This is a genomic window from Rahnella sp. ChDrAdgB13 (genome assembly GCF_017655185.1).
Classification (GTDB): domain Bacteria; phylum Pseudomonadota; class Gammaproteobacteria; order Enterobacterales; family Enterobacteriaceae; genus Rahnella; species Rahnella contaminans.
Map to the genome: position 1 here is coordinate 1 of NZ_JAEMGT010000070.1, position 49,258 is coordinate 49,258.

57 protein-coding genes are annotated in these 49,258 nt (G+C 52.6%); 27 read left to right on the forward strand and 30 right to left on the reverse strand.

All coding sequences use genetic code 11. The annotated features are described in order from the left end of the window. The first annotated feature begins 705 nt into the window (after positions 1–705). Positions 706–2,130 carry an alkaline phosphatase gene (phoA, locus tag J8X26_RS17850; RefSeq protein WP_208951532.1) on the forward strand — a complete coding sequence of 475 codons (1,425 nt, stop codon included), beginning with the start codon at positions 706–708 and terminating at the stop codon, positions 2,128–2,130. Positions 2,131–2,373: 243 nt separating this feature from the next. Here phoA and tcyN read toward each other — a convergent pair whose 3' ends face one another. The 7 genes from tcyN to J8X26_RS17885 form a co-directional block, all read right to left on the reverse strand. After that, positions 2,374–3,126: an L-cystine ABC transporter ATP-binding protein TcyN gene (gene tcyN / locus J8X26_RS17855; protein ID WP_208951533.1), complete on the reverse strand. Its 753-nt coding sequence runs from the start codon at positions 3,124–3,126 to the stop codon at positions 2,374–2,376. After that, complete coding sequence (gene tcyL / locus J8X26_RS17860) at positions 3,123–3,791, reverse strand: cystine ABC transporter permease (protein WP_101076710.1); 669 nt, start codon at positions 3,789–3,791, stop codon at positions 3,123–3,125. The genes tcyN and tcyL overlap by 4 nt, the downstream gene beginning before the upstream one ends. A gap of 71 nt (positions 3,792–3,862) precedes the next feature. Continuing rightward, complete coding sequence (tcyJ, locus tag J8X26_RS17865) at positions 3,863–4,663, reverse strand: cystine ABC transporter substrate-binding protein (protein ID WP_152326990.1); 801 nt, start codon at positions 4,661–4,663, stop codon at positions 3,863–3,865. Between the two features lie 134 nt (positions 4,664–4,797). Then, positions 4,798–5,808 carry a D-cysteine desulfhydrase gene (locus tag J8X26_RS17870; RefSeq protein WP_208951534.1) on the reverse strand — a complete coding sequence of 337 codons (1,011 nt, stop codon included), beginning with the start codon at positions 5,806–5,808 and terminating at the stop codon, positions 4,798–4,800. A 188-nt stretch (positions 5,809–5,996) separates the two neighbouring features. Next, complete coding sequence (gene fliZ / locus J8X26_RS17875; RefSeq protein WP_095922218.1) at positions 5,997–6,503, reverse strand: flagella biosynthesis regulatory protein FliZ; 507 nt, start codon at positions 6,501–6,503, stop codon at positions 5,997–5,999. Positions 6,504–6,557: 54 nt separating this feature from the next. Further along, positions 6,558–7,280, reverse strand: coding sequence for an RNA polymerase sigma factor FliA (locus tag J8X26_RS17880; RefSeq protein WP_101076714.1), 723 nt, complete (start codon positions 7,278–7,280; stop codon positions 6,558–6,560). 306 nt (positions 7,281–7,586) lie between these two features. Continuing rightward, positions 7,587–8,867 carry a FliC/FljB family flagellin gene (locus J8X26_RS17885; RefSeq protein ID WP_152326988.1) on the reverse strand — a complete coding sequence of 427 codons (1,281 nt, stop codon included), beginning with the start codon at positions 8,865–8,867 and terminating at the stop codon, positions 7,587–7,589. A 254-nt stretch (positions 8,868–9,121) separates the two neighbouring features. Here J8X26_RS17885 and fliD point away from each other — a divergent pair, with 254 nt between their 5' ends. From fliD to J8X26_RS17910, 5 genes are all read left to right on the forward strand, one after another. After that, the gene (gene fliD, locus J8X26_RS17890) at positions 9,122–10,549 is read left to right on the forward strand and encodes a flagellar filament capping protein FliD (protein WP_152326987.1); all 1,428 of its coding nucleotides are present in this window, start codon (positions 9,122–9,124) and stop codon (positions 10,547–10,549) included. A 14-nt stretch (positions 10,550–10,563) separates the two neighbouring features. Next, entirely contained in the window at positions 10,564–11,001 is a 438-nt protein-coding gene (fliS, locus tag J8X26_RS17895; RefSeq protein ID WP_152326986.1) for a flagellar export chaperone FliS, read from the forward strand. After that, complete coding sequence (fliT, locus tag J8X26_RS17900) at positions 10,976–11,338, forward strand: flagella biosynthesis regulatory protein FliT (RefSeq protein WP_152326985.1); 363 nt, start codon at positions 10,976–10,978, stop codon at positions 11,336–11,338. Before fliS ends, fliT begins: the two co-directional genes overlap by 26 nt. A gap of 328 nt (positions 11,339–11,666) precedes the next feature. Continuing rightward, positions 11,667–12,404, forward strand: coding sequence for an AraC family transcriptional regulator (locus tag J8X26_RS17905; protein ID WP_307803483.1), 738 nt, complete (start codon positions 11,667–11,669; stop codon positions 12,402–12,404). Between the two features lie 111 nt (positions 12,405–12,515). Continuing rightward, positions 12,516–12,692 (forward strand): GhoT/OrtT family toxin, encoded by a 177-nt coding sequence (locus J8X26_RS17910; RefSeq protein WP_095922224.1) that lies wholly within the window; start codon positions 12,516–12,518, stop codon positions 12,690–12,692. 82 nt (positions 12,693–12,774) lie between these two features. Here J8X26_RS17910 and J8X26_RS17915 read toward each other — a convergent pair whose 3' ends face one another. Both J8X26_RS17915 and J8X26_RS17920 read right to left on the reverse strand, forming a co-directional pair. After that, on the reverse strand, positions 12,775–12,933 hold the full coding sequence (locus J8X26_RS17915; RefSeq protein WP_152326983.1) for a YqaE/Pmp3 family membrane protein: 159 nt from the start codon (positions 12,931–12,933) through the stop codon (positions 12,775–12,777). A gap of 70 nt (positions 12,934–13,003) precedes the next feature. After that, positions 13,004–13,258: a hypothetical protein gene (locus tag J8X26_RS17920; RefSeq protein WP_152326982.1), complete on the reverse strand. Its 255-nt coding sequence runs from the start codon at positions 13,256–13,258 to the stop codon at positions 13,004–13,006. 140 nt (positions 13,259–13,398) lie between these two features. Here J8X26_RS17920 and J8X26_RS17925 point away from each other — a divergent pair, with 140 nt between their 5' ends. Further along, positions 13,399–13,824 (forward strand): DUF4186 domain-containing protein, encoded by a 426-nt coding sequence (locus J8X26_RS17925; protein ID WP_152327193.1) that lies wholly within the window; start codon positions 13,399–13,401, stop codon positions 13,822–13,824. 237 nt (positions 13,825–14,061) lie between these two features. Continuing rightward, a complete protein-coding gene (locus tag J8X26_RS17930; protein WP_152326981.1) occupies positions 14,062–14,337 on the forward strand; it encodes a hypothetical protein in 276 nt (91 codons plus the stop codon). A gap of 105 nt (positions 14,338–14,442) precedes the next feature. On the opposite strand, the gene J8X26_RS17935 is transcribed toward J8X26_RS17930, so the two are convergent. Then, on the reverse strand, positions 14,443–14,712 hold the full coding sequence (locus J8X26_RS17935) for a hypothetical protein (protein ID WP_152326980.1): 270 nt from the start codon (positions 14,710–14,712) through the stop codon (positions 14,443–14,445). Between the two features lie 185 nt (positions 14,713–14,897). On the opposite strand from J8X26_RS17935, the gene J8X26_RS17940 reads away from it, so the two are divergent. Continuing rightward, positions 14,898–15,098: a hypothetical protein gene (locus J8X26_RS17940; protein WP_208951535.1), complete on the forward strand. Its 201-nt coding sequence runs from the start codon at positions 14,898–14,900 to the stop codon at positions 15,096–15,098. A gap of 63 nt (positions 15,099–15,161) precedes the next feature. Here the strand turns inward: J8X26_RS17940 and J8X26_RS17945 are convergent, their stop codons facing one another. Beyond that, positions 15,162–15,335: a hypothetical protein gene (locus J8X26_RS17945; protein WP_165057865.1), complete on the reverse strand. Its 174-nt coding sequence runs from the start codon at positions 15,333–15,335 to the stop codon at positions 15,162–15,164. Positions 15,336–15,666: 331 nt separating this feature from the next. On the opposite strand from J8X26_RS17945, the gene J8X26_RS17950 reads away from it, so the two are divergent. After that, entirely contained in the window at positions 15,667–16,146 is a 480-nt protein-coding gene (locus J8X26_RS17950) for a GNAT family N-acetyltransferase (RefSeq protein ID WP_208951536.1), read from the forward strand. A gap of 86 nt (positions 16,147–16,232) precedes the next feature. Here J8X26_RS17950 and J8X26_RS17955 read toward each other — a convergent pair whose 3' ends face one another. The 3 genes from J8X26_RS17955 to fliE all read right to left on the reverse strand — a co-directional run bounded on the left by J8X26_RS17955 (position 16,233) and on the right by fliE (position 18,424). Beyond that, entirely contained in the window at positions 16,233–16,472 is a 240-nt protein-coding gene (locus tag J8X26_RS17955) for a hypothetical protein (protein ID WP_152326977.1), read from the reverse strand. A gap of 145 nt (positions 16,473–16,617) precedes the next feature. Beyond that, positions 16,618–17,523: a bestrophin family protein gene (locus tag J8X26_RS17960; RefSeq protein ID WP_208951537.1), complete on the reverse strand. Its 906-nt coding sequence runs from the start codon at positions 17,521–17,523 to the stop codon at positions 16,618–16,620. Positions 17,524–18,109: 586 nt separating this feature from the next. Continuing rightward, the gene (gene fliE / locus J8X26_RS17965) at positions 18,110–18,424 is read right to left on the reverse strand and encodes a flagellar hook-basal body complex protein FliE (RefSeq protein ID WP_152326975.1); all 315 of its coding nucleotides are present in this window, start codon (positions 18,422–18,424) and stop codon (positions 18,110–18,112) included. A gap of 282 nt (positions 18,425–18,706) precedes the next feature. On the opposite strand from fliE, the gene fliF reads away from it, so the two are divergent. The 13 genes from fliF to fliR all read left to right on the forward strand — a co-directional run bounded on the left by fliF (position 18,707) and on the right by fliR (position 30,001). Then, positions 18,707–20,425, forward strand: coding sequence for a flagellar basal-body MS-ring/collar protein FliF (gene fliF, locus J8X26_RS17970; RefSeq protein WP_165057884.1), 1,719 nt, complete (start codon positions 18,707–18,709; stop codon positions 20,423–20,425). Next, complete coding sequence (gene fliG / locus J8X26_RS17975) at positions 20,419–21,414, forward strand: flagellar motor switch protein FliG (RefSeq protein WP_193333183.1); 996 nt, start codon at positions 20,419–20,421, stop codon at positions 21,412–21,414. Before fliF ends, fliG begins: the two co-directional genes overlap by 7 nt. A 7-nt stretch (positions 21,415–21,421) precedes the next feature. Further along, positions 21,422–22,177, forward strand: a complete 756-nt coding sequence (fliH, locus tag J8X26_RS17980; protein WP_193333184.1) for a flagellar assembly protein FliH — start codon at positions 21,422–21,424, stop codon at positions 22,175–22,177. Beyond that, complete coding sequence (gene fliI, locus J8X26_RS17985) at positions 22,177–23,541, forward strand: flagellar protein export ATPase FliI (RefSeq protein ID WP_152326971.1); 1,365 nt, start codon at positions 22,177–22,179, stop codon at positions 23,539–23,541. The genes fliH and fliI overlap by 1 nt, the downstream gene beginning before the upstream one ends. 18 nt (positions 23,542–23,559) lie before the next feature. Next, positions 23,560–24,006 carry a flagellar export protein FliJ gene (fliJ, locus tag J8X26_RS17990; protein ID WP_152326970.1) on the forward strand — a complete coding sequence of 149 codons (447 nt, stop codon included), beginning with the start codon at positions 23,560–23,562 and terminating at the stop codon, positions 24,004–24,006. Further along, on the forward strand, positions 24,003–25,397 hold the full coding sequence (locus J8X26_RS17995; protein ID WP_208951538.1) for a flagellar hook-length control protein FliK: 1,395 nt from the start codon (positions 24,003–24,005) through the stop codon (positions 25,395–25,397). Before fliJ ends, J8X26_RS17995 begins: the two co-directional genes overlap by 4 nt. A gap of 214 nt (positions 25,398–25,611) precedes the next feature. Further along, positions 25,612–26,112, forward strand: a complete 501-nt coding sequence (gene fliL / locus J8X26_RS18000) for a flagellar basal body-associated protein FliL (protein ID WP_208951539.1) — start codon at positions 25,612–25,614, stop codon at positions 26,110–26,112. A gap of 7 nt (positions 26,113–26,119) precedes the next feature. Next, complete coding sequence (gene fliM / locus J8X26_RS18005; protein WP_152326967.1) at positions 26,120–27,136, forward strand: flagellar motor switch protein FliM; 1,017 nt, start codon at positions 26,120–26,122, stop codon at positions 27,134–27,136. Then, complete coding sequence (gene fliN, locus J8X26_RS18010; protein ID WP_104922229.1) at positions 27,129–27,545, forward strand: flagellar motor switch protein FliN; 417 nt, start codon at positions 27,129–27,131, stop codon at positions 27,543–27,545. Before fliM ends, fliN begins: the two co-directional genes overlap by 8 nt. Next, positions 27,545–27,982, forward strand: coding sequence for a flagellar biosynthetic protein FliO (gene fliO / locus J8X26_RS18015; RefSeq protein WP_195814649.1), 438 nt, complete (start codon positions 27,545–27,547; stop codon positions 27,980–27,982). Before fliN ends, fliO begins: the two co-directional genes overlap by 1 nt. Before the next feature lie 23 nt (positions 27,983–28,005). Next, positions 28,006–28,779: a flagellar type III secretion system pore protein FliP gene (gene fliP / locus J8X26_RS18020; protein ID WP_244370666.1), complete on the forward strand. Its 774-nt coding sequence runs from the start codon at positions 28,006–28,008 to the stop codon at positions 28,777–28,779. A 163-nt stretch (positions 28,780–28,942) separates the two neighbouring features. Then, the gene (gene fliQ, locus J8X26_RS18025) at positions 28,943–29,212 is read left to right on the forward strand and encodes a flagellar biosynthesis protein FliQ (protein ID WP_013575807.1); all 270 of its coding nucleotides are present in this window, start codon (positions 28,943–28,945) and stop codon (positions 29,210–29,212) included. A 3-nt stretch (positions 29,213–29,215) separates the two neighbouring features. Next, positions 29,216–30,001, forward strand: coding sequence for a flagellar biosynthetic protein FliR (gene fliR, locus J8X26_RS18030; RefSeq protein WP_152326965.1), 786 nt, complete (start codon positions 29,216–29,218; stop codon positions 29,999–30,001). Here fliR and J8X26_RS18035 read toward each other — a convergent pair. The 11 genes from J8X26_RS18035 to nfsA all read right to left on the reverse strand — a co-directional run bounded on the left by J8X26_RS18035 (position 29,998) and on the right by nfsA (position 41,105). Beyond that, positions 29,998–30,801: a histidine phosphatase family protein gene (locus J8X26_RS18035; RefSeq protein ID WP_208951540.1), complete on the reverse strand. Its 804-nt coding sequence runs from the start codon at positions 30,799–30,801 to the stop codon at positions 29,998–30,000. The two genes, fliR and J8X26_RS18035, sit on opposite strands and share 4 nt — an antisense overlap. 21 nt (positions 30,802–30,822) lie before the next feature. Next, positions 30,823–32,118 (reverse strand): OprD family outer membrane porin, encoded by a 1,296-nt coding sequence (locus J8X26_RS18040; protein ID WP_208951541.1) that lies wholly within the window; start codon positions 32,116–32,118, stop codon positions 30,823–30,825. A 340-nt stretch (positions 32,119–32,458) separates the two neighbouring features. Further along, entirely contained in the window at positions 32,459–33,592 is a 1,134-nt protein-coding gene (gene rlmC / locus J8X26_RS18045) for a 23S rRNA (uracil(747)-C(5))-methyltransferase RlmC (RefSeq protein WP_208951542.1), read from the reverse strand. An 86-nt stretch (positions 33,593–33,678) separates the two neighbouring features. Continuing rightward, the gene (locus J8X26_RS18050; RefSeq protein ID WP_152326961.1) at positions 33,679–34,125 is read right to left on the reverse strand and encodes a YbjO family protein; all 447 of its coding nucleotides are present in this window, start codon (positions 34,123–34,125) and stop codon (positions 33,679–33,681) included. 64 nt (positions 34,126–34,189) lie between these two features. Beyond that, a complete protein-coding gene (gene potI / locus J8X26_RS18055; RefSeq protein ID WP_152326960.1) occupies positions 34,190–35,035 on the reverse strand; it encodes a putrescine ABC transporter permease PotI in 846 nt (281 codons plus the stop codon). Continuing rightward, complete coding sequence (gene potH / locus J8X26_RS18060; protein ID WP_152327191.1) at positions 35,032–35,985, reverse strand: putrescine ABC transporter permease PotH; 954 nt, start codon at positions 35,983–35,985, stop codon at positions 35,032–35,034. Before potH ends, potI begins: the two co-directional genes overlap by 4 nt. Before the next feature lie 10 nt (positions 35,986–35,995). Further along, on the reverse strand, positions 35,996–37,129 hold the full coding sequence (gene potG / locus J8X26_RS18065) for a putrescine ABC transporter ATP-binding subunit PotG (protein WP_208951543.1): 1,134 nt from the start codon (positions 37,127–37,129) through the stop codon (positions 35,996–35,998). A 167-nt stretch (positions 37,130–37,296) separates the two neighbouring features. Then, complete coding sequence (gene potF, locus J8X26_RS18070) at positions 37,297–38,406, reverse strand: spermidine/putrescine ABC transporter substrate-binding protein PotF (protein ID WP_152326958.1); 1,110 nt, start codon at positions 38,404–38,406, stop codon at positions 37,297–37,299. 424 nt (positions 38,407–38,830) lie between these two features. Continuing rightward, positions 38,831–39,313, reverse strand: coding sequence for a YbjN domain-containing protein (locus J8X26_RS18075; protein WP_152326957.1), 483 nt, complete (start codon positions 39,311–39,313; stop codon positions 38,831–38,833). A 148-nt stretch (positions 39,314–39,461) separates the two neighbouring features. Beyond that, positions 39,462–40,364 carry a 30S ribosomal protein S6--L-glutamate ligase gene (rimK, locus tag J8X26_RS18080; protein ID WP_208951544.1) on the reverse strand — a complete coding sequence of 301 codons (903 nt, stop codon included), beginning with the start codon at positions 40,362–40,364 and terminating at the stop codon, positions 39,462–39,464. An 18-nt stretch (positions 40,365–40,382) separates the two neighbouring features. After that, a complete protein-coding gene (gene nfsA, locus J8X26_RS18085) occupies positions 40,383–41,105 on the reverse strand; it encodes an oxygen-insensitive NADPH nitroreductase (RefSeq protein WP_208951545.1) in 723 nt (240 codons plus the stop codon). 286 nt (positions 41,106–41,391) lie between these two features. On the opposite strand from nfsA, the gene J8X26_RS18090 reads away from it, so the two are divergent. Further along, complete coding sequence (locus tag J8X26_RS18090; RefSeq protein WP_013575818.1) at positions 41,392–41,658, forward strand: GrxA family glutaredoxin; 267 nt, start codon at positions 41,392–41,394, stop codon at positions 41,656–41,658. A 63-nt stretch (positions 41,659–41,721) separates the two neighbouring features. Here the strand turns inward: J8X26_RS18090 and ybjM are convergent, their stop codons facing one another. Then, positions 41,722–42,096 carry an inner membrane protein YbjM gene (gene ybjM, locus J8X26_RS18095; protein ID WP_152326954.1) on the reverse strand — a complete coding sequence of 125 codons (375 nt, stop codon included), beginning with the start codon at positions 42,094–42,096 and terminating at the stop codon, positions 41,722–41,724. A 328-nt stretch (positions 42,097–42,424) separates the two neighbouring features. Here ybjM and J8X26_RS18100 point away from each other — a divergent pair, with 328 nt between their 5' ends. After that, positions 42,425–44,107, forward strand: a complete 1,683-nt coding sequence (locus J8X26_RS18100) for an aspartate:alanine antiporter (protein ID WP_152326953.1) — start codon at positions 42,425–42,427, stop codon at positions 44,105–44,107. 286 nt (positions 44,108–44,393) lie between these two features. Then, on the forward strand, positions 44,394–45,344 hold the full coding sequence (locus J8X26_RS18105; protein WP_208951546.1) for a helix-turn-helix domain-containing GNAT family N-acetyltransferase: 951 nt from the start codon (positions 44,394–44,396) through the stop codon (positions 45,342–45,344). Between the two features lie 59 nt (positions 45,345–45,403). On the opposite strand, the gene J8X26_RS18110 is transcribed toward J8X26_RS18105, so the two are convergent. The 4 genes from J8X26_RS18110 to J8X26_RS18125 all read right to left on the reverse strand — a co-directional run bounded on the left by J8X26_RS18110 (position 45,404) and on the right by J8X26_RS18125 (position 48,300). Then, entirely contained in the window at positions 45,404–45,763 is a 360-nt protein-coding gene (locus tag J8X26_RS18110; protein WP_208951547.1) for a bleomycin resistance protein, read from the reverse strand. A gap of 176 nt (positions 45,764–45,939) precedes the next feature. Beyond that, positions 45,940–47,049, reverse strand: coding sequence for a porin OmpC (gene ompC, locus J8X26_RS18115; protein WP_208951550.1), 1,110 nt, complete (start codon positions 47,047–47,049; stop codon positions 45,940–45,942). Between the two features lie 455 nt (positions 47,050–47,504). Next, a complete protein-coding gene (locus tag J8X26_RS18120; RefSeq protein ID WP_152326950.1) occupies positions 47,505–47,792 on the reverse strand; it encodes a hypothetical protein in 288 nt (95 codons plus the stop codon). After that, positions 47,785–48,300 carry a GNAT family N-acetyltransferase gene (locus J8X26_RS18125; protein ID WP_208951548.1) on the reverse strand — a complete coding sequence of 172 codons (516 nt, stop codon included), beginning with the start codon at positions 48,298–48,300 and terminating at the stop codon, positions 47,785–47,787. The genes J8X26_RS18120 and J8X26_RS18125 overlap by 8 nt, the downstream gene beginning before the upstream one ends. Before the next feature lie 86 nt (positions 48,301–48,386). Between J8X26_RS18125 and J8X26_RS18130 the strand changes: the two genes are divergently transcribed. Next, positions 48,387–49,121, forward strand: coding sequence for a bifunctional 2-polyprenyl-6-hydroxyphenol methylase/3-demethylubiquinol 3-O-methyltransferase UbiG (locus J8X26_RS18130; protein ID WP_165057901.1), 735 nt, complete (start codon positions 48,387–48,389; stop codon positions 49,119–49,121). Positions 49,122–49,258: the final 137 nt, after the last annotated feature.

Sequence of the window (49,258 nt, forward strand, 5' to 3'; positions counted from 1 at the left end):
GGCTCGAACCGGCTCGGAAAAAGACTCTCGCTGTTTCTCACCGTTCATTCGACGTCGTTTTGAAAGCGGCCAATGGCTATGTAATTCGGAAGATAGATGCATGCTGATTTTGAATTGAAAAAGCCTCCAGCCGCTTTCGGAAAGCTTGCCGAGCGAAGTGTTTCGAGACCTGTGGCTCGAAACCGAGTGAGGGTACCGCGTAGCGGCAAGTTTTCGCGGCAATAGCGCTGGCCCCTGAAACATAGCCAGCGAGCGATAGCGCGCTGTTAGCAAGACGCGGAGATTCCAAAGAGGCCCCGTCCTGGGCCTCTTTGGTCGGTTTCGACGCAGCAGGTTAAGTGAACACAGTTATTGAAAAACCGAAACTTTCCCGGTCATAGTTACAGCCCCTCACTGCAAGTGAAAAACCGAAACTTCCCGGTCATAGTCCCAGCCCCTCACTGCAAGTGAAAAACCGAAACTTCCCCGGTCATAGTCCAAGCCCCTCACTGCAAGTAAAAAAACCGAAACTTTCCTGGTCCTGTAACCGAAAGCCGCCATGTGCAGCGGCTTCTGCACAAGGAAACACCTCGATCATATTCGAACTGCTTATCAGCAGACCGAATTGTCATTAAAACGTCATAACTCTGACTTAACCTACCGGTAACAAAATACAACAATCTGTGTTTTATTATTTCTGACGGTTTATCAAAAGGAGTTTTGACCATGCAACAACCTCTCTCCCTGCTTGCCCGCGCACTCTCTGCCGCCCTGCTGGTTTCCACATCTGCCAGCGCTTTCGCGGCTGAGCCGGACGCCCTGACAGACCGCGCAGCAAAAGGCGTGCTGACTGAACCGGGTGGCGCTCGTCGTCTGAGCGGTGACCAGACGGAAGCGCTGAAAGCTTCGCTTTCGGATAAAACGGTGAAGAACGTAATCCTGCTGATTGGCGACGGAATGGGCGATTCTGAAATCACTTCCGCACGAAATTATGCAGAAGGCGCAGGCGGTTATTTCAAAGGCATCGATGCCCTGCCGCTGACCGGTCAGTACACGCATTATTCTCTGGATAAAAAGACACAGAAACCAAGCTATGTAACGGATTCCGCCGCCTCAGCCACCGCCTGGACGACCGGCGTAAAAAGCTATAACGGCGCGATCGGGGTGGACGTAAACGGTAAAGATCACCAGACCATTCTCGAGATCGCCAAAGCCGCAGGCAAAGCGACCGGCAACGTCTCGACGGCAGAATTGCAGGACGCCACGCCAGCCGCCCAAATCGCGCATGTCACGTCCCGTAAATGCTATGGCCCGGAAGAAACGGCCGAAAAATGCGCCAACAACGCGCTGGAAAATGGCGGACGCGGTTCCATCACTGAACAGCTGTTGCAGGCACGCGCCGACGTCACGCTGGGCGGCGGCAAAAAATCCTTCAGTCAGTTGGCGAAAGCCGGCGAATTCAGCGGTAAATCTCTGAAAGACCAGGCGCTGGCGCAAGGTTATGTGTGGGTAGAAAACGCCGACCAGTTGAATGCCATCGCACAGGCCGACCAGAAAAAACCGCTGCTGGGCTTATTCGCCGACGGCAATATGCCGGTACGCTGGCAGGGTCCGAAAGCCACGTATCACGGCAATATCGATAAACCTGCCGTCACCTGCGAAGACAATCCGCAGCGCACCGCAGAGATCCCGACGCTGGCCGCGATGACCGAAAAAGCGATCGACCTGCTGAAAACCAATCAAAACGGCTTCTTCCTGCAAGTCGAAGGTGCGTCGATTGATAAGCAGGATCACGCTGCCAACCCTTGCGGTCAGTTTGGTGAGACGGTAGATCTGGATGAAGCGGTGCAGAAAGCCCTCGAATTTGCCCGTCATGATGGCAATACGCTGGTGATTGTGACCGCCGATCACGCGCATTCCAGCCAGATTATTGAAGCCGACGCCAAAACCCCCGGCCTCACGCAAACGCTGACCACCAAAGATGGCGCGCCGATGACCATCAGTTACGGGAATTCCGAGGATGACTCGCAGGGTCACACCGGGACTCAGTTGCGGATCGCCGCGTTCGGGCCACACGCCGCGAACGTCGTCGGGCTGACCGACCAGACGGATTTGTTCTATACCATGCGGGAAGCAATGAATATTAAATAAGCAGGAGGCCGCTGCTTTGGCGGCTCAAAGCCATTGTGTTGGATTGCCATCCAACGTGGCATCAGGTTTTAACTGGATCGCGAAAGTTTCGGTTTTTCAATTGCAATGATCGCTCAGCGGCTACCGCCGAAACCGAAATTTACTCGGTCAGCTGTCAGCCCTCACTGCAAGTGAGAAACCTAAATCTTCCCGATCCAGTGACTGAAAGCCGCCTTGTGCAGCGGCTTGTGCATAAAACTGAATCTAGTGCGCCAGAAACTTCTCAAGGAACTGTTTCGTCCTCGCATGCTGCGGGTTCGAGAATAGCGCCTTCGCAGGCCCCTGCTCTACGATCTTCCCCTGATCCATAAAGATCGCTCTGTCCGCAACATCGCGCGCAAAGCTCATCTCGTGGGTCACGATGACCATGGTGCGGTGCTCGAGCGCCAGCGCGCGGATGGTGTTGAGCACTTCGCCGACCAGTTCCGGGTCGAGGGCAGAGGTCGGTTCGTCGAACAGGATCACTTCCGGGCTCATCGCCAGCGCGCGGGCAATCGCTACGCGTTGTTGCTGACCGCCGGAAAGGCGACGCGGGTAAGCGTTTTCCTTGCCGCTTAATCCGACTTTCTCCAGCAGCTGATGCGCCGTCGCGATGGCTTTCGCCTTCGGTTCGCCCTTCACAATCACCGGGCCTTCAATAATGTTTTCGAGCACAGAACGGTGCGGGAACAGGTTGAAGTTCTGGAACACAAAGCCCACCTGCTGACGCAATTCGCGGACTTTGTTTTTTTGTTTGCTGATCGGCTTGTTGCCGTCAATTTCGATATTGCCGACTTTGATTGTGCCGCCGTCCGGCTCCTCCAGCAGGTTAATGCTGCGCAGAAGCGTCGTTTTTCCCGAACCGCTCGGCCCGATAATCGCGACGACTTCACCGGCATTAACCTGTAAATCGATACCGTGCAAAACCGTCTGGCCGTGGAATTTCTTCGTCAGTTGCTTAACGTCAATGGTACTCATGAAGGCTCCTGATCCTGGCGGTTAACGCGGTCTTCCAGACGGTTTTGCAGGAAGGATAAAACGGTCGCCAGCACCCAGTAAATAATGGATGCGGCCAGATACATGGTGAACACTTCCAGCGTGCGGGAGGTGACCAACTGAGCCTGACGGAACAGTTCCGGCACCTGAATGGTCGCCGCCAGCGAGGTATCTTTCACTAATCCGATAAAGCTGTTGCCCAGCGGTGGCAACGCAGTACGTGCCGCCTGCGGTAAAATCACGCGGCGCATCGTCTGCCAGGGGTTCATGCCGATACTTGCCGCCGCTTCCCACTGCCCTTTTTCAATTGACGAAATCGCCGCTCGCAGGGTTTCAGAAGTATAAGCCGCGGTGTTGAGTGAGAGGCCAATCATAGCCGCCGGAATAGGATCCAGCTCGATACCAAACTGTGGCAAACCGTAGTAAATCATAAACAGCTGTGCAATCAGCGGTGTACCGCGAAATACGGAGACGTAAAAACGTGACAGCCACGACAGTGGCCAGAAATGCGAAAGGCGCATCAGCGCCAGCATAAAGCCTAATATTAACCCGAAGACCATACCGCCCAGACTCAGCTGGAGGGTAAACAGGGTTCCTTTCAATAAAAATGGTGCTGAATCCAGCACCAGTTGAATACTTTCTTGCATCCGATAAAGACCTTTTGGATGTGTATCCTGAAACAACCCGGAGCAAGATCAGCTCCGGGTTTAACGGATAATTATTTGGTGACGTCAGCCCCGAACCACTTCTCGGAAATTTTGGCTAAAGAACCATCTTTTTGCATTTCTGCAATCGCTTTGTTGATGGCGGCCAGTAATTCAGGGTTGTCTTTGCGGATCGCAACACCGGATTCCAGACGGGAGAACGGCGCACCGGCAACGGCTAAGGTGTTGTTGGTTTTCTTCACCAGATCCAGCGCAGCCAGGCGGTCAACCAGAATCGCATCGGTACGACCTACGCGCAGATCCTGATATTTCGTCGGGTCATCATCATAGGTACGAACGTCCACGCCCTGAACATTCGCGCGTAACCATTGTTCGTAGTTGCTGCCCAGACCCACGCCTACTTTCTTACCTTTGAGATCTTCCGGCTTGGTGATTGAGCCTTCGTTACCTTTTTTGGTCAGCGCCTGAATACCGGAAACGGTGTACGGCGTGGAGAAGTCATATTTCTTCTCACGTTCAGGGGAAATGGTCACCTGGTTGATGACAACGTCAATACGTTTGGATTCCAGAGAAGCCAGCATGCCGTCCCATTTGGTCGGTTGCAGCTTCGCTTTCACGCCCATATGCTGTGCCAGCGCATCGGCGAATTCCACTTCAAAACCGGTCAGTTTGCCGTCTTCACCCTGGAAACTGAACGGAGGGTAAGTCCCTTCCAGACCGACGATCAGCGTGCCGCGGTCTTTCACTTTTTTCAGTAAGCCTTCATCAGCAAAGCTGTTGGTGACCATACCGGCTGTCAGGCTGACGGCCACAGCACCCAGAAGTAAACGACGACGCAATGTGGAAAAAACCATATACACCTCAGTTATTATCGATGTTAGAAAGTTATATATCTGACGATTTGCGCACAGTAGCACCCGCCGCGAGAGTTATCAGGAATATAATTTCATAATCTTAGCGCAAAATTGCATAAGCGTACTGTATGGCATCACACTTGCGGATGATACGCAAACAGTGCCGGCGCGCCGCCGGTATGGATGAACAGGATCGGGCCTTCGTCCGGGAATAATCCGCGTTCGATGCCGTCGAGCAAACCGGCCATTGCCTTGCCGGTATATACCGGATCCAGCAGCATCGCTTCCTGCTCCGCCAGCAATTTCACCGCCGCCATTCCCGCTTCATTCGGCTCACCGTAGCGCGGTGCAAAATAGTCATCCCATAAAACGATCTGCGGTATTTTTTCATCAAACTGCAAACTGGCAGCAACGTCACGGGCAATGGTTTCCACCTTCGGACGCTGCGTGTCGGCTTTACGTGACACCGTCACGCCTATCAGTTGTGTATCCGGCATTAAATGCTGCAATGCGACCGCCAGCCCGGCGTGTGTCCCCGCACTGCCGGACGCCACCACGATTGCGCTGAAATCGACGAAACTCGCGGAAGACTGTTCAGCAATCTCCAGCGCACACCGGACATATCCCAGCGCACCCAGCGCATTCGAGCCGCCGACCGGCACAACGTACGGACGAAAACCTTGCCCTTCCAGGCGCTCAGCTAATTCTGCCAGCTGCGCCGTCGGGTCGTGCAGTTCATCGCACATCACCACTTCGGCATTGAATAAATCCAGCAACAGGCGGTTGCCGTTGGTCAGATAATTGGCTTCGGTGGTGCCAATCGGGTTTTCCAGCAACGCAACGCATTTCAGGCCCAGTTTCGCCGCCACTGCCGCCGTCTGACGGACATGGTTGGACTGAATCGCGCCTGCTGTCACCAGCGTATCCGCACCTTCTGCCAGCGCGGCGGCGGCCAGATATTCCAGTTTTCTGAGCTTGTTACCGCCCATCGCCAGCGGCGTAATGTCATCGCGTTTGATATAGATGTCACGGCCCGTGAACTCAGAGAGACGGTGGAGTTTTTCTAATGGCGTGCAGTTGCCCAGTAAATCAATACGATCAAAGGCTTCCAGCCGGGTTTTAAGCAAAGCAATTTTAGCAGGCACAGCGTTCCCCTGACGCACAGCCGCAAGGCCGGCGAAGTCGTGATAGTCGAAGCAGATGTATTTGCGCAGAATGGTTATGAAATAAGTATATTAAGAATTAATACTTTATGCGGACAGATTCAAGACAAAAAAACAGGCCCCCGAAGGAGCCTGTTTGCGTTTTGTGTGTCAGTCTGTAAGAGCGCCGCTTACGCGGATTTCTGCCAGGCCAGATACTGGTCGTATTTGCGCAAAGCAATACGGTAGTTATCGTGGCCCGCCACCGGCAAATCACTGATGATCCGCTGGTGGATGCTGTCCCCTGAAAGCTTATCGAGAGGATAGTTATTTGCTGACAAGATTTCATCCAGACGGCGGAGGCGGACAACATACTCGCGCACCGTGCTGTGGTTCATCTCTGTCTGCTCGAACAGATATTGCTTAAACGCCATGATGTCAAAATATGACGAATGGCTGTTACAGCTTATCTCACTGCAAAAACGACACAGAGCGGTCAGTTCCTGCGACAGGTTGTGCCACACGTCATCATCAATAGGCTGGTCCATCTTGGCGATGGCCTCTTTATTGATGATTTGCCCGCGAAACACCAGTGCCATCCTGTCGAGTTCTTTTGCACACTGTGAGCAATGAGTCTGACTGTGTTTAAAATCTTTAAGATAACGGCTTAAAGGCCTTGTTTTGATTCCCGCTGGCATAAATTTATTCCTGATAAGGGATATAAAATGTATAACCGGCCAGGAAAAAGCGGATCAGTGGTCGTTGGCCAGGCGGCTGCGTAAACGCTTAATCGCCTGACTGTGGAGCTGGCTTACGCGGGATTCCCCGACATCCAGTACCGCCCCGATCTCTTTTAAATTCAACTCTTCCTGGTAGTAAAGCGTAAGTACCATCTTTTCCCGTTCTGGTAACGCATCGATAGCTTCCATCACCCGGTGGCGTAAATTGCCCTCCAACAGATGATGTAACGGGTTGGCCTCTTCGTGCCCTTCCATCAATGCCTCGGCAGTATCGCCGTGCTCTTCGCGCCATTCGTCATAAGAAAACAACTGGCTACTGTTCGTATCCATTAATATCTGCCGGTATTCCTCGATGGGAATATCCAGTGCCTGCGCCACCTCTCCTTCACTCGGTGGTCGCCCTAATTTTTGTTCTGCGTTATGCATCGCCTGAGACACTTCACGCGCGTTACGTCTGACGCTGCGCGGCACCCAGTCGCGGCTTCGCAACTCATCAAGCATCGCGCCACGGATACGCTGGACGGCATAAGTGGTAAACGCCGTACCCTGCATCGCATCAAAACGCTCAACCGCATTTAACAGGCCGATCCCTCCCGCTTGCAGTAGATCATCAAGCTCTACGCTGGCGGGAAGCCGCACCTGCAAACGCAGGGCTTCATGGCGCACGAGCGGAACATAGCGCTGCCACAAAGAATTTTTGTCTATCACGCCGTCGGCGGTATACAGATCGCTCACTGTCGTAACCTGGCAAATTGAGGGTCAGTATCATTGTGCCAGTGGTAATCCCCATTCAATCGCCTGAATAAGGACTGAAAAGCGCGGTTATTTTGATTATGTCTCGCACTTTCTGTTTCAGACCCGCAGGATTACCAGGATCGCAATCGCCTAAAAAACAATCACAACATAAAGATTATCCTAAATTATACCAGCGAATGCGTTTCATTAATCGTGGAAAAAGGTAAATTTTGGTTAAAAAAAACCCCGCCGGAGCGGGGTTTGTTCTGTTTGTAACCGGACTGCTTATATTGTCGCCAGCGACAATTATTGCAGCAGGGACAGTACAGACTGAGGAACCTGGTTAGCTTTAGACAATACTGAAGTACCCGCCTGCTGCAAGATCTGCGCTTTAGACATTGCAGAAACTTCAGTTGCGTAGTCAGCATCCTGAATACGGCTCTGTGCAGAAGACAGGTTAGTGGTGGTGTTGTCCAGGTTGGTGATTGCAGAATCGAAACGGTTCTGAACCGCACCCAGTGAAGAACGGAAGGTGTCAACTTTAGCAATTGCAGCGTCGATTGCTTTCAGTGGATCAGAAGTTGCCACACCGGTGTAAGCGTTGGTGTTAGCTGTATCAGAGATGTCACCGATGGTGCTTGCCACGTTAGCAGTACCAGTAGCGCCGCCGTCAGTGATAGCGCCTGCTGCAGTTTTGTAGTCTTTACCCTGAACGGTCACGTAACCTACTGCTGCGCCAGTCGCGTCTGCGCCAACTTTAACCAGTTTGCCAGTCTGAGTACCTGCAGTAACACCGTTGTCAGTGTCAGTGTAAGAAACGTCAGTGGTGTTCAGAGTTACAGCACCAGTAGCGTCATCTACAGAGGCTGCGTAGTTATTAGTACCATCAGAAACAACGTAAGTTGCAGTGGCTGCGCCTGCTGCTGTCTGAACGTTTTTCAGAGACAGTTTGCTTGCGTCCAGGCCCAGAGAAGTGGCAGCTGCAGACAGGTCAACGTTTTTCAGGGAGCCGCTTGCGCCAACCTGAGTGATAGCATCGCTGGTTTTCAGAGCGTTGCTTGATACAGAGAAACCGTTCAGACCCAGAGTAGTAGAGTCGATTTTTTGCAGGTCGATGGAGATAGTCTGGCCGTCGTTTGCGCCAACCTGAATTTTCATCGTCTGGTTAGAAGCCAGTACGTTCACGCCGTTGAACTGAGTCTGACCAGATACGCGGTCGATTTCAGACAGACGTGAAGTGATTTCGTCCTGGATTGAGGTCAGGTCAGAAGATGAGTTGGTGCCGTTGGCAGCCTGAACTGACAGCTCACGGATACGCTGTAAGTTGTTGTTGATTTCGCTCAGTGAACCTTCAGTGGTCTGCGCAACGGAGATACCGTCGTTGGCGTTACGTGAAGCCTGAGTCAGACCGTTGATGTTAGACGTGAAGCGGTTAGCAATCGCCTGACCAGCAGCATCGTCTTTTGCGCTGTTGATACGCAGACCGGAGGACAGACGCTCGATAGCGGTGCTCAGAGCGGACTGGGATTTGTTCAGGTTGTTCTGAGTCATCAGAGACAGCGTGTTGGTATTGATAACTTGAGCCATGAGTGTATTCCTTCAAATCTGGTTAAGGGTTCGGGCTTATTGCCCACGGCGTTCATCACCGTCCAAACTTGTATCGGCGCTACTCCCGCAACCTTTAGAATTATTTCTCAAAAAACGTCGATTTCTTACTTTGAGAATTACCCTTCCTTATACCGCCTATTCACGCCATTACTTTTTGTTGCGATCTATTAAACTTTTTCTCCGTCGTGCCGATAGGGCTTAAAGACTCTTATACAACCCGTACAAGGATACATATGGCCACTGTCTCTTCATTAGGTATCGGCTCAGGTTTAGATCTCTCCACTTTGCTGGATAACCTGACCACCGCAGAAAAGGCGCGTCTCACGCCAATCACCACGGCACAGACCAGTTACAGTGCTCAGCTGACCGCTTACGGCACGCTGAAAAGCGCAGTACAAACCTTTGCCGATGCGGCGACGGCATTGTCGTCTACCAATACTTACGGCGCGACGACGGCAACGTCTAACAACACCTCGGCATTCAGCGCGACCACCAGCACCGGCGCGGCGGCAGGTAAATATTCCGTTAACGTGACACAGCTGGCGGCATCTCAATCTTTAATCTCTGCCACGCAAAGCAGCAGTACGGCAGCATTAGGCTCAACCACTACCGGTAACTCGCGCACGCTGACCATCAGCCAGGGCGACGGCAGTACTCCGCTGAGCATTAAACTGACGGACGATCAGACTTCACTGACCGGCGTTCGCGATGCAATCAATAAAGCCGGCGGCGGCGTCACGGCGAGTATCGTTAAAGTGACCGACAGCAGCTACAAGCTGGTGTTGAGCGCCAACAATACCGGCACCAATTCTGAGATGACCGTCAGCGTGACCGGTGATGACCAGCTCAATAACATTATTGGTTATGACTCTTCCACCGGCACGGGTGCGATGACGCAAAATGCTGAGGCAATGAATGCCAAGCTGACGTTCAACGGCATAGATCTGGAGCGTCAGAGCAACACCATCAGCGACGCACAGGATGGGATCACCTTAAATCTGACGGGAACCACTTCCACCGCGGCCAGCCTGACAGTAGCGAAAGATACCAGTACAGCCACGACGGCCATTCAGACTTTCGTTGATGCCTACAACTCATTACAGGACACGTTCGCCAGCCTGACTAAGTTCACCGCGACCGCGACGAATACTGATACGGCTGACAGCACCAACGGTGCATTACTGGGTGACAGTGCGCTGCGCACTATTCAGACGCGTCTGAAATCCGCCGTCACTGCAGCATCAGGTTCCGGCACGATCAGCTCTTTATCCAGCATCGGCATTACGACCGACCCGGATACCGGCAAACTGGAAATTGACAGCACCAAACTGAGCACCGCGCTGACCAGTAATCCGAATGCAGTGCAGACCATGATGGTCGGCGACGGTAAAACCACTGGCGTGATGACCAATATCAGCAACCTGAATACCGGGTTCCTGAACAGTACCAACGGCACGATTGCTAACGCAGAAACGGCGGTTAACACCACCCTGAAAGGACTGACCGATCAGTACAACAAAGTGAATGACAGCATCAACACCACCATCGCCCGTTACAAAACGCAATTCACTGCACTTGATGTTTCGATTCAAAAGCTCAACAGCACGGCGACATACCTGACGCAGCAGTTCGAAGCCATGTCCTCATCAAGTTCAAGCTAGTAAGGAAACAGATTATGTATAACGCTAAAGGAACACAGGCCTACGCCCAGGTTGGCGTAGAAAGCGCAGTCATGAGTGCGTCGCCTTACCAGTTAGTCACGATGTTATTTGACGGGGCGCGCAGCGCCCTGATCCGTGCACGCATATTCATTCAACAGGGAAGCATTGCCGAAAAAGGCAAATCCCTGTCCATGGCGATTAATATTATCGACAGCGGATTAAAAGCCGGATTAAGCCGTGATAAAGGGGACCCGGAATTAGTGGATAACCTGGAAGCGCTTTATTCCTATATGGTCCGCCGTTTATTACATGCAAATTTACACAACGATCAAGAGGCCATCACCGAGGTGTTGGCCTTGCTTGAAAATATCGCCGATGCCTGGCGGCAAATCGGCCCAAACCACCACCCGTCGCAGGACCAATATAATGGATCAACATCAGTATCTGGTTAATGAATATCAACTGATCCTGTCTTTAAGCGAGCAGATGTTGCGGCTGGCGCAAGATGAAAAATGGGATGAGCTGGTCGAGCTCGAAGTCAGTTATGTGAAAGCCGTGGAAGCGACCACCAAATTACCGATGTCAGAACAGACCTCGATAATGGTTCAGAATGATATTCGCCGTTATTTACGTATCATTCTCGACAATGAAAATTTGATTAAAACGTTATTACAGGCTCGGATGAATACGCTCACCCAGCTGATTGGTCAGTCGTCCCGACAACAACAAGTGAACACGACGTACGGAAAAATTGATCTCCGTTCGATTGCTTTTGGCGATCACCAATAATTATTAAAGTACTTCTTTTGATTTATTTTTTTCCAATATTTCTTGTGCAAAAATAAGGTTTCAGGGGCAGAGAGCATACGGCTACCAGGGCTGATTCTCTCTGTCTCCTTCCGTAACACTCGCCTAAACCGGCAGCCTGTTTGTATTGGCATAAGCGGGAAGTTTTATATCAGGCAGCAAACAACAGGTTGCGGTCGTCATTTCGGGCATCATCGATATGGTTCGTAAAATAAAAGTGACTCCAGGGATAGGCACTATTTCGCTACTTATTCAGCATAGTGAGCTTTTTATTCACGATGTCTATATTAATAAGCCGCAATTAATCCTCGTGCAGAATGGAAGTCTTTCTATTACTAACCAGGAACAGCGATTCTCGCTACAGGCGGGGGAAATGCTGGTGCTCAACAGTGGACAAACGTTGAGTCTCACCCACCATCTCTCAGACAATGGCCCTTTCAGCTGCGCCATTATGGCCTGGGATCACCAGTTGCTCAGTGATGCGGGGCTCCATGCCACGGGCTTTTCAGCCCCACTGCTTTCCGTTGAAACGCTACAGGTTATTCCGCATATCCCGGTGGCTTTTAAACAGAGTTTTACCGATACCCACAGCGCCATTCTCTGGCATCACGGCCTGCCCGCGCCCATTACCCGCCATCGTATGCTGGAACAATTGCTCTGGCTGTCGCATCTGGGTGTGCGTTATTCGCTGCAACACAGCGAAAGCATGACACAACGTGTGCGCGAATTGCTGACAGATAATCTGCATAAATCGTTTACCGCCGCGGAAGTGGCGGAACAGCTGATGATGAATGAAGTGATGCTTCGCCGCCGGCTGGCGGCCGAGGATTGTGTCCTGCGCAATCTGATGATTGATGTCCGCATGACACAGGCGCTGCGGTTACTGCAATGCACCGATCTGGCGATTTCCAACATTGCCCATCAGGTCGGTTACGAAAGTGGCTCCCGTTTTGCGGAACGTTTTCGGAAGCGTTTTGGCTTCGCGCCTACCGCGATCCGCGGGCATATGCGACCCCTCTCAGCACAAACGATGACTTATAACAACTAACTCCTAAGCACTACAATGCTAAATCATGAGTAACATCACACAATAATTGATTACCAGATGTTAACCGAATATCATACACGCCGTTAATTTACGGGTGATCAGGGGTTGGCAGTGCACGTTTGGTGGGAAGTGATTAAAACGATTTATTGGGGTGGATTGGGTATTGCGGCACTGGTGACGCTTCTCGTGAGCCGCGACACGATTAAAATACGCTTGTTAACGTCCGGCATTATCGGGTTTACCTGGCCGATGAGCCTTCCCGTCGTTCTGCTCTTCTCCCTGTTCTGACGCTGTAAAACTGCGCTCATTAAAAAACCCGGCTTTCAGGCCGGGTTCTGTACAACTGTTGTTGCTACTGTTTACGTTGCTGCTAATTGCGGGTTTGCACCCAAAAGCCGTGGATCAGACCCGGCAGATAACCGCACAGTGTCAGGATGATATTCAGCAAAAAAGCACCGCCAAATCCGTTACCAATTAGCACGCCCAACGGCGGTACCAGGATGGTGATCAAAACTCTCCAGAATCCCATGTTCATCTCCCTTTGGTTATCATTGAGTTAATGATAGTTCAGGGAAACAAAGCCGCCTATCAGATGAAACTTAATTGATCAGGTCCAGCATAATTTCCACGTCTCGACGCACTTTATCGAGCAATTCGACATCGCCTGCGCGGTACTCGGCATCGGTTATCTGATGGATCTGGCGCATCTGCCATCTCACCTGCGTTTTTTGCTCGTCCGTCATATTGCGGCACATCACGATGATAAAATTGCGCAGCATCAGATGTTGCATGGCAGTTTCTTCGGCATGTTTGTTAACCGACATCACTAAATCGACTACCTGTTTTTCTGCCATAGCGTGTTCCTGCTGTCGTGAAAAGTCGGTGGGAAAGTCATTAAAACCAGACTAGCATGGCAACAGTTCGGTCAAAGCCGACAGCTGATGCAAAAACACCCGCTATTTCTGCGTCTAACCTGCGCATGGACACCATCACTATGTTTTCAACCGACGACGTTTTTCAGCGTCTGGCGTCTTCCCCCTTTCGCCAGCGCTTTCATCTTGGCCCGAAAGAATACGAATATTGTATGAGTCACGGGCCCGATACCGTGGCGCAGCACGCCGCCGATTTCATTAGCCGGCGGCTCGCGCCTGCGGAACCTCAGGCCGACGGCAGGCAGACGCCGATGCGCGGCCATCCGGTGTTTATCGCCCAGCACGCCACCGCCACCTGCTGTCGCGGATGTCTGGAAAAATGGCATCGTATTGCGGCACACGCTGAGATGACACAAACGCAGCAGGATTATACGGTTGCAGTGATCCTGCACTGGATACATCAGGAAATGCAGCGGCCCGCGCCAGCCGCTAAACCGCGGAAAGCAAAACCAAAAAATTCTGACCCACAACAAATGGATTTATTGTAAGAAGCGCATCACAGTGGTAAAAAAATAAAGAGTGACAGCAGTCACAATTTTTCAGGATTTAAGTACCCTGCTGCGTCTGTACTCTATAATTTTAAGGAATAAGACAGTTTTCTGCCGGGCAGCCTTTGCGCGCCCTTTTATTGTCTTCTTGTGCAGTCTTTCGGGTGAGTTTTCCAGGTGAAATGAGTTTTACACTGTAGTGAGGATTATTACCCCCCATTGGGAAAAGGAGGATGCATGTCTGAGTATCATTATTTATTGATAGGTGGAAGCCGCAACGGACAACGTCATGTTGATAAACAACATCAGTTTTCGTTGTGTTTTTGGGAAGATGCATCACAAAGTGCAGAACGTGAATTTTACGGTAAACAGAACGAGCGCTATAAAGTGAAGCCTGAAAAAGGGGCTGACGGAAACTGGTATCTGGTCGGTTATTGCGGAAATTGTTCGAAAATTCAGGCCGATGAACTGACCACCCAGGCGCTCACCAAACACGTTAAGCCGATGATGTAAGAAACAAAAGTATATTGAAAAGTACGATCGTAAACGAACCCCGCCCTTTTAAGCGGGGTTTTTGCTTTCTGAGAGTTTTCGCCGTCAGACATTCAGCCCATGAATTCAGGCGGCCATGCCCTGAATGTTTCGGGCGTAAAAGGCGACGTGCCCACCGATCGTGAAATGCGCTTCGTGGTGCCCTAAACGTCCGAGCGGCGCGATACGGACAATCTCCCCTTCAAATTCTCCGTCCTGAATTTGCGTAATCGCCACATCCAGCTGATAACTGGCCGGATGAACGCCCACCGGGAAAGTGAGTAATTTTACACGATCGCCCACCTGAAACCGGGTAAGCAGCGGCAGTGGTGCCTGTTCAAACAGATCCTGATCCATAGGTGACTCCTTGTTTTCCAGTGGGATTAATTACAGGATAGAATATGTTGCCGCGTCCTGCCGGATACCGGCGTGAAGCACTTCTCTCTTTACGCATTTTTCTTATGAACGACGTTTCGTACACCGCTGTTGTCCCCGCGTTGCCGCATAAAAACGTAGTTCTACACCATTGATAAGGATCCACCGTGAAAAAATTAACGCCAGAGCAATGCATTATCCTGACCGGATTTACCGGGATCCTGCATGGCGAATTCGAAGGATTTCACGAAAACTTGCAAAAACGACTGGGGCGGGAAGTTCAGACGTCAGAATTGGGATACCCGGAATTTATCGAGGAATGTCGGGCGCTCTATGAGGACGATTTTAACAATTTAATGCCAGACTGATAACAAGAAGGCCGGCCAAAGGAGTATCCTCTGCCGGCCTGATACCTGACTTAACCCGCGTGACTACGGTTTGACAATTCCGCGAATGAAATTCTCATTCACCCGGATCACATTTCCCGTTTCCACATTAATAACCTGATACTGCACCGGCGTTACCTCATCCAGAACAGCGATAACTTCAAACAAACCTGGTGTAAAAGTAAGCGTGACAAAAACGCCAACAGGATAGACAGCCATAATTTTATCCTTTCAATCATGCTCTTATAATGTACTGCTTTACCTACAGAAGTAATCATACATCAACTATTAATCACACCGAGTGATTTCATTACATACATTAATCACTCCCGATAAATGTTGCATAAAAGAAGTACAGATACGCGATAAAAAGATCAATATTTGATCAAATCAGACAACTCTGACAGACATGCACAAGACGTCATCCATTTTTACACTCTTTCGGGGCGAATGCCGGATACAGGCTTCGCTGCACTCCCCCAGCCGCTTGTTTTCGATGTAATTTCGGTTAAGAATATGAATCCATTTTGTTGCATTGAGAGCCCGCGCTGTGAGTGCCCAGATTTTTGAAACCGATGCGAATCATCCGCATCTGACACGACTGATTGCAGAGCTGGATGCTTATCAATACCCGCTCTACCCGCCGGAATCCTTTCAGGGAATTAACGTCTCCACGCTCGATGACGGTGAAATTTTCTGTTTTATGGCGCGGGTAGACGATGACTGGGCAGGATGCGCATGTCTGTATATTTCGCGGCCTGAAGGGCATGAAAAACCGATTGCTGAGATGAAACGGGTCTACGTGAATCCGCTGTACCGCGGTCAGGGTATTGCTTCACTGCTGGTTGATGCAATGGAAAGCAAACTGAAAACATTGGGCTATCGGGATTTGTTTTTAGAAACCGGCGTGTTTCAGGAAAAAGCCATCACCCTGTATGAAAAGCTGGGATACGCGCGCACAGAAGCGTTTGGCGATTATCGTCTCTCACCGGATCCGCTTAGCGTGTATATGATGAAATCGGTGGCCTGATACGGTGCGAAAATGCCGGGAGAAATGCAGAAAAATATCTCCATAACGCTGCCTCGTGACAGGGTTATGGAGACGCGAGAAGCAGATTACATCAGGACATTGCTTTTCGATGCAGGAATTTCATTGGAAGGAATAACCCATTTTTTCAGGGTGATAACGAAGAATTTTTTGCCTTTAGTGATCTTGGCACCGCGGTCGCCACATTCCAGCGCAAGTTTGAAAAACTCATCACTGTTAATACTAAAAGCCAGTTCGACTTTTTTCACCATACCGGAATTAAGCAGCTCTTCGGCTTCGATTAATGATTTGGCCTGAACGACTGACATAAATACCTCGTGAGAATGGAGGGAGTTGTATTTGCCCGAATACCCTATTTCACTTTTGTTTCATCATTATGACAGTATCGTGAACCTTCAGAATAGTGCTACGTTTTAGCGCACAAAATGTCCATTCCGTGCGCCTGTTCAAAACTCAGGAAAGACGGTAATGGCGATCAGGCATCGGGGTATCCGGCAACTGCGTCTGGTTGTTCATCTCGCGCAGGTTAATTTCGATATTGGTACACATCGCGTCCATCGGCAGATGGTTATTGGCATAGCCGAAAGGCATTTCCAGCTCTTCCGCCAGCGTATCGAGCGACAGGAAACTGTACGAAATAAAACCTGAAACCAGCAGCGTCATGTAATGCAAATCCACCACCAGCGCGAACGGCAATAAGCTACAGAACAGATAGACCGTTCGGTGCAGTAAAAGCCCGTAAGCAAACGGGATCGGCATGCTGACAATACGCTCACACCCGCCGACGACCTGCGAAAGTTGCAACAGCGTGGTGTCCATGTGGGTGTAGACGATATCCGACAAATCCCCGCTGCGGCGCCGTTCAGCAAGCCACTGTGACATCCGCAGCTGCACAATGTTGGTCGGCGCACGGCGTGACAGAATATCTTCCGCATCTTCCCCTAACAGACGTTCGAGATCAGGCCGCGGATCGCTGTGGCGCAGCTGATGTTTGAGGCTGTAACAGAACGCCAGCAACAGCGTCGTCACGCGCTGCGCTTCGCCCGGACACACCGCCATTACCTGACTTTGTAACGTACGACAGGCAATCAGTAACCCGCCCCACAGCTGACGCGCTTCGGTGTAGCGCGAATACGCCACGCTGTTCCGAAAACCGAGGAAGATCGCAATCGACACCCCCAGCAAGCTGAACGGCGCCAGCGTGAGCTTAACGCCAAGCGTCTCATACCAGGGAAGGCTGAGAATGGCGGCGAGCGACATCAATAAATTCAGACTAAGGCGGAACATAATGCTGGGCAGCACAGAGCCATGCCAGGCGAACAAACGCAAGAACCAGTGACGCGGAGGACGGATTATCATTTTTTATGGAGGTGCTTTTGCAGGTGAAGCGATTTTTTTTGCGATTCTTGCAAATAAACCTGCACATGCAAAGGACAATTTTGTGACACCGGTAACATTTATTTTGAAAATCACGGTTTTCGTTTACAAGCGCAGGTGATCACTTTGTACAAACGGTAACGGAAACATAATGTTTGGCATGGTAATGTCCGATAACAAACCAGACTGAGAAGAATATATGGCGCGCATGGCGTGAATGCTCTCAGGATTGATCGGTCCTGACGATCAAAATAGTGATAATGATCGGTTATACCCATTGGAATTACAGGCCTATTCGCGAGACGATCGCGGAAAATTGGGAGCGGGCATATCAGTGAAAATTATTCTTGTTGTACTCATCGCATTAGCGATTATCGGGTTGGCAGCCTGGTTCATCTTCAGGTCGGCAGCAAAAGACTCGGAAGATGATTATTAATTTTTTTGCGTATTTCTTCGCAGTGACCTTCCTTTTTGTTTTTCCTACCAAAAACCCATGACGCTGTCCCCGCCATGCCCTTTCAGGCCACAGGTAACCACCCATCTCTATAATTTTCAGCAGATTAGCGTATTACACCGACATGTTCATCACGTCCTGGTACGCCGTCACCAGTTTATTTCTCACCTGAATACCCAGTTGCAGTGAAATTGATGATTTCTGCAAATCCACCATCACGTCGTTCAGGCTTACGCCGGGAACGCCCATCTCCAGCTTTTCAGATTCCAGTTTTGCGTTGTTTTGCGTCTCGCTGATTTTGCCTAATGCCGCTTTCAGTTCGCTGGCAAAACCCGCTTCTGACGTCGTATCCGTCTGAGGGGTAGCGCCTGCCTTGATGGCGGTGGCCTGCATCTGCTGTAAAACGCTCTCAATGCCTTGAATTGACATGTTTTCTCCGCTTATTGCTGTGTCGGTGAACAAAGTGCTTCTTTCATGGAATGACACCCTATCACATCAGTTTTTTCCTAAACGCGGTAATTGAACCTAAAAACCATGGCTTATCGGGCCATTAACTTTGCCTTTAGCGGCAAATAATGGCTCACCTAGAAAATAGGCCTGCCTGTACGGAGGACTGAAAAATGTCACGCTTCAACGATTGCGCACTTGGGAGTCTGTTTTGTTAAGAGACAACATGAACATCACCATTCAACAGCTAAATAGGGATCTTGTATGAGTTCCGCAATAGCCGGCGCAGAAACCTCTCCAAACGGTTTAACTGCGTTGCTTAATCGCCTGCGCGCCAACCCAAAAATTCCTATCGCCATCGCCGCTGCGGCTGCCCTGGCCATTGTTGTTGTCATGATGCTGTGGGCAAAACAGCCCACCTATAAGGTGCTGTTTAGCAATCTGGGCGATCAGGACGGCGGTGCCATCGTCACCCAGCTGACGCAGATGAACATCCCTTATCAGTTTTCAGAAAACGGCGCAGCCCTGTTAATCCCGGCAGATAAAGTGTATGAAACGCGTCTGAAACTGGCTTCCGCCGGTTTACCGAAAGGTGGCGCAGTCGGCTTTGAGCTGATGGATCAGGAAAAATTCGGCATCAGCCAGTTCAGCGAACAGATCAACTATCAGCGTGCGCTGGAAGGTGAACTCTCCCGCACTATCGAAACTTTGGGCCCGGTCGGCAGCGCCCGCGTCCATTTAGCCATTCCAAAACCTTCCTTGTTTGTCCGCGAACAGAAAAATCCTTCCGCTTCCGTGACCCTGAATTTACAACCGGGTCGTGCGCTGGATGACGGTCAGATCAACGCCATCGTTTATATGGTGTCGAGCAGCGTGTCGGGTTTACCACCTGCCAACGTCACCGTGGTCGACCAGAGCGGACATCTGCTGACGCAGTCGGACAACAATGGACGTGACCTGAATGCTTCCCAGCTGAAATACGCCAACGAAGTGGAAGGCCGTCTGCAACGTCGTATCGAATCTATCCTCCAGCCGGTGGTCGGCAATGGTAACGTTCACGCGCAAATCACCGCGCAAATCGACTACGCCAGCCGCGAACAAACTGACGAGAATTATCAGCCAAACGGCACGCCGGAAAAAGCCGCTGTCCGTTCACGCCAGCTGAGCACCAGTGACCAGATTGGTGGCACTGCCGTCGGCGGCGTACCGGGTGCATTAAGCAACCAGCCTGCACCGGCTGCGACCGCGCCGGTCACCAATCCTCCTGCGGCGAACAACGCCAACGGGGCACAGAATCAGGCCGGTAACAACGCACAGAACAATGCGCAAAACAACACGGCAAACCGTTCAACCGTTCCGTCGAACAGCCGTCGTGATGAAACCACCAACTACGAAGTTGACCGCACAATCACCCATACGCAACACAGCGCGGGTGCCGTACAACGCCTGTCCGCAGCGGTGGTCGTCAACTATCAGGTCGGGACAGATGGCAAAGCGAAGCCGCTGACTGACGAACAGCTGAAGAAAATTGATGATCTGGTCCGTGAAGCCATGGGCTTCTCGCAGGAACGTGGCGATACGCTGAACGTGGTGAATACACCGTTCAACGAAGCGGCTGATGATTCCGGTGAGCTGCCGTTCTGGAAACAACAGGCGTTCTTCGATCAGTTGCTCAACGCAGGTCGCTGGTTGCTGGTGCTGATTGTTGCCTGGCTGCTGTGGCGCAAGATGGTTCGTCCGATGTTGCGCAAACAGCAGGCAGAGAAAGATGCGGCAGCCGCAGCGGCCATCGCAGCAGCGATGCCACAGCCTGAAGGCAGCAAGCCGGTCAAACTCAGCAACGACGAGCTGGAGAAACGTAAACGTTCTCAGCAGCGAGTCAGCGTCGAAGTTCAGACCCAACGTGTTCAGGAGCTGGCCGATAAGGATCCTCGTATCGTCGCCCTGGTTATCCGCCAATGGATGAGTACCGAACAATCATGACTATGACCGGCACCGAAAAAAGCGCCATTTTGATGATAACCCTGGGTGAAGACCGTGCGGTAGAGGTGTTCAAGCACCTCTCCCCTCGCGAAGTTCAGCAAATCAGCGGCGCGATGGCGAATATCCATCAGATTTCTAACAAGCAGCTGGCTGAGGTTCTGAATGAGTTCGAGGACGAGTCAGAGCAGTACGCCGCGCTGAGCGTCAACACCAGCGAATATCTGCGTTCGGTTCTGACGAAAGCACTGGGCGAGGAACGTGCCTCCAGCCTGCTGGAAGATATTCTGGAATCGCGCGAAACCACCAGCGGTATGGAAACGCTCAACTTTATGGAACCGCAGATGGCGGCCGATCTTATCCGCGACGAACATCCGCAGATTATCGCCACCATTCTGGTCCACCTCAAACGCGGTCAGGCTGCCGATATTCTGGCCCTGTTCGACGAGCGTCTGCGTAACGACGTGATGCTGCGTATCGCCACCTTCGGCGGTGTCCAGCCTGCAGCGCTGGCGGAACTGACAGAAGTACTGAACAACCTGCTCGACGGCCAGAACCTCAAGCGCGCGAAGATGGGTGGTGTTCGTACTGCGGCAGAAATCATCAACCTGATGAAAACGCAGCAGGAAGAAGCCGTTATCGAAGCGGTTCGTGGTTACGACGGCGAACTGGCACAGAAAATTATCGACGAGATGTTCCTGTTCGAAAACCTGGTGGACGTGGACGACCGCAGCATCCAGCGCCTGTTGCAGGAAGTCGAAGGCGAATCGTTGCTGGTGGCATTGAAAGGTGCGGAACAGCCACTGCGCGACAAGTTCCTGCGCAACATGTCCCAGCGTGCGGCGGATATCCTGCGCGACGACCTGGCAAACCGCGGGCCGATGCGTATGTCTCTGGTCGAGAACGAACAGAAAGCGATTCTGCAAACGGTTCGCCGCTTAGCAGAGTCCGGCGAAATGATGGTTGGCGGCGGCGAGGATTCTTATGTCTGATAATCCGATGTCCGGCCAGCCCGCGCCGGAAAAGAAAACCGCCGAAGAGCGTAATGCCGAGCGCATCAACGCCCTGCCGTGGCAGCCCTGGAAACCGGGTGACCTTGCCGTGCCGGTGTTCACCACGCCGGACGAACCTTTGCTGGCCGAAGGCGAAGAAGAACAGGACGACGGTCTGCCAAAACTTCAGGTGGATCAGAATGAGTTGCTGAACCTGCAACGTCGCGCTGAACAGCAGGGTTTCCAGCAAGGTCTGGAAGCCGGGCAAAAACAGGGTTACGCCGCCGGTTTTCAGCAGGGTCAGGAAGCCGGACAACAGCAGGGAATGCAGGAAGGCCAGCAACAGCAGGCCGTTCTGACCGAACACTGGCAGCACATGGTGTCCGATTTCCAGCAAACGCTGGACGCGCTGGACAGCGTGATCGCCTCGCGCCTGATGCAGATGGCGCTGACTGCCGCGAAACAAATCATCGGACAGGCACCGATTTGCGACGGTTCTGCCCTGCTCAACCAGATCCAGCAGCTGATCCAGCAGGAACCGATGTTCAAGGGCAAACCGCAGCTGCGCGTTAACCCGGCAGATTTCGAACGTGTTGAACAACAGCTGGGTTCCACCCTGAGCATGAACGGCTGGCGCTTGCTGGCCGACAGCCAGATCCACACCGGTGGCTGCAAAGTCAGCGCGGAGGATGGCGATATGGATGCGTCGCTGGCTACCCGCTGGCATGAGCTGTGCCGCCTCGCGGCACCGGGGGATCTCTGATGACAGCCCGCCTGAGCCGCCTGCTGAAAACGCTGGATGATGCGGAAAAGCGCATGGCCCGCACGCCTTCCGTTCGCCGCTACGGCCGTCTGACGCGGGCGACCGGCCTGGTGCTTGAAGCCACCGGATTGCAGTTACCGCTGGGCGCGACCTGTCTTATTGAACGTCACGACGGCCCGGTTGTGCAGGAAGTTGAAAGTGAAGTGGTCGGTTTTAACGGCCAGAGCCTGTTTCTGATGCCGCTCGAAGAAGTCGAAGGGATTTTGCCGGGCGCACGGGTTTATGCCCGGATTGCCGCCGACGGCCAGACAGCCGGTAAACAACTTCCGCTCGGCCCGCAGTTACTCGGTCGCGTACTCGACGGCAGCGCCAAACCGCTCGATGGCTTACCGCCGCCGGATACAGGTTATCGCGCCGCGCTGATCACTCCGCCGTTTAACCCGCTGCAACGTACGCCGATCACCGACGTGCTTGACGTCGGCGTACGCGCGATTAACGCATTGCTGACTGTCGGGCGCGGGCAGCGTATGGGCCTGTTCGCCGGTTCCGGCGTCGGTAAATCCGTGCTGCTCGGCATGATGGCGCGCTACACCAAAGCCGACGTCATCGTGGTCGGGCTGATTGGTGAACGTGGCCGCGAAGTTAAAGATTTTATCGAGAATATTTTAGGTGACGAGGGTCGTGCCCGTTCGGTGGTTATCGCCGCGCCCGCCGATGTTTCGCCACTTCTGCGCATGCAGGGTGCCGCATATGCCACACGCATCGCTGAAGATTTCCGCGACCGCGGCCAGCACGTTTTACTGATCATGGATTCCCTGACCCGTTATGCCATGGCGCAGCGTGAAATCGCGCTGGCCATCGGCGAACCGCCCGCGACCAAAGGCTATCCGCCTTCCGTGTTTGCCAAATTGCCCGCGCTGGTTGAACGCGCCGGTAACGGTATCACCGGCGGTGGCTCGATCACCGCATTTTATACCGTGCTGACCGAAGGCGATGACCAGCAGGATCCTATCGCCGACTCCGCGCGCGCCATCCTCGACGGCCACGTGGTGCTGTCACGCCGCTTAGCCGAATCCGGCCATTATCCGGCCATCGATATCGAAGCTTCTATCAGCCGTGCCATGACATCGCTGATCGATGACGCCCAGTACGGGCGCGTACGTAATTTCAAACAACTGTTGTCCAGCTACCAGCGCAACCGTGATTTGGTCAGCGTCGGCGCCTACGCCGCAGGCAGCGATCCGATGTTAGATCGGGCCATCAAGCTGTATCCGCAAATGGAGAATTTTCTCCAGCAGGACATCATGGAACGCAGCACTTACGAAGACGCCTGTCTGGAACTCAATATGTTGTTCCCGGGTTAATTAACTTAAGGGGGTCGAATGGAAAGTTCATCGCCATTAATTACTCTTTGTTCTCTTGCGCAAAAAGCGCTGGATCAGGCGACCAACAATTTAGGCCAGATCAGGCAGTCGCATAATCAGGCTGAACAGCAACTCACGATGTTGCTCAACTACCAGCGTGAATATCGCGAAAAACTCAATTCCACCATGACCGGCGGCATAGCGGCGAACACCTGGCAGAACTACCAGCAGTTCATCGGCACGCTGGAAGTGGCGATTGACCAGCACCGCAAACAATTACAACAGTGGGATCAACGGCTCAATGCCGCCGTTCACCAGTGGCAGGAAAAGCAACAGCGGCTGAACGCGTACCAGACATTGCAATCCCGTGCCAGCGAGCAGCAACGTTCTCTGGAAAACAAGATTGATCAAAAACAGAACGATGAGTTCGCCCAGCGCAGCGCACACAGGAAGAAAAATCCATGAATCTGAATATTTTGCCTGCTGCCGTTACCCCGGCAAAGACGACCACGAGCGCAGCGACCGGCAGTTCGTCCGCCACCAGCGCCGCGGCGACGGATGTCACCGCGACTGGCGAAAGCACCGCGTCGTCTCCGGCAGATTTTGCCAGCCAGCTCGAAGCCCAGTTGGGCTCAAAACTGGATCCGAAACTCACCAGCGCGCTGGCGAAACTCGGGCAGCAAATCAGCGCTAAAGGCGAAACGGTGGATAAAGATACGCTGACGCAGGCGGTCACCACCGGCGAGAAAGACGGCAGTCTGATGCTCGATGACAGCGATCTGAGCAAAATGATCGCCGCCATTCAGGTTTTGCCGACCGGCAGCCTGAAGGGAACGTCGGTGAAAGACATCGCGCTGAGTGACAAAGACAAAGATGCCGATTCTGCGGATGCCAGCATTCAGGCGTTGTTCGCTCAGCTGGCGGTACAGCAACAGCCTGCGCAGCAGATTCAGACCGTGACCGCGGCTGCAACACAGACGGCCAGCGACGACACCACGCGTGCGCAGAACGCCAGCACCCTGCTTTCCGGCCTGAACGTCACGGCGTCATCGTTGCTGACCGGCGACGGTAATACTGCCGCGGTGACCGACACCGATTCGAAAACCGCGGCAACCGCCTCGGGTAATGCGGCCTCTGTCGCCACAACGTCTTCACAGCATGCCGCCAGCAGCAAAAGCACGGCGTCCACCAATGCCGCTGATTTCAGCAGCGCACTGGCGTCAATGAGCGCGGCGGCAAACAGCACCGCAGCCGTTCAGCAAAACGACAGCCGTACACTCGACAGCAATTCAACGGCATTGAATCAGCTCAATACCGCCGCCGTTGCCGTGTCTTCTGCTTCAGTTCCAACGACGCCAACCACCACCAGCGTCGTCACCGCGCCGTCCACGCCGGTGCTGAACGCCCAGCTTGGCACACCGGAATGGCAGCAACAGCTCGGTCAGCAGGTGATGATGTTTAACCGTCAGGGACAACAGACGGCGCAACTGCGTCTGCATCCTGAAGATCTGGGTTCCATTCAGATCAGCATGAAGATTGAGAACAATCAGGCACAGCTGCACTTTGTGTCCGGCCACAGTGGCGTTCGTTCTGCCCTTGAAGCCGCCATGCCAGAGCTGAAAACCGCGCTGGCCGACAGCGGCATCAGCCTGGGGCAAAGCAGCGTCGGCAGTGACAGTTCGCAATGGCAGCAGGCTCAGCAGCAAAGTTCGCAGTCCGGTACGCCTCAGGGTGACGCGTCAAGCTGGGCGGCTTTTAATTCCGGCAGCAGCACGTCGGTCAGTGACGCCCTGCCCGTTCCGGCTTCTATTGCGCAGCGGATTGGGGGAAATAACAGCGTGGATATCTTTGCATAGCGTTTTGCAGATGCGTAAAACCTCGCAAAATTGTTTCAGATAATTGCAGCCGGTCAGTTCTCCCTTAATTCAAACGGCAGAGCTGACCTTATTTATCCCGCCTATTCTGACTATTGAACAACAGGATAAGCGGGATAATCATTCTCAGAATTGACTCAGCAGTCCGGTGCTCCTCACGCCAGTCTGCTCATACTTACAGGAAATCGCCCCATCCATGTCTGACTCTGCTCTCACGGCGTCGCGTAAGAAAAAAAAGCGGCCGTTAATGATGATTCTGCTGTTACTCATTACCTTTGGAGCCTGTGGTGCGGCCGGTTACGCCTGGTGGATGATGCACAAACAGCAGCCTGCGAACGGTAGCGCGGCTGAAGTGAAGAAGAGCGAGCCACCTGCGGCGCCGATCTTCCTGGCACTGGATACCTTTACCGTTAACCTGCAAACGCCGGATAACGATCCTGACCGCGTGCTGTACATCGGCCTGACCCTGCGTCTGCCCGATGAACAGAATCGGGCTATTCTGAATGAATACCTGCCTGAAGTTCGCAGCCGTCTGCTGCTGCTCCTGTCCCGCCAGAAGACGGCGGATCTCGTCAGCGAAACCGGTAAACAACAACTGGTGCAGGACATCAAACAGGTTCTGGACGCGCCACTGGTCAAAGGTCAGCCACCTCAGGTGATCAACGACGTGCTTTTCACTGCTTTCATACTGCGATAAACAAATTATGGGCGACAGCATTCTTTCACAGGCCGAGATCGACGCACTGCTTAATGGCGACAGTGACAGCGCAGCCGAGTCGGCAAGCGCGGCACAAGCTAAAGCGTCGGACGACGGTGTAAAACCTTTTGACCCCACGACGCAACGTCGCGTTGTGCGTGAGCGGTTGCAGGCGCTGGAAATCATTAACGAGCGTTTTGCCCGTCACTTCCGTATGGGGCTGTTTAACCTCTTGCGTCGCAGCCCGGATATCACGGTCGGGCCGATCAAAATCCAGCCTTATCATGACTTCGCCCGCAACCTGCCGGTGCCGACCAACCTGAACCTGATCCACCTGAAGCCCTTACGCGGCACGGCGCTGTTTGTGTTCGCGCCAAGTCTGGTCTTCATCGCGGTGGATAACCTGTTTGGCGGTGATGGCCGCTTCCCGACGAAAGTGGAAGGCCGCGAATTTACTCATACCGAACAGCGCGTCATCAAACGCATGCTGACGCTGGCGCTAGACGCCTACGAAGATGCGTGGAGTGGCGTTTACAAGCTGAGCGTGGAATATGTCCGTGCTGAATTGCAGATCAAGTTCACCAACATCACCTCTTCCCCGAACGATATCGTGGTCACCACGCCGTTCCACGTGGAAATCGGTGCGCTGAGCGGTGATTTCAACATCTGTATTCCGTTCAGCATGATTGAACCGTTACGTGAGTTGCTGACCAATCCGCCGGTCGAAAACTCGCGTCATGAAGAAAGTCAGTGGCGTGAAAACCTGGTGCATCAGGTTCAGCAATCTGAACTGGAGCTGGTGGCAAATTTCGTTGAAATCCCGCTGCGCCTGTCTCAGATCCTGAAACTGCAACCGGGTGATGTTCTGCCGATTGAAAAACCGGATCGTCTGATTGCACACGTCGACGGCGTTCCGGTGCTGACCAGCCAGTACGGCACCATAAACGAACAATACGCCCTGCGCGTTGAACATTTGATCAACCCAATTTTAAATTCTCTAGATGAGGAACAGCCCCATGAGTGACACCAATAAACCGTCTGACGCCGGATCGGATAACGTTGACGATTTATGGGCTGATGCGTTTAACGAACAACAATCTGCGGGCAGCGCCAAAGCGTCAACCGAGGGTGTTTTCGCCGCGCTGGGTGCCCAGGACGGAGCGGGCAGTTTGCAGGATATCGACATGATCCTCGATATTCCGGTGAAACTGACCGTTGAATTAGGCCGTACCAAAATGACCATCAAAGAACTGCTGCGCCTGTCGCAGGGTTCCGTTGTCGCACTCGATGGCCTGGCCGGTGAGCCGCTGGATATTCTCATCAACGGTTATCTGATTGCTCAGGGTGAAGTGGTGGTTGTCGCCGACAAATACGGCGTACGCATCACCGACATCATCACGCCGTCCGAGCGTATGCGCCGGTTGAGCCGCTGATGAGCCAGACTGCGGCCACGGATTCTCCGTACGTTCAGGGGGCTCAGACTCACGCAACGACGCAGACTTCAGCCCAGGCATTGCCCGCCAGTTCTGTGCTGACACAGGTCAGTACGGTGCTCGGCGGCATTCTGCTGCTGATCCTGTGCATCGGCTGGGTGGCCAAACGTACCGGATTCGCGCCGCAGTCAAAAAATAACAAACTGCTGAAAGTGACGGCCAGTGTTCAGGTTGGCCGCAGCGAAAAAGTGGTGATCGTGGAAGTGGATAATACCTGGCTGGTGCTGGGCGTGACCGCGCAAAACATCACCCCGCTGCACACGCTGAGCGCGCCGCCGGAAGTCCAAACGCCGGATTCAGGCACTACAGACAGTCAGCCTGCGGATTTCCGTCAGCTGATGCAGAAAATGTTGAAACGTCCGGGAAAGCAGGCATGACCCAGTCCGCCGTGAACCAATTGATGAAATCCGCCTTTACCGCTGCCCGTCAGCGCCCTGTTCGCCTGGTCGTCCGCCTGTGCCTGCCGCTGCTGCTCTTTATTAGCCCGGCGGCGTTCGCACAGTTGCCCGGTATTATCAGCCAGCAGATGTCCAATGGTGCCCAGAACTGGTCGCTGCCAATTCAGACGCTGGTGTTCATCACCACGCTGACGCTGCTGCCCGCCATGTTGCTGATGTGTACCAGTTTTACCCGCATTATTATCGTGCTCGGCCTGCTGCGAAATGCGCTGGGTACGCCGTCCGCGCCGCCAAACCAGGTTCTGCTGGGTCTCGGGCTGTTCCTGACCTTTTTCGTGATGGCGCCGGTTTTCGACAAAATCTACAGCGATGCCTATCAGCCGTTTACCGAAAACAAAATCACCATGCAGGATGCCATGGACAAAGGCGCTCAGCCGCTGCGCCAGTTCATGCTGCGTCAGACCCGTGAAAGCGACCTCGCGTTGTATGCCCGTCTGGCAAACATCCCGCCTCTGGCTGGCCCCGAAGCAGTGCCGATGCGTATTCTTCTGCCCGCTTATGTCACCAGCGAACTGAAAACGGCATTCCAGATTGGCTTCACCGTGTTTATTCCGTTCATGATTATCGACCTGGTCGTCGCCAGCGTGCTGATGGCGCTGGGGATGATGATGGTGCCACCCGCCACCATCTCACTGCCGTTCAAGCTGATGCTGTTCGTGCTGGTCGATGGCTGGCAGTTGCTGCTCGGCTCACTGGCGCAGAGTTTTTACAGTTAATTCAAAACGCCAAACTTAATGGGCGTCAGCGTCGCAGCCAGTTTGTTCGCCGCCAGCGCGGAGCACCCACAGCGTACATAAGTACGTGAGGAGCGCGAGCACTGCCGGAGGACAAAATGGCAAGTGAGCTAGCCCAAGCATGTTCGCATTTTACGAGAATCTTATGACTCCTGAATCGGTAATGGCATTAGGCAATGAGGCGATGAAAGTGGCTTTGGCCGTTGCCGCACCGCTGTTGCTCGCGGCGCTGGTCACCGGGCTTATCGTCAGCCTGTTGCAGGCGGCGACGCAGATCAACGAACAAACGCTGTCCTTCATTCCTAAAATTCTGGCCGTTGTCGCGACTATCGTAATCGCCGGTCCGTGGATGCTGAATCTGCTGCTCGATTACATGCGTACGCTGTTTACCAACCTGCCTTACATCATCGGTTAACCCATGGTTTCCTTCGACAGCACGCAACTTGCCGGATGGCTCAGCATGTATTTCTGGCCGCTGCTGAGGATTCTGGCTCTGATCAGCACCGCGCCGATTACCAGCGAGAAATCCGTCCCGAACCGCGTAAAACTCGGTCTGGGCATGATGATCACGTTTCTGATTGCGCCTTCACTGCCGCCTGTCGATACGCCGATATTTTCCACGCCTGCGCTGTGGCTGGCGATGCAGCAAATCATGATCGGCACCGCGCTGGGCATCACGATGCAGCTGGCGTTTGCCGCTATCAGGATGGCCGGTGAAATCATGGGGCTGCAAATGGGGATTTCTTTTGCGACGTTTTACGATCCCAGCAACCGCCTGAATACCCCGCTTCTTGCGCAATTTCTGAACCTGCTGGCCGTCCTGCTTTTCCTGAGTTTCAACGCTCATCTCTGGCTGATTTCCCTGCTCGCCGACAGTTTTCACACACTTCCCATCAGCCCGAATCCGGTCAACGCCGAAGGTTTTATGGCCGTGGCGAAAGCAGGCAGCATTATTTTCAGCGGTGGCCTGATGCTGGCATTGCCGATTGTAACCCTGCTGCTCACGCTCAACATGGCGCTCGGCCTGTTAAACCGCGTCACACCGCAGCTTTCCGTATTTGTTATTGGTTTCCCGTTAACCCTCAGTATTGGCATTCTGGCCATCGGCCTGATGATGCCTATGCTCGCTCCTTTCAGCGAGCATCTGTTCAGTGAAATCCTGGATAAACTGGTGTTGATCATGAATCAGTTTGCAGCGGATTAATTTTGTCGCGTCCCTTTCTCCACAAACTGCATATCCCCGACTTTGCCGACGGTGAATTTGCTGTCTTTGTACGTGACCACCGTAACGCTGGCGTTTTGCAAAGGTGCGCGCAGGTTTTCTTCGGGCGTCATACCTTGCAGCATTGCCATGATGGCCATGCCGTGCGACACAATCAGGACGTTACCGCCGCCTTCGGCAAGGGTTTTCTGCGCGATATCATGCAGCGCGGCCTGCATACGGGTTTTTACCTGCGTGGCGTTTTCTGTGGTATGCGTAGGGTCAACGGCGGCCAGCGTATTCATCATGGTTTCGAGAGTAATCTGCCCTTTTGAGAGCGCCTGCGTTACAGAACTGAGGTCTGCAAAACCCAGTTTCTTTGCCACGGGTGCCCACATGACAGCGTCAAGCTCACCTTCATAAGGGCCGAAAAACGTTTCGCGCAGACGCTCATCTTCCGTCACCGGTAACGTCTGCCCGGCGAAGGTCAGCGCGATTTTTGCCGTCTGACGTGCGCGGCCGGAGTCACTGGAATAGGCGGCGGTAAACGGAATGCCTTTCAGGCCACGCCCGAGATCTTCTGCCACGGAAACACCGGCTGCCGTGAGCGGCGTATCAGACCAGCCCTGCGCACGGTGCGCGGTGTTAAATAAGGTTTTGCCGTGACGCGTGATGTAAAACGTGACGACGTCTTTCTCCGCCGTCGCCTGTGCCGAAGACGCAGGTACCGGCGCGGCCTGCGCATTGATGAAACCGAAGACTAAAAATAAGATCAGTGTTTTCCAGAGCGTTTTTTTCATCATAATGTCCTTTTAATGTGTTGATTAAAATATGTTGAATTTGTAATCCAGACGAAACTCCGCCGCAAAACTGTCGGCGCTTTTGATATTTCCATGATGATCGACAATCGGTGAAGTCCCTTTATGTTCATAGGTTCTGCCGGGTCCGATCATAGCGAAAACAGATAAATCCTTGAGTTTTTTTGACGCCGGTTTCCACAACGTGTAGACGTTAAATTCTCCCTCTTTCACCGGCTGTCCCTGGAAATCAAAGAAGCCGTAATGCGTATTGATGCCCAGGACTAATTCCGGCGTGATGTGGTAACCCACATCCAGCGACAATACTTTTTCCTCGTCGCGCATATAATCCAGCCCGGCCGTGGTCATCGAATTAAACGTACCGCGCGAGTTTTTACTCATATGACGGGGATACATGCCGATCCCGCCTTCTTTATTCGCGTCGGTATAAGCCAGCCCGCCTTTGGTTGTCCAGTCGTTATATTTCCAGGTCATGTCCACGGCATAATGATTGGCGCGATGATCGAAGTCCTTTTTGTTATTCGCCATGCTGTCCCATTTATCCAGCGCCTGCGTCATATAAATCTGCACGCCGTAGGACAACGATTTGTTTTGTTTCAGATTCAGCTCCAGCCCGTTTCTGCGCAAATAGTCTTCACTCTCACCGTAGAAATAAAGCGCCGTCAGGTTATCTGTTTTGAACTGAACATCGCCGGTGTAAATCGTGTCAATCGCATGGCCGTCGCTGGTCATGAAATTCACTTTATCCGGCGAATCACGGTTCAGCGATTTGGTCAGATACGCCAGCCGCAGGCGGTAGGCGTCATAAGTCAGGTCGCCGCTCCAGCCATTATACGTATTGGGCGCGGCGCGCATTGAGGTGGTCAGCACACCCAGTTTGATGAGTTTCCAGCCGCCATACAGATTGCCTTCGACGCCTGACTGCGAGAATTTCGCTTTACCGAAAAACTGTCCCAGTTTATTAAAGCCTTTGGCCTGACCATCGTCATCATACAAAATCCCTCTTGACGCGAAATTATCGGCAGCCGCCAGTTTAATCACGCCATAATAAGAGGCATCGACACCAATAGCGTCAGCTAAATAGCCTGACTTATAATCCAGTGCCAGCCCCTGCCCCCATGCGGAGTGGACATTACGTTTATCTGTTTCACCTTCATCAAGATATTTCCATATATTGTGTGTTCCTAAATCGAGGGAACTGTTTTTTATAAAACCAGTTTCCGCAAGGTCATCTATACCGGCAAAGGCCAGCGAAGGTGAACAAAGAATACCGGTTATCAGTGCCAGAGCGTGCTTTTCCATAGCGAATGTTCCATCAGGCCAATGTTTTTCAGGGTGCATTTATAAAAGGCAAAAAAAAACCTGAGCCGATATCTCCCGGGGAACGGGAAATTTCAGTTCAGGTTTTGCCTGCCTATGCAGTAACAATCCGGGAATAAACATAACCGGTTTGAGAATAAAAAACAGTGCCGCAGGATGGATTTAAGGATTAAAAGGAAATTCTGTGAAGCGAATCAAATTTATTTCGCGCAATATAAGCTTTTTCTTAACAGGCGGGGAAATTAACAGCTGATCTCTTTGCCGTTTCTTTTAGGAGAAATCTATAATAGGGAAACGTAATAACATCAGCTTATTAATACTCTTATATTTCCCGCGTCAGCATCGCCATCACTTCATAATGCGCGGTATGCGGGAACATATCGAAAATCTGGACGCGCGCAATGGCGTAGCCCGGCAATAAAGCCAGATCCTTTGCCATCGTCTGCGCATTACAGCTGGAATACAAAATGGTGTCCGGCGCCATCTGGCTCAGGTAATCACACAGCGTTTTGCCGATGCCACGCCGTGGCGGATTCACCAGAACCAGATCCGGGACGTCGCCTTTTCCGGTCGCAAAACCGGTGGAATCCAGCGCCTGGAATTCGACGTTTTTCAGCCCCAGACGGCGGGCTGATTCTCTGGCGCAGGCGATGGCTTCCGCGCTGATTTCAATGCCGGTCAGTTGCATGTCTGGCGTGGCGCAATGCAGGCCAAAACCGCCGACACCACAGAACAGATCCCACATACTGGCAATATTGCCGCGCTCATGTACCCAGTCACGCGCGGTGGCGTAAAGCCGTTCAGCAACCTGCGGATTGGTCTGGAAGAAGCTCTGCGGACGGATAAACAGCGGCACATGGTTAAATTCTTCTTCAAGACGTTGCACGTCCGTCAGCGGGATTTCGGTGTCACCTTCGAGGATCGCCATATGCACCGGCTGGATGTTGGCCGAAATCACGGTCAGCTGTGGCAACTGCTGTTGCAACCACGGCAGCGCGGCGCGCAGCTGGGCCAGTTTGGCCTCTGAACGCAGAACAAAACGCAGCATCATACCGCCGCCTTTCTGGCTTTCGGTCAGCAACAGGAATTTCAGCTCGCCACGCTTACGCGCTACGTTGTACGGCGTCAGTCCTGCGCGGGCGATAAAGGTTTTAAGCACTGAAAATACAGCAGGGAAACTGGCGGGATACAGCGGGCATTCGCATAAATCTACCGGCGTGCCGTCGCGGTGCACCATGCCAAGCAACGGGCGCTCCACGCTGCCGCTGACCACCATTTTCGCTTTATTTCGAAAAGCACTTTTCCGCCCGGTCACCGGTTCGCGCCATTCTCCGACCGGCACACCTTCCAGCAGAGAGTGTAAATCCTGCTGTTTGTCGGCTAACTGTTGCGAATAAGGCGTGTCGAGCCACTGACATGAGCGGCAGGTTCCGGCGGTATAAAGTGCGCAGTGCATGAAAGAATTCCGGTCATCGAATACGGAGAAAAATCTGGCGCGCAGTGTATCACCACACGGCCTGAAAGGCTCACCTGCTGCAGGTGCTATTTACGTTTCGCAAAGTAGCGACGGCTGCTGGCTGGCACGAAAAGCAGGAGCAGAACCACAATATCGGGGATTTTTTGCACCAGCAGCGCGGTGAGAAACTCGCCCTGGGTGTCGACATCAAAACGAAAAATACGCGGTCCGAACCATTCGAAAGACGCCAGCAGCATGTAACCGACGACAATCACCTGGCAGCCAATAAACGCCCGGCGCCCCCAAATCCGCGCACGCATCATCGCGTACGCTGCACGGCATTCAATCAGCACAATCAGCAGGCTCGCCAGCAGGATAAAACAGTTCAGCCACGACTCTGCGCTGACTTCGATAAAGCTCATCAGCCCTGAAAAACCCATGGCGTCAAACAGCAAAATAAACTCAAGGCAGCGCGTGGCAACAATCGCCGAGGCTGCAATCATGACGGGAACAGGGATAAATGCCAGTTTCATAAATCCGTTTGGGATCTCCATTTACGTTCAGGGCGGAAATATCCGCCCTGAAATTATCTTATATTCAGCTACGCTGTGCGCGCTGGATATCCTTGATCCGCTGTTTCTCAGCTCTGGACATAAACCACCAGGCAATCATGCCAATGATGCCCACCACCAGCAGGATGAGCGTTGCCAGTGCGTTGATTTCCGGGTTAACGCCCATTCTCACACTGGCGAAGACCAGCATTGGCAAAGTCGTTGCGCCCGGCCCGGCGACAAAGCTGGCGATAACCAGATCGTCGAGCGACAGCGTAAACGCCAGCAGCCAGCCGGAAATTAGCGCTGGCAGGATCATCGGCAGTGTAATAATGAAGAAGACTTTCACGGGCGCCGCGCCTAAATCCATCGCGGCTTCTTCGATGGAACGATCCAGTTCCCGCAATCTCGCCGACACCACCACCGCCACATACGCACTACAAAACGTCACATGCGCCAGCCAGATCGTAAACATGCCACGCTCAGCCGGCCAGCCAAAAGCGTGCCCCATCGCCACAAACAGCAACAGCAGCGCCAGACCCGTGATCACATCGGGCATAACCAGTGGTGCCGTCAGCATAAACGCAAAACCCGTCGAGCCACGAAAACGCTGGAATCGCACCATCACGACCGCAGCCAGCGTACCGACAATCACAGCCATTGTGGCCGCCGCCGTGGCAATCGTCAGGCTCATTCCCACCGCGCTAATCATCGCAGAATCGTGGAAAAGCTGAGTATACCAGCGGGTAGACCAGCCCGCCCAGACCGTAACAAGCTTAGAGCTGTTAAACGAATAAATAACCAGCATCAGCATCGGCGCATACAAAAACGTAAAGCCGAGCACGAGAATAAGAATTCGCCACGGCGAACGGACAACCGGTAACTGATTCATTCTTTTTCTCCCAGCTCTTTATTTTGGTATTTCTGGAACCACAGGATCGGCATGATCAGCAGTAACAGCATCACCACCGCCACCGCAGAGGCCACCGGCCAGTCGCGGTTATTGAAGAATTCCTGCCACAACACGCGCCCGATCATGTTGCTGTCCGGGCCACCGAGCAGTTCAGGGATCACGTACTCGCCGACCGCCGGAATAAAGACCAGCATGGAGCCGGCAATAATCCCACCTTTGGTCAGCGGCATAATCACTTTGAAGAAAGTTTTCATCGGCCGGGCACCCAGATCGGACGCCGCTTCCACCAGCGAATAATCCATGCGGGTCAGCGCGGTGTAAATCGGCAGGATCATAAACGGCAGATACGAATAAACAATCCCGATATACACCGCCAGATTGGTGTGCAAAATCACCAGCGGCTGGTCGATGACGTGCAGCCACAGCAGCACGTTGTTCAGTACACCGTTGTCTTTGAGAATGCCAATCCAGGCGTAAACGCGGATCAGGAATGACGTCCACGACGGCAGGATCACCAGTAACAGCAAAATGTTACGCATGGATTTGCTGCTGTGCGCCACGGCCCACGCCAGCGGATAACCGATGAGCAGGCACAGAATCGTGGAAATGGCGGCCACTTCCAGCGATTGCAGATAGGCATCAATATAAAGCGGATCTTGCGTGAGCCCGATGTAGTTACCGATATTGAGCGCAATATCCAGCATGCCGTCTGACCAGGTGACCAGATCGGTATACGGCGGAATGGCGCGCGCCATCTCGGCGAAACTGATTTTAAAAACAATCAGGAACGGCAGTAAAAAGAGCAGCAGGAACCACACCAGCGGCAATAAAATCACCAGCTTGCGGCCATGACGTTGTTGCAGACGTCCGGTCAGGGCTTTGAATCCGCCCGGAGGTTTCGCGGTGGTCACTTCAGAAATCAAAGACATCATCGTCCCCTTAAACTGTCAGCACGACGCAGCTGTCGGCTTGCCAGCACAGACGCACTTCGTCGCCCCAGGTCGGCATGCCCTTGCGGAAACGGTGTCCGTTTTGCAATTGCGCCGTAATCATCTGACCGCTGTGCAGTTTAACGTGGTAAATCGACAGGTCGCCCAGATACGCGATGTTCACGACTTCGCCCACCGCAAAGTTGCAGCCGTCTTCCGGCACGTCTTCGCAGAGCATGATTTTTTCCGGACGCAGCGCGACAAACACCGGTACGCCGTCCACCACCGAGACATCCGGATCCACTTTCAGCGGATGCAAAAGCCCCGGCGACGTGAGCACTAAAGCCTCATCCAGACGTTCTTTCAGCACGCCTTCAAACACGTTCACCGAGCCGATAAATTCGGCACTGAAACGGCTGGTCGGATGCTCGTAGATTTCTTCCGGTTCACCGATTTGCACAAACTTGCCGCGGTTCATGATGGCGATACGCCCCGCCATAGTCATGGCTTCTTCCTGATCGTGCGTCACCATCACGCAGGTCGCACCAACGCGCTCGAGAATATCGACCACCTCGAGTTGCATACGGTCACGCAGTTTTTTATCCAGCGCGCCCATCGGTTCGTCGAGCAGCAATAATTTTGGCCGTTTCGCCAGACTGCGGGCTAAGGCAACGCGCTGACGCTGACCGCCGGAAAGCTGATGTGGCTTACGTTTGGCGAATTCCTGCATGTGAACCAGCGTCAGCATTTCTGCCACGCGGCTTTTGATCTCTGCCGACGGTAATTTGTCCTGCTTAAGTCCGAACGCGATGTTTTGTTCAACCGTCATGTGCGGGAACAGCGCGTAGGACTGGAACATCATGTTGATCGGCCGCTGATACGGCGGCACCTGCGAGAGGTCCACGCCATCAAGCACAATCTGTCCCTGCGTGGGCTGTTCAAAACCGGCCAGCATGCGCAACAGTGTCGATTTACCACAACCGGACGCGCCGAGCAGTGCGAAAATCTCCCCTTTATAGATGGTCAGGCTGACATCATCCACGGCGGCCTGACCGTCAAAAGACTTGGTTAAATTGCGGATCTCCAGCAAAGGCGTGAAACCTTTCTGGGTCTTAGGCTGAGGGCGTGGAATGGCGTCGTTCACTCAGAGGAATCTCCGGTATCAAAATAAAGCTGTATCAAATAAGCATAACAGTCAGGGGGAAAAGTGCCTGATTTCTATGCCCAAAAGTGGCCTGGAACAAAATGCCAGCGGCCCCGCAGGGTTGTGCGGAGCCGCTGTAGTCTTCCTGACCTTTTCTAAAACGGGTACTATTTTCCGGTTTTTACTTTAGTCCACGAACGGGTGATAACGCGGTCAATTTTCGGATCCTGTACTTTCAGGCTGAAGAGTTTGGCCTGCACATCTGCCGGTGGATAAATGCCCGGGTTGTTGCGCACATCTTCATTCACCAGTGGCGTAGCCGCTTTGTTGCCGCTCGCGTAGTAAACGGTGTTACTGATTTGCGCGATCACTTTCGGTTCCATCAGGTAGTTGAGGAACTGATAGGCTTCGTCGAGGTTTTTAGCATCGGCCGGAATGGCGAAGACGTCGAAGAATGCCAGCGCGCCCTCTTTCGGAATGCTGTACGCCACGTTCACGCCGTTTTTCGCTTCTTTCGCGCGGTTAGACGCCTGCATCACATCGCCCGCCCAGCCGATCGCCACACAAATGTCGCCGTTAGCCAGATCGTTGATGTACTGGGAAGAGTGGAAATAACGAATGTTCGGACGCAGTTTCAGCAGCAGATCATTCGCCGCACCGGTGTAATCCGACGCTTTAGTACTGTTCGGATCCAGATGCAGGTAGTTCAGCACAGTGGCGTAAATTTCAGCCGGTGCGTCGAGGAACGAAACGCCGCAGCTTTTCAGTTTCTCTAAGTTTTCAGGTTTGAGCACCAGATCCCAGCTGTTTACCGGCGCATCTTTACCCAGCACGGCTTTCACTTTATCGACGTTATAGCCGATACCGGTAGTCGCCCACAGATAAGGAATTGCGTATTTGTTGCCCGGATCATGCTGCGCGACCATTTTGAGCAAATCAGGGTCGAGGTTTTTATAGTTTGGCAGTTTGCTCTTATCCAGCGGCTGGAAAACGCCCGCCGCCAGCTGGCGTTCAAGGAAACTGGCCGACGGCACGACCAGATCGAAACCGGTGCTCCCTGCCATCAGTTTGCCTTCCAGCACTTCGTTGGAATCAAACACGTCGTAAACCACTTTGATGCCGGTTTCTTTCTGGAAATCAGGCACGGTGTTTGGCGCGATATAATCGGACCAGTTGTAGATATGCAGCGTTTTCTCTTCCGCAGACGCTGTGACGGACGCGGCCATAACCAGACCGGCGACAACACCCGATAACCACTTTTTACGCAGGGTGAACATCCGTTACTACCTCCAAGACAGGGGAATATAAATTGAATTTGTATCACTCAGACTGATACAAAACCTTTCACACAATGCCAACGCTCACCCATTAAACTTGCATAGGCATTCAACGCTGACGCATACGCTGCCTGCGAATTAACCGTTTGGTTTTACGACGTAATCACGCGTGGTGCAGAGTCAGAAGCATAGCGCCTGCAACCCCCGTGTACCAGCCTCCTGAGACAAAACCGGCGTTTATCGATTATTTATGCAGATTTGGTCTATACCGTCTGGCATTTTGGCTTTTAACAAAGTGAAATATCTGGCAACACCGGCACAAACGCAGCATAACTTATGGCGAAAGCGAATAAAGGCAGCGGAGCCGCAATAAACACGGCTCGCAGGAAAGGATCTTCAGAGGGAGAAAAATAACTAACGGGGTTTAATGCAACAAAGGCAGATTCACGGAAACGGCCGGTGTGCCTTCTTCATCGTCGCCAAGGAACAGTAAATCGTTGGCGTGGGCTTCAAGAATAATCATCGACATCTGCTCTTCCGCCTGTTGCAGGAAGAAAGCGAATTGCTCTTCGGTCACGCCCACGGCGATCGTCAGCGACTGGCAAACAATCAGTTTCGGCAAATTGTCATCCTGAATATCGACAAAGGCCTTGATGGTCAGCGAGCTGGCGTTAATCGAGCTTAAATCAGCAACCAGCGGGATCAGCGCCGTGGGTTTCACTTCGGCCAGCGCGGAGAACAAAATTACGTTGTCCACGATATCGAGTTTGGCATCAAAAATGCCATCAAAATTCTGCATATGCGGCAAATGGAGAGCCTGACAGGAATCACACTCGAAAAAAGAAATGCCCAGCTGATCCAGCCAGCGCCGCAGCAGCGCCAAATCAGGGACGATGAGCGAATCCATAGAATGCCTCACAAGTTCAAAACAACGAGAATAACCACGCCTTCGCAACACCCGCAGCGTTACGAAGGGGGTCATAGCTTACGGAATATTACCGGTCAGCGCTACGACCAAAGGCCTTTTGATGCACATTAGCGCCGGTAATTAAGATTTAACCGCCAGATTTAAGCCTGAATCCCGGCTTCGCCCGCTGTTCAATGTAATCAATCATCATGCCCGCAATATCCAGGCCGGTTGTGGTTTCGATGCCTTCCAGCCCCGGCGATGCGTTAACTTCCATCACCAGCGGCCCCCGGTGCGCACGCAAAATATCGACACCGGCAACGTCGAGCCCCAGCGTCAGCGCCGCTTTCACCGCAATTTCTTTCTCTTCCGGCGAGATTTTGACGTTGGTCGCGGTTCCGCCGCGATGAAGATTGGAACGGAAATCGCCCGGTTTGGCCTGACGTTCAATCGCCGCCACCACGCGTTTACCCACCACCAGACAACGGATGTCGCGCCCTTCAGCTTCGCGGATATATTCCTGAACCAGAATGTGCGCATTCAGCCCGCGGAAGGCGTCAATCACGCTTTCCGCCGCCTGACGGGTTTCAGCCAGCACCACGCCGATGCCCTGCGTGCCTTCGACCAGCTTGACCACCAGCGGCGCACCGCCGACCAGCGCGATGAGATCTGACGTATCGTCCGGCGCATTAGCAAAACCGGTGATCGGCAAATCTATGCCTTCGCGCGCCAGAATCTGCATCGAACGCAACTTATCGCGCGCCCGGGTAATCGCCACAGATTCATTGAGAGGAAAACTCCCAAGCATTTCAAACTGGCGCAATACTGCGGTGCCGTAGAACGTAATGGCTGATCCAATACGCGGGATCACCGCCTGGTATTTATCCAGCTGACGCCCGCGATAATGCACACTCGGCGCGGCCGGATTGATGTTCATATAGCAGGAGAGCGGATCAATGATGTCGATCTCATGCCCCCGGGCCTCTGCGGCTTCCCGCAGCCGTTTACACGAATATAAAGACCCGTCACGGGAAAGAATTGCAATCTTCATCCGACACTCCATCGCCGATTAGCGTGTTGCCCAGCCTTGCTTATGTAATGCGTCCAGCATAAACGGACGCTGTTCCTTTTTCAGGGTACGGATAATCAGTGCGCTCCAGGTATCGCGGCGGGCATTACTGTCGCGTTGCAGATAATACGCGCTGAGCTCTTCGTCATATTGCGCCAGAAGTTCTTTATCCAGCGGCTGATAGCTGTTTTCGTGAACCAGCATGGACTGCGGCATCCGCGGCTTGACCTGATGATCCTGCGCAGGCGTGCCGATACAAAAACCGAACAACGGCATCACGAATTTCGGTAATTTCAGCAGCGCGACAACGTCTTCCACCTGATTACGGATCCCACCGATAAATACGCCGCCCAACCCGAGTGATTCGGCGGCGGTCATGGCATTTTGCGCCATCAGCGCGGTATCCACGCAACCGAGCAGCAATTGTTCCGCCAGCCCCAGTTCGGCCTCAGGGTTAATCTGCAAGTTGCGGTTGAAATCGGCACAGAAAACCCAAAATTCAGCGGCGCTGGCCACGTATTTCTGCCCGCCGGTGTACTGCACCAACTTTTCGCGCAGCGCCGGATCGGTAACGCGGATAATCGATGAACACTGCAAAAAGCTGGAAGTTGAGGCAGATTGCGCGGCAGCAATGATCGCCTCACGCTGTTCATCGGATACCGGCTGTCCGGTAAAAGAACGGATGGAACGGTGTGAGCGCAGAAGATCGATAGTCAGCGTCATTAAAAAAATTCCTGAACGGATGAAAAAGCGAAAACAGATGTTGCAATCATTCATGCTGCGCGCCCTGTTTGCAAGGCTTGTGACATCAAATGCTGTAACAATGTGCGCAGCCAAAAAATCCCTGATTCATCATTTGGATAGGCAGAAGGTATCAGACCGACAGGTAATTCCTGCTTTTTTTTGTGGCTTGCAACAGGCATAGTAGCGACATCAAAAAGGTGACGTGCATAACAAAAATAGTCACTCCCTTTTCATTTATCTCGCTGGTATTAACAAAGGAGTCTCCATGTTTGCAGTAATTTTCGGGCGTCCTGGCTGTCCTTATTGTGTACGTGCTAAAGAGTTGGCTGAAAAACTGACTGAAGAACGTGATGATTTCAATTTCCGCTACATCGATATCCATGCGGAAGGCATCACCAAAGCTGACCTGGAAAAAACAGTGGGTAAACCTGTTGAAACTGTTCCACAGATTTTCCTCGATCAGAAACACATCGGCGGCTGCACTGATTTTGAAGCCTATGCCAAAGAACATCTGGCTCTGTTCAGCAACTGAGTGGTTCTGAACTCGGCAAAAAGGCGCTCATTGAGCGCCTTTTTTTATGGCATCGGAAAATGTTTACCGGTGCTGTCTGAACTGTTTATACGCAGTAAAGAGCAGCTGAATCAGCATCGCGCCCAGCACACACCAGAAAATCGCGCTGGTTGCGTAAGCCACTTCCTGCACCAGCGGACGCACGCGCGGATAAAATACCATACGCAGCGCGGTACAAACCGGCACAGAAATCAGCGCACCTATCAAAGATGAAAATATCGGCGAGTCGCGATATATCAGCCCGGTCAGCAAACCCGGCAATAAAAATAATAACAGACCATATTCCGGACCAGGTGTTATATCTCTAACAACTATCCAGCTATTTTTTAACGAAATAAAAATAACTATAAAAATAATGCAACAAAATAGCGGGGCTATTAACTTTCGCCAAAATGCCATCTGACTTCCTCCTTAAAGTTGGCGAGATTCACAGGCCGTCTGCACTGCATGCAATGCGTTCATTTTTACCTGACAGAGCCTTGCCGGCTCACTTCCCTGACGCGTTCCGCAATCCCGCGAAACACAAAAAAAGCGTTCAGTTGATTTATACGGGCTTTTCTCTGGCTGAAGAGACGTTCTATGACTAAAATGACGCCCGAAACCTGCTTTTCTAATTCACGATTTGAGAAACCAAAGGTGTTTAAAAAAGTAGGAATTTTCTGGATCTGAATTTATCCTTTACATTCTCCTATATCAAGAATTTGTTGGTAAACAATAAGTTATCCTTGTGAATATAAACGTCGCTAGTTTGTTAAACGGGAATTACATCCTGTTATTATTTGTGGTTTTGGCACTGGGCTTGTGCCTGGGAAAAATTCGCCTGGGCTCCGTTCAGCTCGGAAATTCTATTGGCGTATTAGTGGTTTCCCTGCTTTTAGGCCAGCAACATTTCAGCATTAATACGGAAGCGCTCAACCTCGGTTTTATGCTGTTTATTTTTTGCGTGGGCGTCGAAGCCGGACCCAACTTTTTTTCAATTTTCTTCCGGGATGGCAAAAATTATCTGATGCTGGCGCTGGTCATGGTCGGCAGCGCGATGCTTCTTGCGCTCGGTCTTGGCAAGGCATTCGGGTGGGACATCGGTCTCACCGCCGGTATGCTCGCCGGTTCCATGACCTCCACGCCGGTTCTGGTGGGCGCGGGAGACACACTGCGCAATACCCTCGCGGGCAGTAATACGCTCAGCCCCGCGCTGGATAATCTGAGCCTCGGCTACGCGCTGACGTATCTTATCGGGCTGGTCAGCCTGATTTTCGGCGCACGCTATTTACCAAAACTGCAACATCAGGATCTGCCAACCAGTGCGCAGCAAATCGCCCGCGAACGCGGTCTGGACACAGACAGTAAGCGAAAAGTTTATCTTCCGGTGATCCGCGCCTACCGTGTCGGGCAGGAACTGGTCGCCTGGGCTGATGGCAAAAACCTGCGTGAACTGGGGATTTATCGCCAGACGGGTTGTTATATCGAACGTATCCGCCGTAATGGAATTCTCGCGACGCCGGACGGTGACGCCGTGTTGCAGGTCGGCGATGAAATTTCGCTGGTCGGCTATCCGGACGCGCACTCACGCCTTGATCCGAGTTTCCGTAACGGGAAAGAAGTTTTCGACCGTGACCTGCTCGATATGCGCATCGTGACGGAAGAAGTGGTGGTGAAAAACAATCACGCCGTCGGCAAACGTCTGAGCCAGCTCAATCTGACCGATCAGGGTTGTTTCCTTAACCGCGTGATCCGCAGCCAGATTGAAATGCCGATCGACGACAGCATCGTGCTCAACAAAGGCGATGTGTTGCAGGTCAGCGGCGACGCGCGTCGTGTGAAAAGCGTGGCAGAGCGCATCGGCTTTATCTCCGTTCACAGCCAGCTCACCGATTTACTCGCCTTCTGCGCCTTCTTCATTGTCGGCCTGATGATCGGGCTGATCACCTTCCAGTTCAAAAGCTTCAGCTTCGGGATTGGTAACGCCGCGGGCCTGCTGTTCGCCGGTATCATGCTCGGCTTTCTGCGCGCAAACCACCCTACTTTCGGCTACATTCCGCAGGGTGCGCTGAATATGGTCAAAGAGTTCGGTCTGATGGTATTTATGGCTGGTGTCGGCCTCAGCGCTGGTGCGGGGATCAACAACGGGCTTGGCGCCGTCGGCGGACAAATGTTGCTGTCCGGCCTGATTGTCAGCCTTGTGCCGGTGGTGATTTGCTTCATCTTCGGCGCCTACGTACTGAGGATGAACCGGGCATTACTGTTCGGCGCCATCATGGGCGCACGAACCTGCGCACCGGCGATGGAAATCATCAGCGACACCGCCCGCAGCAACATTCCGGCACTGGGTTATGCAGGAACCTATGCCATTGCTAACGTATTACTGACACTCGCGGGGACACTGATCGTCATCATCTGGCCGGGAGCGTGACGTAAGTTGTTGATCCCGAATGTGGCAAAAAAAAATCAATAATTTTTTTATATTTTTGCCACATTGCGCGAACTTTTAAAGGGGAGCGAAGTCTTAATTAGTGCCACTGCTTTTCTTTGAAGTCCCCAAATTTGGAGAGCCCGTCAATCCCGCCTTTTTAGGTTCAAGATTGCCGGGTTTTTTCTTTTCTGCTTGTAAAACCTCCGTTCCCCCCTTGTAAACCCATTGACACCTTCCCCGCCAAAATGGTTGTATAACACAACCAAATCACCAAAAGCCTTTTATCATGACCGATAACACACTTCTTATAGAAAACATCCGTACCGCTTCACGGCTGATGGTTCGTGAACTGGGGTTTATGAACCCGACGCTTGCCGCTACGGAATATTCCGCGTCGGCGGTGCATACGTTGCTTGAAACTGAAAGGCTGGGCGCGGTGACGGCGGCGCAGCTGGTGAATGAACTGGGGCTGGAGAAGTCGAGCGTAAGCCGGATGCTCGGCAAACTTATCAAGGCCGGTGAACTCACCGAGGTAGTTTCTGTGGATGACGCGCGGGTGAAGCACCTTCAGCTTACCGAACAGGGCAAAGCCAGCGTCGTGAAGATTAATGCGTATGGCAAAATGCGCGTCGCAGATGCGCTGGCTCATCTTGATACTGCAAAGCAGAAAGCCGTCGCTGAAGGGATTTCTGCCTACGCCCGCGCACTGAAATCATGCCGTGACGGTTCACAGGCAAATCCGCAAAATCCTGTGATCATCAGCTCCGGTTATCAGCCGGGTATGATCGGGCGTATTTCAGAGATGCACGCCCGTTTCTATTCGCGTCATGCCAACTTTGGCAGTTTTTTTGAAAGCAAAGTGGCGGCGGGGTTAGCGGAATTCACCGGTCGCCTCGGTCATGAAAACAACCGAATCTGGCTCGCGGTTCAGAACGGAAAAATAGTCGGTTCTGTCGCCATCGACGGGCAGGATTTAGGCAATAACGAAGCACATTTGCGCTGGTTTATTCTTGATGATGGCTGCCGGGGAGGCGGTATTGGCAGAAAACTGCTCAGCGAAGCGGTAAATTTCTGCGATCAGCAAAAATTCTCAGCCACTCAGCTCTGGACTTTCAGCGGGCTGGATGCCGCGCGCCGTTTGTATGAATCGTTTGGTTTTACCCTGACGAAAGAATGGGATGGCGACCAGTGGGGAAGCCGCGTCATGGAGCAACAATTCACCCGCACCACGGGCTGACAAAGTGTCACGCCGCCGCAGTGATTTCCGGTGGCGTGACATTGGCGTTACCCGTTTCGCTAATTCTCAATCACCCGCAACAACGTTCCGTCGATATCAATAAGCGCACCCATTTTTAATCCCCACGGCTGCATTTCAGGCAGATGAACGCATGGCCGCGTGTTCCTGTCCTGCCCTATTCCGGCAGCAATAAATTCATCAAAAATGGCATCGGCATCATCCACGCGCAGGCAGCAGCTGAACCAGCTGGTGAGCGGGTCGAGATCGACGTGCAGGAAGAATTCCAGCGTAATACCGCCGCGGCTCATGATGAGCCAGCTGTCGTCGATATAGCCGGTAGTAAAGCCTATGCTGCTGTAAAAGCCTTGAGTCTCTGTGAAATCCCGGGAAGGAAGATTGGGTGTGGCGTGATCAGTCATTGGCGGCTCTCAGTCGTCGGATACGAACTTCACGTGCCGGAATAATGCCTGAACGAAAACACAGGGGAAAGTGCGGGGAATAAGATTTTGTGAGGAAAGTCATCTCCCGCCTTGCAGCGGGAGATTCAGACACGAGAGACGCAAATGCCCTTAACTTTCAGGGCAGCGTCGGCTTATCAGAACTGATAAACCAGGCCTACGGCCACAACGTCGTCGGTATTGATGCCAGCATCGCGGGTCAGGCGGGTGTCATCCATCAGATTAATTTTGTAATCCACGTAGGTCAGCATGTTTTTGTTGAAGAAGTAAGGCGCGCCAACATCGACATATTTGGTCAGGTTCTGGTTGCTGTAACCCGGGATATTACGTGCGTGAGACTGCACGTAGGCAACAGACGGACGCAGACCGAAATCGAACTGGTACTGTGCCACGGCTTCGAAGTTTTGCGCTTTGTCGGCATAACCGTAAGCGGTGCTGCCTGCTTTACCGAAGCGGTTTGCGTTGTAGCTTTGGGTGTACATCGCCGCCAGGTAGATATTGTTGGCATCGTATTTCAGGCCGCCGCTGTACGCGGTCGCCTTGTCGCCGTTACCAATGATTGCCGGGTTGTTGCGGCCGTTCTGCTCGTTGGTACGGTCAGAAGCCATCATTGCGGCTGCTGCGCTGAAACCTTCGCCCAGGTCATAAGACAGGGACATGCCGTAACCGTCGCCGTTCTGAGCTAATACGTCACGACCGTTGTTAGATTCGGTAGCGCTGCCGTTTTTGCCCTGATACTGAACCGCGACATCCAGACCTTCGACTGCGCCGAAGAAGTCTTTGTTACGGTAAGTCAGCACGCCGTTTGCACGCTGGAACATGAAGTTGTCTGCGCCGTAAGTATCGCCGCCGAATTCTGGCAGAACGTCGGTCCAGGCTGCCACGTCATACATCACGCCGTAGTTGCGGCCGTAGTCCAGTGAACCCCACTGGCCAAATTTCAGACCTGCAAAACCTACACGGGTGAAGTTGTTATTATCAGCGCTTTCAGCAGAGTTCAGGGCTGCCTGATATTCCCACTCGCCGTAACCGGTCAGTTCGTTATTAATCTGTGTTTCGCCACGGAAACCCAGACGCATATAAGACTGGTCGCCATCGGTGCTGTTATCTTTGGAGAAATAATGCAGACCGTCCACTTTACCGAACAGGTCGAGTTTGTTGCCGTCTTTATTATAGATTTCAGCAGCGCCGGCAGTGCCAGCCATCATCAGAGCGGGAATGACCAGAGAAAGTACGCGTAATTTCATCATCAATATCCTTGATTATTTATAAGCCGTCTAAAATGCCATCCGGCAAGTGTTATTATCCGGTTACCGTGAAGTTATATTTTCCCTTCTTATGGCCCGGAATTGACGTGCGTGAAATTAAACGATGAGAACTTTGGTTGCAACCTGTAAATATTTGAAATAAGTTTCGTTTGGAAATCGTTTATATAAATGCCACGCATCAATCAGATATATATTCATTTAAAAACAATCCATTACGTGAAGATAATAGCGAAGTGAAATTATAGTAAATTACAGAAACTATTCAGAATCGTAGTAAAAATATTCTCATCCGGCGACGTGAGTGCGAAAATTTCGCCGGCAGATTAAAAATATTCTGTGTAAGGTTTTGTATATTCCAGCGAAACGGTTCACTTTCAGGTTAATAAAAAACCACCAGGGCGGTGGCTTTTTGAACATCCATTCCGTGCGGGAATTTACATAATTCGTTCGAGGCGCTGATCCTTACCGCCTAAACGTCCGTCAGTCTGATTCCACTCTTTTTCATACGCCTGATAGGCAAATACAAATGCCTGATGCCCGTCTTCAAATATCTGATCAGGACGTTTGTGCCAGCCGGAATACGCGTCATAACGCAATATTTCAAAACCGTCTTCCGCCGGATGAATAAGGTAGGTGTAATGCTCACAAAACTCCGGCGCATAGGGAATATCTTCCCCGGCTTCGAGCGTGATAAACAGACCGCCAAGACGTAATTTAATCATTGATATCCTTTTTCATGATCCACAATGGAGTGGTTTGCGTTGCCGTCACATAGGCCGTCTCAGCGACCTGAAGCATGCGCTGACGCTGATAAAATCCGATAGCCGGGAGATTACTTTGCAAAACCGTCAGCCACAAGCACGATTGTCCGTTTTCACGGGCGGCGGTTTCTACGGCGTCAAATAACATCGCGCCCAGCCCGCGTGCCCGGCTTTGGGGTTTGAAATACAGCTTACACAACTTCGCCCCGTGCCCTTCCGCGCCCTCAAGAGGCTGATTGAAATGCACTTTTGCAAAACCGACCGCGTCGCCCTGTTCCTGTAACACCAGCCAGCGGTGATCCGGGCTCTCAAGCGTGTTTTCCATTTCTTCGTTACTGAAGTCATCGGCCAGAAACTGTTCCAGCTCGTCACTATTTTGCCACAGGTCGCCAAAATAGTGGCGATAGGTCTCACGGCCCAGCGTTTGCAGTTCGCGCTGGTCGGCCAGCGTGGCCTGACGAATGTCCATTTTGCTGCTCTCCTGTCTGATTTTTACTACAATGTTCAGGCCAAAGTGGATTGGCAATTAAGATTATTTTTATAGGAGTCATTCAAATGACGCAAAATATTTACGATGATCCGGCCTTTTTTGAAGGCTACGCGCAACTCGGGCGATCGCAGTTCGGGCTGGAAGGAGCGCCGGAATGGCCTTCACTCAAAGCCATGCTGCCTGATATGCAGGGCGCACGCATCATCGATCTGGGGTGTGGCTACGGCTGGTTCTGCCGTGCTGCACGTGATGCCGGTGCCGCAGAAGTTTCAGGGCTCGACGTTTCAGAGAAAATGCTGGAAAAAGCCCGGTCGATGACTTGCGACGATGCGATTCATTATGCCCGTCAGGATCTTGAAAGCCTGACACTGCCGGAAGCCGCTTTTGAACTGGCATACAGCTCGCTCACGCTTCATTACATCGACGCCCTGCCCGCGCTTGTGCAAACGGTGTTTCACGCGCTCAAACCGGGCGGCAGTTTTGTCTTCTCAGCTGAGCACCCGATCTATACCGCGCCTTCAAGCCCCGCGTGGATGATCAATGAAAGCGGGCAAAAAACCTGGCCGGTCGATGGTTATCAGCATGAAGGCAAGCGTGTCACAAACTGGTTTGCCGAAGGCGTGGTCAAGCAGCACCGCACGCTGGGGACCTACATCCGCCTGCTCACTGATGCGGGTTTCGTTATCCGCGGGCTTAATGAGTGGGGTCCGTCAGCGGAACAAATTGCCGCACAACCCGCGCTGGCCGAAGAGGCTGAACGTCCGATGCTGTTCCTGATGTCCGTCCAAAAACCTCGCTAATCGTCTTCTCAGACACTTTTTCTTTCATTTTTTCAGTCAGGCAATTGCGCCGGGAGGCTCGTCCTCCCGCCTTGTATGTAATAAGCATGTGGTGGTTAGCTACCATCGCATGAAGCGGAGAGAGCTTGGCCCTCGCC

What these genes read in the sequence shown, in the direction of transcription:
- phoA (WP_208951532.1), top strand. Translation starts at nt 706, where the DNA reads ATGCAACAACCTCTCTCCCTGCTTGCCCGCGCACTCTCTGCCGCCCTG.
- tcyN (WP_208951533.1), bottom strand. Translation starts at nt 3,126, where the DNA reads ATGAGTACCATTGACGTTAAGCAACTGACGAAGAAATTCCACGGCCAG.
- tcyL (WP_101076710.1), bottom strand. Translation starts at nt 3,791, where the DNA reads ATGCAAGAAAGTATTCAACTGGTGCTGGATTCAGCACCATTTTTATTG.
- tcyJ (WP_152326990.1), bottom strand. Translation starts at nt 4,663, where the DNA reads ATGGTTTTTTCCACATTGCGTCGTCGTTTACTTCTGGGTGCTGTGGCC.
- fliZ (WP_095922218.1), bottom strand. Translation starts at nt 6,503, where the DNA reads ATGCCAGCGGGAATCAAAACAAGGCCTTTAAGCCGTTATCTTAAAGAT.
- J8X26_RS17885 (WP_152326988.1), bottom strand. Translation starts at nt 8,867, where the DNA reads ATGGCTCAAGTTATCAATACCAACACGCTGTCTCTGATGACTCAGAAC.
- fliD (WP_152326987.1), top strand. Translation starts at nt 9,122, where the DNA reads ATGGCCACTGTCTCTTCATTAGGTATCGGCTCAGGTTTAGATCTCTCC.
- fliS (WP_152326986.1), top strand. Translation starts at nt 10,564, where the DNA reads ATGTATAACGCTAAAGGAACACAGGCCTACGCCCAGGTTGGCGTAGAA.
- fliT (WP_152326985.1), top strand. Translation starts at nt 10,976, where the DNA reads ATGGATCAACATCAGTATCTGGTTAATGAATATCAACTGATCCTGTCT.
- J8X26_RS17915 (WP_152326983.1), bottom strand. Translation starts at nt 12,933, where the DNA reads ATGGGATTCTGGAGAGTTTTGATCACCATCCTGGTACCGCCGTTGGGC.
- J8X26_RS17920 (WP_152326982.1), bottom strand. Translation starts at nt 13,258, where the DNA reads ATGGCAGAAAAACAGGTAGTCGATTTAGTGATGTCGGTTAACAAACAT.
- J8X26_RS17925 (WP_152327193.1), top strand. Translation starts at nt 13,399, where the DNA reads ATGTTTTCAACCGACGACGTTTTTCAGCGTCTGGCGTCTTCCCCCTTT.
- J8X26_RS17930 (WP_152326981.1), top strand. Translation starts at nt 14,062, where the DNA reads ATGTCTGAGTATCATTATTTATTGATAGGTGGAAGCCGCAACGGACAA.
- J8X26_RS17935 (WP_152326980.1), bottom strand. Translation starts at nt 14,712, where the DNA reads ATGGATCAGGATCTGTTTGAACAGGCACCACTGCCGCTGCTTACCCGG.
- J8X26_RS17945 (WP_165057865.1), bottom strand. Translation starts at nt 15,335, where the DNA reads ATGGCTGTCTATCCTGTTGGCGTTTTTGTCACGCTTACTTTTACACCA.
- J8X26_RS17955 (WP_152326977.1), bottom strand. Translation starts at nt 16,472, where the DNA reads ATGTCAGTCGTTCAGGCCAAATCATTAATCGAAGCCGAAGAGCTGCTT.
- J8X26_RS17960 (WP_208951537.1), bottom strand. Translation starts at nt 17,523, where the DNA reads ATGATAATCCGTCCTCCGCGTCACTGGTTCTTGCGTTTGTTCGCCTGG.
- fliE (WP_152326975.1), bottom strand. Translation starts at nt 18,424, where the DNA reads ATGTCAATTCAAGGCATTGAGAGCGTTTTACAGCAGATGCAGGCCACC.
- fliF (WP_165057884.1), top strand. Translation starts at nt 18,707, where the DNA reads ATGAGTTCCGCAATAGCCGGCGCAGAAACCTCTCCAAACGGTTTAACT.
- fliH (WP_193333184.1), top strand. Translation starts at nt 21,422, where the DNA reads ATGTCCGGCCAGCCCGCGCCGGAAAAGAAAACCGCCGAAGAGCGTAAT.
- fliI (WP_152326971.1), top strand. Translation starts at nt 22,177, where the DNA reads ATGACAGCCCGCCTGAGCCGCCTGCTGAAAACGCTGGATGATGCGGAA.
- fliJ (WP_152326970.1), top strand. Translation starts at nt 23,560, where the DNA reads ATGGAAAGTTCATCGCCATTAATTACTCTTTGTTCTCTTGCGCAAAAA.
- J8X26_RS17995 (WP_208951538.1), top strand. Translation starts at nt 24,003, where the DNA reads ATGAATCTGAATATTTTGCCTGCTGCCGTTACCCCGGCAAAGACGACC.
- fliL (WP_208951539.1), top strand. Translation starts at nt 25,612, where the DNA reads ATGTCTGACTCTGCTCTCACGGCGTCGCGTAAGAAAAAAAAGCGGCCG.
- fliM (WP_152326967.1), top strand. Translation starts at nt 26,120, where the DNA reads ATGGGCGACAGCATTCTTTCACAGGCCGAGATCGACGCACTGCTTAAT.
- fliN (WP_104922229.1), top strand. Translation starts at nt 27,129, where the DNA reads ATGAGTGACACCAATAAACCGTCTGACGCCGGATCGGATAACGTTGAC.
- fliO (WP_195814649.1), top strand. Translation starts at nt 27,545, where the DNA reads ATGAGCCAGACTGCGGCCACGGATTCTCCGTACGTTCAGGGGGCTCAG.
- fliP (WP_244370666.1), top strand. Translation starts at nt 28,006, where the DNA reads ATGAAATCCGCCTTTACCGCTGCCCGTCAGCGCCCTGTTCGCCTGGTC.
- fliQ (WP_013575807.1), top strand. Translation starts at nt 28,943, where the DNA reads ATGACTCCTGAATCGGTAATGGCATTAGGCAATGAGGCGATGAAAGTG.
- fliR (WP_152326965.1), top strand. Translation starts at nt 29,216, where the DNA reads ATGGTTTCCTTCGACAGCACGCAACTTGCCGGATGGCTCAGCATGTAT.
- J8X26_RS18035 (WP_208951540.1), bottom strand. Translation starts at nt 30,801, where the DNA reads ATGATGAAAAAAACGCTCTGGAAAACACTGATCTTATTTTTAGTCTTC.
- J8X26_RS18040 (WP_208951541.1), bottom strand. Translation starts at nt 32,118, where the DNA reads ATGGAAAAGCACGCTCTGGCACTGATAACCGGTATTCTTTGTTCACCT.
- rlmC (WP_208951542.1), bottom strand. Translation starts at nt 33,592, where the DNA reads ATGCACTGCGCACTTTATACCGCCGGAACCTGCCGCTCATGTCAGTGG.
- J8X26_RS18050 (WP_152326961.1), bottom strand. Translation starts at nt 34,125, where the DNA reads ATGAAACTGGCATTTATCCCTGTTCCCGTCATGATTGCAGCCTCGGCG.
- potI (WP_152326960.1), bottom strand. Translation starts at nt 35,035, where the DNA reads ATGAATCAGTTACCGGTTGTCCGTTCGCCGTGGCGAATTCTTATTCTC.
- potH (WP_152327191.1), bottom strand. Translation starts at nt 35,985, where the DNA reads ATGTCTTTGATTTCTGAAGTGACCACCGCGAAACCTCCGGGCGGATTC.
- potF (WP_152326958.1), bottom strand. Translation starts at nt 38,406, where the DNA reads ATGTTCACCCTGCGTAAAAAGTGGTTATCGGGTGTTGTCGCCGGTCTG.
- J8X26_RS18075 (WP_152326957.1), bottom strand. Translation starts at nt 39,313, where the DNA reads ATGGATTCGCTCATCGTCCCTGATTTGGCGCTGCTGCGGCGCTGGCTG.
- rimK (WP_208951544.1), bottom strand. Translation starts at nt 40,364, where the DNA reads ATGAAGATTGCAATTCTTTCCCGTGACGGGTCTTTATATTCGTGTAAA.
- nfsA (WP_208951545.1), bottom strand. Translation starts at nt 41,105, where the DNA reads ATGACGCTGACTATCGATCTTCTGCGCTCACACCGTTCCATCCGTTCT.
- J8X26_RS18090 (WP_013575818.1), top strand. Translation starts at nt 41,392, where the DNA reads ATGTTTGCAGTAATTTTCGGGCGTCCTGGCTGTCCTTATTGTGTACGT.
- ybjM (WP_152326954.1), bottom strand. Translation starts at nt 42,096, where the DNA reads ATGGCATTTTGGCGAAAGTTAATAGCCCCGCTATTTTGTTGCATTATT.
- J8X26_RS18105 (WP_208951546.1), top strand. Translation starts at nt 44,394, where the DNA reads ATGACCGATAACACACTTCTTATAGAAAACATCCGTACCGCTTCACGG.
- J8X26_RS18110 (WP_208951547.1), bottom strand. Translation starts at nt 45,763, where the DNA reads ATGACTGATCACGCCACACCCAATCTTCCTTCCCGGGATTTCACAGAG.
- ompC (WP_208951550.1), bottom strand. Translation starts at nt 47,049, where the DNA reads ATGAAATTACGCGTACTTTCTCTGGTCATTCCCGCTCTGATGATGGCT.
- J8X26_RS18120 (WP_152326950.1), bottom strand. Translation starts at nt 47,792, where the DNA reads ATGATTAAATTACGTCTTGGCGGTCTGTTTATCACGCTCGAAGCCGGG.
- J8X26_RS18125 (WP_208951548.1), bottom strand. Translation starts at nt 48,300, where the DNA reads ATGGACATTCGTCAGGCCACGCTGGCCGACCAGCGCGAACTGCAAACG.
- J8X26_RS18130 (WP_165057901.1), top strand. Translation starts at nt 48,387, where the DNA reads ATGACGCAAAATATTTACGATGATCCGGCCTTTTTTGAAGGCTACGCG.